The organism is Erythrobacter sp. HA7-11 (genome assembly GCF_055693605.1).
On the sequence record NZ_JBVFUF010000002.1, the window covers coordinates 166,093 to 222,416 of the forward strand.

49 protein-coding genes, 1 tRNA gene and 8 pseudogenes (2 of these 58 only partly in view) are annotated in these 56,324 nt (G+C 60.8%); 31 read left to right on the top strand and 27 right to left on the bottom strand.

Going from position 1 to position 56,324, the window contains the following annotated elements:
- The 3 genes from dxs to ACZ1GU_RS01030 form a co-directional block, all read left to right on the top strand.
- Positions 1-871, top strand: the 3' end of a protein-coding gene (gene dxs / locus ACZ1GU_RS01020; RefSeq protein ID WP_472646288.1) for a 1-deoxy-D-xylulose-5-phosphate synthase. 1,067 nt of this gene lie to the left of the window's left edge; 871 of the gene's 1,938 nt are visible here — the last part of the coding sequence; its start codon lies beyond the left edge, outside the window; it ends in the stop codon at positions 869-871.
- A 650-nt stretch (positions 872-1,521) separates the two neighbouring features.
- Positions 1,522-2,319, top strand: coding sequence for a crotonase/enoyl-CoA hydratase family protein (locus ACZ1GU_RS01025; RefSeq protein WP_472646289.1), 798 nt, complete (start codon positions 1,522-1,524; stop codon positions 2,317-2,319).
- Complete coding sequence (locus ACZ1GU_RS01030; protein WP_472646290.1) at positions 2,285-3,115, top strand: alpha/beta hydrolase; 831 nt, start codon at positions 2,285-2,287, stop codon at positions 3,113-3,115. The genes ACZ1GU_RS01025 and ACZ1GU_RS01030 overlap by 35 nt, the downstream gene beginning before the upstream one ends.
- Before the next feature lie 9 nt (positions 3,116-3,124).
- On the opposite strand, the gene ACZ1GU_RS01035 is transcribed toward ACZ1GU_RS01030, so the two are convergent.
- Positions 3,125-3,799: an NnrU family protein gene (locus tag ACZ1GU_RS01035; protein ID WP_472646291.1), complete on the bottom strand. Its 675-nt coding sequence runs from the start codon at positions 3,797-3,799 to the stop codon at positions 3,125-3,127.
- A gap of 57 nt (positions 3,800-3,856) precedes the next feature.
- Positions 3,857-4,309: a PaaI family thioesterase gene (locus tag ACZ1GU_RS01040; protein WP_472646292.1), complete on the bottom strand. Its 453-nt coding sequence runs from the start codon at positions 4,307-4,309 to the stop codon at positions 3,857-3,859.
- A 95-nt stretch (positions 4,310-4,404) separates the two neighbouring features.
- Between ACZ1GU_RS01040 and ACZ1GU_RS01045 the strand changes: the two genes are divergently transcribed.
- Positions 4,405-4,749 (top strand): winged helix-turn-helix transcriptional regulator, encoded by a 345-nt coding sequence (locus ACZ1GU_RS01045; protein ID WP_472646293.1) that lies wholly within the window; start codon positions 4,405-4,407, stop codon positions 4,747-4,749.
- Positions 4,750-4,915: 166 nt separating this feature from the next.
- Here ACZ1GU_RS01045 and ACZ1GU_RS01050 read toward each other — a convergent pair.
- From ACZ1GU_RS01050 to ACZ1GU_RS01065, 4 genes and pseudogenes are all read right to left on the bottom strand, one after another.
- Positions 4,916-5,182 (bottom strand): annotated as a pseudogene (locus ACZ1GU_RS01050) (FKBP-type peptidyl-prolyl cis-trans isomerase); the annotation flags it as partial.
- 101 nt (positions 5,183-5,283) lie between these two features.
- Positions 5,284-6,586 (bottom strand): annotated as a pseudogene (locus ACZ1GU_RS01055) (amidohydrolase family protein).
- Positions 6,583-7,993, bottom strand: a pseudogene (locus tag ACZ1GU_RS01060) (amidohydrolase). Before ACZ1GU_RS01060 ends, ACZ1GU_RS01055 begins: the two co-directional pseudogenes overlap by 4 nt.
- A gap of 20 nt (positions 7,994-8,013) precedes the next feature.
- Positions 8,014-9,588, bottom strand: a complete 1,575-nt coding sequence (locus ACZ1GU_RS01065) for a peptide MFS transporter (RefSeq protein WP_472646294.1) — start codon at positions 9,586-9,588, stop codon at positions 8,014-8,016.
- A gap of 202 nt (positions 9,589-9,790) precedes the next feature.
- Here ACZ1GU_RS01065 and ACZ1GU_RS01070 point away from each other — a divergent pair.
- Together ACZ1GU_RS01070 and ACZ1GU_RS01075 are read left to right on the top strand one after the other, a co-directional pair.
- A pseudogene (locus ACZ1GU_RS01070) lies at positions 9,791-10,130 on the top strand (GntR family transcriptional regulator).
- A gap of 201 nt (positions 10,131-10,331) precedes the next feature.
- Positions 10,332-10,610, top strand: a complete 279-nt coding sequence (locus tag ACZ1GU_RS01075) for an integration host factor subunit beta (protein WP_472646295.1) — start codon at positions 10,332-10,334, stop codon at positions 10,608-10,610.
- Between the two features lie 57 nt (positions 10,611-10,667).
- Here ACZ1GU_RS01075 and ACZ1GU_RS01080 read toward each other — a convergent pair whose 3' ends face one another.
- Entirely contained in the window at positions 10,668-12,356 is a 1,689-nt protein-coding gene (locus ACZ1GU_RS01080; protein ID WP_472646297.1) for a cation:proton antiporter domain-containing protein, read from the bottom strand.
- A gap of 140 nt (positions 12,357-12,496) precedes the next feature.
- On the opposite strand from ACZ1GU_RS01080, the gene ACZ1GU_RS01085 reads away from it, so the two are divergent.
- The 6 genes and pseudogenes from ACZ1GU_RS01085 to ACZ1GU_RS01110 all read left to right on the top strand — a co-directional run bounded on the left by ACZ1GU_RS01085 (position 12,497) and on the right by ACZ1GU_RS01110 (position 18,734).
- Positions 12,497-12,580 (top strand) — tRNA-Leu (locus ACZ1GU_RS01085).
- Between the two features lie 167 nt (positions 12,581-12,747).
- A complete protein-coding gene (locus ACZ1GU_RS01090) occupies positions 12,748-13,380 on the top strand; it encodes a PilZ domain-containing protein (protein WP_472646298.1) in 633 nt (210 codons plus the stop codon).
- Positions 13,381-13,471: 91 nt separating this feature from the next.
- Positions 13,472-15,083: pseudogene (locus ACZ1GU_RS01095) on the top strand (NAD(P)/FAD-dependent oxidoreductase).
- Position 15,084: 1 nt separating this feature from the next.
- On the top strand, positions 15,085-16,518 hold the full coding sequence (locus tag ACZ1GU_RS01100) for a sulfatase-like hydrolase/transferase (RefSeq protein ID WP_472646299.1): 1,434 nt from the start codon (positions 15,085-15,087) through the stop codon (positions 16,516-16,518).
- A complete protein-coding gene (locus ACZ1GU_RS01105; RefSeq protein ID WP_472646300.1) occupies positions 16,508-16,936 on the top strand; it encodes a GtrA family protein in 429 nt (142 codons plus the stop codon). Before ACZ1GU_RS01100 ends, ACZ1GU_RS01105 begins: the two co-directional genes overlap by 11 nt.
- 4 nt (positions 16,937-16,940) lie before the next feature.
- Positions 16,941-18,734, top strand: coding sequence for a hypothetical protein (locus ACZ1GU_RS01110; protein WP_472646301.1), 1,794 nt, complete (start codon positions 16,941-16,943; stop codon positions 18,732-18,734).
- A 14-nt stretch (positions 18,735-18,748) separates the two neighbouring features.
- Here ACZ1GU_RS01110 and msrB read toward each other — a convergent pair whose 3' ends face one another.
- The 5 genes and pseudogenes from msrB to ACZ1GU_RS01135 all read right to left on the bottom strand — a co-directional run bounded on the left by msrB (position 18,749) and on the right by ACZ1GU_RS01135 (position 23,097).
- Positions 18,749-19,249, bottom strand: a complete 501-nt coding sequence (gene msrB / locus ACZ1GU_RS01115; RefSeq protein WP_472646302.1) for a peptide-methionine (R)-S-oxide reductase MsrB — start codon at positions 19,247-19,249, stop codon at positions 18,749-18,751.
- Positions 19,250-19,341: 92 nt separating this feature from the next.
- Positions 19,342-20,680: pseudogene (locus ACZ1GU_RS01120) on the bottom strand (cytochrome P450).
- Positions 20,681-20,780: 100 nt separating this feature from the next.
- Positions 20,781-21,218, bottom strand: coding sequence for an ABC transporter permease (locus ACZ1GU_RS01125; RefSeq protein ID WP_472646303.1), 438 nt, complete (start codon positions 21,216-21,218; stop codon positions 20,781-20,783).
- Entirely contained in the window at positions 21,158-21,865 is a 708-nt protein-coding gene (locus ACZ1GU_RS01130) for a hypothetical protein (protein WP_472646304.1), read from the bottom strand. Before ACZ1GU_RS01130 ends, ACZ1GU_RS01125 begins: the two co-directional genes overlap by 61 nt.
- 220 nt (positions 21,866-22,085) lie before the next feature.
- Positions 22,086-23,097 (bottom strand): annotated as a pseudogene (locus ACZ1GU_RS01135) (ABC transporter ATP-binding protein).
- Positions 23,098-23,149: 52 nt separating this feature from the next.
- Between ACZ1GU_RS01135 and queG the strand changes: the two are divergent.
- Complete coding sequence (gene queG, locus ACZ1GU_RS01140; RefSeq protein WP_472646305.1) at positions 23,150-24,211, top strand: tRNA epoxyqueuosine(34) reductase QueG; 1,062 nt, start codon at positions 23,150-23,152, stop codon at positions 24,209-24,211.
- Here queG and ACZ1GU_RS01145 read toward each other — a convergent pair.
- The 4 genes and pseudogenes from ACZ1GU_RS01145 to ACZ1GU_RS01160 all read right to left on the bottom strand — a co-directional run bounded on the left by ACZ1GU_RS01145 (position 24,195) and on the right by ACZ1GU_RS01160 (position 31,952).
- Positions 24,195-25,427: an NAD(P)/FAD-dependent oxidoreductase gene (locus ACZ1GU_RS01145; RefSeq protein WP_472646306.1), complete on the bottom strand. Its 1,233-nt coding sequence runs from the start codon at positions 25,425-25,427 to the stop codon at positions 24,195-24,197. The two genes, queG and ACZ1GU_RS01145, sit on opposite strands and share 17 nt — an antisense overlap.
- Positions 25,428-25,474: 47 nt before the next feature.
- Positions 25,475-30,205: pseudogene (locus ACZ1GU_RS01150) on the bottom strand (NAD-glutamate dehydrogenase domain-containing protein).
- 136 nt (positions 30,206-30,341) lie between these two features.
- Positions 30,342-31,202 (bottom strand): tetratricopeptide repeat protein, encoded by an 861-nt coding sequence (locus ACZ1GU_RS01155; protein ID WP_472646307.1) that lies wholly within the window; start codon positions 31,200-31,202, stop codon positions 30,342-30,344.
- A 6-nt stretch (positions 31,203-31,208) separates the two neighbouring features.
- Positions 31,209-31,952, bottom strand: coding sequence for an alpha/beta fold hydrolase (locus ACZ1GU_RS01160; protein WP_472646308.1), 744 nt, complete (start codon positions 31,950-31,952; stop codon positions 31,209-31,211).
- A gap of 80 nt (positions 31,953-32,032) precedes the next feature.
- Between ACZ1GU_RS01160 and ACZ1GU_RS01165 the strand changes: the two genes are divergently transcribed.
- From ACZ1GU_RS01165 to ACZ1GU_RS01180, 4 genes are all read left to right on the top strand, one after another.
- Positions 32,033-32,545 carry a PhoD-like phosphatase N-terminal domain-containing protein gene (locus ACZ1GU_RS01165; RefSeq protein WP_472646309.1) on the top strand — a complete coding sequence of 171 codons (513 nt, stop codon included), beginning with the start codon at positions 32,033-32,035 and terminating at the stop codon, positions 32,543-32,545.
- Positions 32,472-33,548, top strand: coding sequence for an alkaline phosphatase D family protein (locus tag ACZ1GU_RS01170; RefSeq protein ID WP_472646310.1), 1,077 nt, complete (start codon positions 32,472-32,474; stop codon positions 33,546-33,548). Before ACZ1GU_RS01165 ends, ACZ1GU_RS01170 begins: the two co-directional genes overlap by 74 nt.
- Positions 33,538-33,702, top strand: a complete 165-nt coding sequence (locus tag ACZ1GU_RS01175; protein WP_472646311.1) for a hypothetical protein — start codon at positions 33,538-33,540, stop codon at positions 33,700-33,702. The genes ACZ1GU_RS01170 and ACZ1GU_RS01175 overlap by 11 nt, the downstream gene beginning before the upstream one ends.
- Before the next feature lie 206 nt (positions 33,703-33,908).
- Positions 33,909-34,079 carry a hypothetical protein gene (locus ACZ1GU_RS01180; protein WP_472646312.1) on the top strand — a complete coding sequence of 57 codons (171 nt, stop codon included), beginning with the start codon at positions 33,909-33,911 and terminating at the stop codon, positions 34,077-34,079.
- A 66-nt stretch (positions 34,080-34,145) separates the two neighbouring features.
- On the opposite strand, the gene ACZ1GU_RS01185 is transcribed toward ACZ1GU_RS01180, so the two are convergent.
- Genes ACZ1GU_RS01185 through ACZ1GU_RS01210 form a run of 6 tightly spaced genes read right to left on the bottom strand, consistent with a single transcriptional unit; the run spans position 34,146 to position 36,428 of the window.
- Entirely contained in the window at positions 34,146-34,271 is a 126-nt protein-coding gene (locus ACZ1GU_RS01185; RefSeq protein ID WP_472646314.1) for a hypothetical protein, read from the bottom strand.
- Between the two features lie 4 nt (positions 34,272-34,275).
- Entirely contained in the window at positions 34,276-35,043 is a 768-nt protein-coding gene (locus tag ACZ1GU_RS01190; RefSeq protein WP_472646315.1) for an alpha/beta fold hydrolase, read from the bottom strand.
- Positions 35,040-35,243: a helix-turn-helix transcriptional regulator gene (locus ACZ1GU_RS01195; RefSeq protein ID WP_472646316.1), complete on the bottom strand. Its 204-nt coding sequence runs from the start codon at positions 35,241-35,243 to the stop codon at positions 35,040-35,042. The genes ACZ1GU_RS01190 and ACZ1GU_RS01195 overlap by 4 nt, the downstream gene beginning before the upstream one ends.
- Positions 35,240-35,659, bottom strand: a complete 420-nt coding sequence (locus tag ACZ1GU_RS01200; protein ID WP_472646317.1) for a hypothetical protein — start codon at positions 35,657-35,659, stop codon at positions 35,240-35,242. The genes ACZ1GU_RS01195 and ACZ1GU_RS01200 overlap by 4 nt, the downstream gene beginning before the upstream one ends.
- Positions 35,656-36,255 (bottom strand): hypothetical protein, encoded by a 600-nt coding sequence (locus ACZ1GU_RS01205; protein WP_472646318.1) that lies wholly within the window; start codon positions 36,253-36,255, stop codon positions 35,656-35,658. Before ACZ1GU_RS01205 ends, ACZ1GU_RS01200 begins: the two co-directional genes overlap by 4 nt.
- Positions 36,255-36,428 carry a hypothetical protein gene (locus ACZ1GU_RS01210; protein WP_472646319.1) on the bottom strand — a complete coding sequence of 58 codons (174 nt, stop codon included), beginning with the start codon at positions 36,426-36,428 and terminating at the stop codon, positions 36,255-36,257. The genes ACZ1GU_RS01205 and ACZ1GU_RS01210 overlap by 1 nt, the downstream gene beginning before the upstream one ends.
- 371 nt (positions 36,429-36,799) lie before the next feature.
- On the opposite strand from ACZ1GU_RS01210, the gene thrS reads away from it, so the two are divergent.
- From thrS to ACZ1GU_RS01225, 3 genes are read left to right on the top strand one after another with little or no spacing between them, the layout of a single operon-like run.
- Entirely contained in the window at positions 36,800-38,827 is a 2,028-nt protein-coding gene (gene thrS, locus ACZ1GU_RS01215; protein ID WP_472646321.1) for a threonine--tRNA ligase, read from the top strand.
- A gap of 30 nt (positions 38,828-38,857) precedes the next feature.
- Positions 38,858-39,199 carry a hypothetical protein gene (locus tag ACZ1GU_RS01220; protein ID WP_472648670.1) on the top strand — a complete coding sequence of 114 codons (342 nt, stop codon included), beginning with the start codon at positions 38,858-38,860 and terminating at the stop codon, positions 39,197-39,199.
- Positions 39,200-39,943, top strand: coding sequence for a TSUP family transporter (locus tag ACZ1GU_RS01225; RefSeq protein WP_472646322.1), 744 nt, complete (start codon positions 39,200-39,202; stop codon positions 39,941-39,943). It abuts the gene before it with no gap.
- Here the strand turns inward: ACZ1GU_RS01225 and ACZ1GU_RS01230 are convergent.
- From ACZ1GU_RS01230 to ACZ1GU_RS01245, 4 genes are all read right to left on the bottom strand, one after another.
- Complete coding sequence (locus tag ACZ1GU_RS01230; RefSeq protein ID WP_472646323.1) at positions 39,940-40,698, bottom strand: DUF1223 domain-containing protein; 759 nt, start codon at positions 40,696-40,698, stop codon at positions 39,940-39,942. The two genes, ACZ1GU_RS01225 and ACZ1GU_RS01230, sit on opposite strands and share 4 nt — an antisense overlap.
- 71 nt (positions 40,699-40,769) lie before the next feature.
- The gene (locus tag ACZ1GU_RS01235; RefSeq protein ID WP_472646324.1) at positions 40,770-40,895 is read right to left on the bottom strand and encodes a hypothetical protein; all 126 of its coding nucleotides are present in this window, start codon (positions 40,893-40,895) and stop codon (positions 40,770-40,772) included.
- 47 nt (positions 40,896-40,942) lie between these two features.
- On the bottom strand, positions 40,943-41,917 hold the full coding sequence (locus tag ACZ1GU_RS01240; RefSeq protein ID WP_472646325.1) for an agmatine deiminase family protein: 975 nt from the start codon (positions 41,915-41,917) through the stop codon (positions 40,943-40,945).
- 35 nt (positions 41,918-41,952) lie between these two features.
- The gene (locus ACZ1GU_RS01245) at positions 41,953-43,659 is read right to left on the bottom strand and encodes a M28 family metallopeptidase (protein ID WP_472646326.1); all 1,707 of its coding nucleotides are present in this window, start codon (positions 43,657-43,659) and stop codon (positions 41,953-41,955) included.
- 114 nt (positions 43,660-43,773) lie between these two features.
- Here ACZ1GU_RS01245 and glnE point away from each other — a divergent pair, with 114 nt between their 5' ends.
- The 10 genes from glnE to ACZ1GU_RS01295 all read left to right on the top strand — a co-directional run bounded on the left by glnE (position 43,774) and on the right by ACZ1GU_RS01295 (position 55,075).
- Complete coding sequence (gene glnE, locus ACZ1GU_RS01250; protein ID WP_472646327.1) at positions 43,774-46,515, top strand: bifunctional [glutamate--ammonia ligase]-adenylyl-L-tyrosine phosphorylase/[glutamate--ammonia-ligase] adenylyltransferase; 2,742 nt, start codon at positions 43,774-43,776, stop codon at positions 46,513-46,515.
- Positions 46,512-46,985: a peroxiredoxin gene (locus ACZ1GU_RS01255; RefSeq protein WP_472646328.1), complete on the top strand. Its 474-nt coding sequence runs from the start codon at positions 46,512-46,514 to the stop codon at positions 46,983-46,985. The genes glnE and ACZ1GU_RS01255 overlap by 4 nt, the downstream gene beginning before the upstream one ends.
- 30 nt (positions 46,986-47,015) lie before the next feature.
- Complete coding sequence (locus ACZ1GU_RS01260; RefSeq protein WP_472646329.1) at positions 47,016-47,813, top strand: ferritin-like domain-containing protein; 798 nt, start codon at positions 47,016-47,018, stop codon at positions 47,811-47,813.
- 72 nt (positions 47,814-47,885) lie between these two features.
- Positions 47,886-48,479: a M23 family metallopeptidase gene (locus ACZ1GU_RS01265; RefSeq protein ID WP_472646330.1), complete on the top strand. Its 594-nt coding sequence runs from the start codon at positions 47,886-47,888 to the stop codon at positions 48,477-48,479.
- A 333-nt stretch (positions 48,480-48,812) separates the two neighbouring features.
- Positions 48,813-50,357, top strand: coding sequence for an acyl-CoA synthetase (locus ACZ1GU_RS01270; protein ID WP_472646331.1), 1,545 nt, complete (start codon positions 48,813-48,815; stop codon positions 50,355-50,357).
- Positions 50,357-50,650, top strand: coding sequence for a hypothetical protein (locus ACZ1GU_RS01275; protein WP_472646332.1), 294 nt, complete (start codon positions 50,357-50,359; stop codon positions 50,648-50,650). Before ACZ1GU_RS01270 ends, ACZ1GU_RS01275 begins: the two co-directional genes overlap by 1 nt.
- Before the next feature lies 1 nt (position 50,651).
- On the top strand, positions 50,652-51,665 hold the full coding sequence (locus ACZ1GU_RS01280) for a cytochrome P450 (RefSeq protein WP_472646333.1): 1,014 nt from the start codon (positions 50,652-50,654) through the stop codon (positions 51,663-51,665).
- 180 nt (positions 51,666-51,845) lie between these two features.
- Positions 51,846-52,520: an OB-fold-containig protein gene (locus tag ACZ1GU_RS01285; protein WP_472646334.1), complete on the top strand. Its 675-nt coding sequence runs from the start codon at positions 51,846-51,848 to the stop codon at positions 52,518-52,520.
- Between the two features lie 63 nt (positions 52,521-52,583).
- Entirely contained in the window at positions 52,584-54,341 is a 1,758-nt protein-coding gene (locus ACZ1GU_RS01290; RefSeq protein WP_472646335.1) for a flotillin family protein, read from the top strand.
- 65 nt (positions 54,342-54,406) lie between these two features.
- Positions 54,407-55,075: a DUF4259 domain-containing protein gene (locus tag ACZ1GU_RS01295; RefSeq protein WP_472646336.1), complete on the top strand. Its 669-nt coding sequence runs from the start codon at positions 54,407-54,409 to the stop codon at positions 55,073-55,075.
- Positions 55,076-55,081: 6 nt separating this feature from the next.
- On the opposite strand, the gene galU is transcribed toward ACZ1GU_RS01295, so the two are convergent.
- Complete coding sequence (gene galU / locus ACZ1GU_RS01300; protein WP_472646337.1) at positions 55,082-55,963, bottom strand: UTP--glucose-1-phosphate uridylyltransferase GalU; 882 nt, start codon at positions 55,961-55,963, stop codon at positions 55,082-55,084.
- A 100-nt stretch (positions 55,964-56,063) separates the two neighbouring features.
- Between galU and murA the strand changes: the two genes are divergently transcribed.
- A protein-coding gene (murA, locus tag ACZ1GU_RS01305; protein WP_472646338.1) for a UDP-N-acetylglucosamine 1-carboxyvinyltransferase crosses the window boundary here: on the top strand, positions 56,064-56,324 show its start. Its footprint extends 1,020 nt past the window's final position; 261 of the gene's 1,281 nt are visible here — the first part of the coding sequence; its start codon is at positions 56,064-56,066; its stop codon lies beyond the right edge, outside the window.

A 56,324-nucleotide genomic window follows, 5' to 3' on the forward strand; every position in this document is an offset into this window, starting at 1 on the left:
CGCACAGCGTCATCCCGAGCGCAGCTTCGACGTGGGAATTGCCGAGCAGCACGGCGTGACCTTTGCCGCTGGCCTCGCCGCGCAGGGTATGCGTCCGTTTGCTGCGATTTACTCGACTTTCCTGCAGCGCGCCTATGACCAGGTGGTCCATGACGTCGCGATCCAGAATCTGCCGGTGCGTTTCGCGATTGACCGCGCGGGGCTGGTCGGTGCGGATGGCTGCACGCACGCCGGTGCATTCGACATCACCTATCTCGCCACTCTGCCAAACATGGTCGTGATGGCGGCAGCGGACGAAGCTGAGCTCGCCCACATGACCTACACCGCCGCGGAATATGACGAGGGCCCGATTGCTTTCCGGTACCCGCGTGGATCAGGCGTGGGCGTGCCGATGCCCGAGACGCTGGAAAAACTCGAAATCGGCAAGGGCCGGATCGTTCGTGAGGGCAGCAAGGTCGCGATCCTCTCGCTCGGCGCGCGGCTCGAAGAGGCCAAGAAAGCAGCGGACACGCTCGAGGCCAAAGGGCTGTCGACCACCATCGCCGATATGCGCTTTGCCAAGCCGCTGGACGAAGATCTGATTGCGAAGCTGATGCGCACGCATGAAGTTGTCGTCACGATCGAGGAAGGCGCGATTGGCGGGCTGGGCGCGCACGTGCTGACCTATGCCAGCGATGAAGGTCTGACAGACGGCGACAGCGGTAGCGCGCTCAAAGTGCGCACGATGCGTCTGCCCGATGCGTTCCAGGATCAGGATTCGCCCGACAAGCAATATGAGGAAGCGGGCCTCACCGCGCCGCATATTGTCGATACGGTGCTGAAGGCGCTGAAGCACAATTCAGCGGGCGTTGCCGAGGACGCGCGGGCTTAAGGTTTTAAATTGGCATCGGCCCCAGAGATAAAATCCCTTGCTTTAATGCCCTTGCTCATAGTGCTTGGATGCACGACATATCCAGCGGCGCAAGTGGCGCCGAGTGAACTATCAGCGGGTTACCCCGTCTTCATTGGGGAGAATCAAGACAAGTGTACTTTTCATGTCCAAGACATGATCCTTGAGGGCAGGGGTCTTGCAGAATGGATGGACAATCTTCCCGATAAATCACGCCAGATCGATTTAGTTATGCAAGTTGAGCGTAAATCGTGTGTTGATCGAGCGGCGAGGATCGTGCGTGCTGCGGGTTTCCAAAGCGTTTTTCTCCGTCAACTAGGCGACGCAAATTACCCGACCGGGCTTCCTCCGCGCTAAAAGCCTAAGTCCGGGGTGACGAACTGGGAGTGGCGGAGAAACGCAGTTTCCTACGTCGCCGTGCGCTGCCAATATCGCACCGCCATGACAGCTATGCACAAACTCTCTCCGGCTTTGACAAGTGTCACCACAGCTCTTTTTGGCGACAACCCATTGAAGAACGCAAATAAATCAGCAACGACCGAAGGTGACACGGTGTCACCTCTGTCACCCTCGTTGCGCTGTCCGGGCGCTTTCGCCTAAGGCCCAACAGCGAGATCATTTGAGGAACCCTGATGCCCTTGCTCAAAATCACCCGCGATGGCCCTATAACCACGCTCACAATCGATCGGGCCGAGACGATGAACCCGCTCGGAGCGCCGGGTGACGGAGACGAATTCCGCTCCGTTTGCGATGCCATAAACCGCGATATGGAATCCCGCTGCGTCATCCTGACCGGCGCGGGGCGGGCCTTCTCCGCGGGCGGCGATATCAAGGCGATGCAGAACAAGTCCGGCACGTTCGGCGGCTCCGCGCCTGCAATTTCAGACGGCTACCGCGACAACATCCACCTGATGCTGCGCGCGCTTCACGGTCTGCGCGTGCCCGTGATCGCGGCGGTCAACGGCCCGGCCATCGGCCTTGGCTGCGATGTCGCGTGCCTCGCCGATATGCGGATCGCCAGCAGCAAAGCGAAGTTCGGCGTTACCTTCCTCAAGCTCGGCATTATCCCCGGCGATGGCGGCACGTGGATCCTGCCGCGCGTCATCGGACAGGCCCGCGCAGCCGAGCTCTTCTACACCGGTGATGTGATCGACGCAGCGACCGCGCTCGAATGGGGCCTCGTCAGCCGCGTGGCCGAACCCGAGGCGCTGATGGACGAGGCGAAGGCGCTCGCCGCCAAAGTCGCTGCCATGCCGCCGCACGCACTGCGCCACGCCAAAATGCTGCTGCGCCAAGGCCAACAGGTGAGCTATGACAGCGCGCTCGAAATGGCAGCGAACACGCAGGCGCTGATGCACACGACCGAGGATCACGCCGAGGGCATTGCGGCGCTCATTGAAAAGCGCTCACCCGAATTCAGAGGCGAGTAGAGCCATCACCGCGATCCTGATCCGTATTCTGGTGTTCGTTGCGGTCGCTTATCTGGCGATCATCGTGCTGCTGTGGGCACTGCAATCGCGCATGCTCTATCCCGCGCCTCAAGAAGCCGCGCCGCTGACACCCGGCTATGCCGAAGTGCAATTGCAGACCGAAGACGGCCTTTCCTTGCGCGCCTTCTATCGCGCGGCGGCAGAGGATCAGAAAACCGTGGTGTATTTTCACGGCAATGGGGGGTCCTTGGTCGGAGCAAGCGTGTCCAACGCGGCCTTGGTCGATCGCGGCATCGGCGCGCTGCTGGTCGAATATCGCGGCTATGGCGGCAATCCGGGCGAGCCATCGGAACAGGGGCTCTACATGGATGGCGAAGCGGCGATGGATTGGCTCGCAGCTGAAGGGATCGCGCCCGCTCAAACCGTCATCATTGGCAATTCGATCGGCGGCGGGGTCGCCAAAGAGATGGCGGTGCGGCACAAGGCAGCGGGACTGATCCTCGTCTCACCCTTCACTTCGCTGCCCGATGCAGCGGCGTCCAATCTGTGGTGGCTGCCTGCGCGCAGTCTGGTGCGCGATCAATATCGCAATGCTGAGAAGATCGTGCGACTTGATCTGCCGGTTCTGGTCCAACACGGCACGAACGATAACCTCATCCCCGATAGCCAAGGTCGGCGGTTGGCCGAATTGGCGCCGTCAGGCGAATTTCAATCCTTTGAAGGGATCGGGCATGAGCTTTCCTTCGTGCGCTCCTCGGGCGAGGCCCGCGCCAACTGGATCGCTCAATTGCCGTAGACTAGTGGCCTAGAAATAGCGCCAGAAGCCGGCGGGAATATCGCCCAGCGGCATGTGCAGCCAGCTAAGCCCTGCGAACAGCACCAGCCCGACAATCCACGGCACCGCGCCAGCCGAAAACAGCTTGCCCCACCGCGGTCGAAAGCTCGTATGCCGCTCCCATTCCTGCCACGCATCGCCCATCAAGACGCGCTTCTTGCGGTCCTGCATATGTGCACCGACCAGCGCGAGGAAACCCATGGCGAGCGCGGTGATTGTCGTTCGCCAGCTCCACCACAAGACGATGTGCGATAGCGCCCACAGCGCAAAGCCCCACATCATCGGGTGCCGCGTGACGAGGAACACGCCCTTCGGCTCAGCGCGCGCCATATCGTCGGAGCCGGGCAAGCCGAGCGCCGGATTGCCAAATACCGAGCCTGCGAAGAGGACCAGCGCCGGGATCGTCAGCACTGTCGCGATGATCCAACCAATCTCACCCGATCCGCCAAGATCAGCGGCGGGCGCAGCGGTGAACGCGAAGTAGATCCATGCGAAGGTCGCGATGCTCACCAGCGAGTAGACGACCTGAAAGCCCATATCGCCGAACGCCTTGACCATGCTGGCGCGCAGCGGGTGCGACATCAAAAAATGCGTGCCGACAAAGGCAATATTGGCAAGGACCAGTTCGATGAGCGCGTCGTCCATGAAGCAGGCTCTATCATTCCTCCGCGCTGTCGGACAAGCCGTCTGCGCTGCGCAAGATTATGGGACGCTCTCGGACGGAATGCCTGTCGGTATGATTGTCGCCTGTGCGGTCGCCACGTGAAGCGTTTTCTCGCCACCTTCAGCCCACACATCCGCTCGCACGACGACCTGACGCTTGCCCGGCTTGATAACCTGCCCCTTGGCCCGCAGCATGGTTCCCATCGCGGGCCGGAGGAAGTTGACCGTGTAGCTTCCTGTGACCACGTCCCCAGCGACCGAAGCCCCCGCCCAGGCGCAGGCATTGTCTGCCATCAGGCCGACAATCGCACCGTGGGCAAATCCGTGATGCTGGGTCATCTCGGGGCGCAGGTTGAGGGTGAGTTCGCTCTCCCCCTGCCAGACCGTGATCGGCTCCACTTCCAGCCAATTGCTGAAGCCCGATTTCTTGACTGCGACCGCCTTCATATAGGCGATTGCCGCATCGGGGCTGTCAAAACGACTCCGGCTCATGAGCATTCTCCAGATTAAGTCTGCAATACAGATGTAATGGCACTTGCCAGAGCGTTGCACAAGTCTGATAAACAGACCAAGAGAGATTGAGGCCGATGAAAACCTACCAACCATCCCGAGCGCCTTGCCCGATAGGGCGCGCATCACGCCTGCTCGGCGACCGGTGGATCTTGCTGATCCTGCGAGAGGCGTTTCTCGGCGCAGATCGGTTCGAGCAGTTCATCGACCGGCTCGATATCAATCGTGCAGCGCTGACCTCGCGCCTAGCGATCCTGCAGGAAGCCGGACTGATGCTCCGCGACCCACCAGAGGGCCGCCGCGCGCGCTACACCTTGACCGAAAGCGCGCGCGCATTGGTGCCGCTCTATGAAGAAATGGCGAAATGGGGCGCGCGACACCTATTTGAAGATGGCGAAGCGCCCGCGCAGTGGCCGGGATGATCTGGCGTGCTGGGGAGAGCGAGCGATTGCGCCGCTTCACTCTCCAATGCCGAATAGCTCCACTTTGAAGATCAACGTGGCATTGCCGGGGATGATGGGCGGACGTCCCTCCGGCCCGTAAGCCATATCGAGCCGGAATCGCGATTTCGATCGTCTCGCCCACACCCATTTGCGGGATCGCCGCCTGCCATCCGGGGATCAAGCGCCCGAGCGGGAAGGTCGATGGCTCGCCGCGCTCATAGGAGCTGTCGAACACTGTCCCGTCGATTAGCTTGCCTTCGTAATGGATGGTGATGTCGTCCGCGACCGTCGGGCGTTCCTGCGATCCGGTGTATGCGAGCCAGCGCCAGCGGATGCCGCCATCGAGATAGCGCCAGCCCTCGCTCGCCTTCAGTCCTAGCAGATAGGTCTGCTGTTGGCTGTGCCACGCCATGCTTTGCGCGTTTGGATCGGAAGCTGGCTCAGCCGCTTCATCCTGCGCTGCGAGGGGTGTCGCGAATGCCAGCGCGGCGGTGACGCAGAGAAGCGTGCCCCTCACCAATCATACGCCTTGGGCAGGTCGCTTTCGTCGAGGTCGCGGTAGCGCTCGGCAAGGCGCGACTGGTGGTTGTCGAGCGGTTGTTCCACACCGTCAATAAAGACGCGGGTCGGGACAGAGCTAACCTCCAGCGGATCGCCATCCCAGATCACCACATCACCAGCAGCGCCGGGTTTAAGCACCCCGAACTTGCCGCCGTGGCCCGCGATTTCTGCGGGGATGGAGCTGATTGTGGCGAGTGCCTGACCCCAGGAAAGCCCGCTCGCACCAGGAAGCTTGCCCAGCGCGACAAGATTGCCCGCGAACTGCGCAGCGCTGCGCGGATGGCCATCGGTCGTTCCCGACATGCGCCCGATCGCGACCTTGACCCCTGCCGCCTTCATCCGGCTAGACATTGGACTGCGTCGCGCCCAATTGCTCAAAGCTGGCGGGCAGGTCATCGAGCGCATCGGCGATCACTGGCACACCGGCTGCTGCGATATCGCTTGCCACGAGCCACCCTTCGCTCGCGCCGACCAGCACCATATCGAGGCGCGGATAGACCCGCTTGAGCCCCAGCACATTGCGGATATCGGCGGCACGCTCAGCCTTCACATAAAGCTTTTGCGTGCCACGAATGACCGGGACCAGAGCCTGCGCATCGGCCCGGGTAAGCAAGGCCTCTTCGCCTTCCCAGTCGCCTGCCGCAAAGGCGCGCGCCTCGCGCAGGGCATTGGCAAGCTCGACATAGGCGGCGGTCCGGCTGCCACCCGAAAGGCGCGCGCCGGTTTCGCCGAGGTCGACCATCTGGAATGCCTTGGCGCTCATCACTGCATTGGGATCATCGCCAAGGTCGATCACTGCGCCTTGCCCGGCGAACAGGAAGTCACCGTGCGAGGGTGTGACGAGCGCGCGGGTGATCCCGCCTGCGCGGCTCACCTTCACATGTTGGGATTGCGGGTTGATCGCAGGCGCGACATCGAGCGCGGCGTTGAAGCGCGAATCCCCTGCCGATTTGTCGTTGCTCGCGCTCACCGCGCCCACGTCATACAGGCCAAGGTCTGTCACGGCAGAGACGATCCCCGGTGTCACCCATGCGCCCCCTGCGTCGATAAGGGTGTCGGTTTCGAAGGTGCGGTCTTGCGCGTCACCCGCGTAAACGACCTTGCCATTGTCGATCACGACGGCGCCGCTTTCGATTGGCTCGCTGCCATCGCCAAGCGCGATTTTGGCGTTGTAGATGATCACATCCTGCGCAGCGGCAGGAGCGGTGAGGACGGCGGTAACAATAGCTGCGCTTGCGAGAAGAGACTTTCTCATTTCACGTCTCCTTCACCCGGTTGGCCGAGCTCGAAATCGCTCACCGGCCTGCGTTTGCGGTCCATCGCATCATAAAGCAGCGCGCCATCGACCCAGACTTTTTCCGGTACCGCGAATAGACGCTTAGCGGGTCGCCGTTCCACAAGACAACATCCGCCATTTTTCCGGCCTCAAGGCTGCCGGTCATATCGTCGATACCCATCGCCTTGGCGGCATTCAGAGTGATCCAGCTGATCACGGTCGCATCGTCGATGTCGACGCCCATGCGCTTGCCTGCGGCCTGAGCCTTGGCAGCCTCTTGATTGAGGCGCTGGATCGAGTTTTCATCATCGGAGTGGATGACGACGCAGGCGCCCTCGCGTTGCAAATAGGCGGCGTTTTGCGGAATGCCGTCATAGCTTTCCATCTTGAAGCCATACCAATCGGCCCAGATCGCGCTGCACACTTCGTTTTCGCGCAGCAGATCGCCGATCTTGTAGGCCTCGACTGCGTGGTGGAAAGTGCTGACTTTGTAGCCCATTTCCTTGGCCATATCCATCACCAGCGCCATCTCGTCCGCGCGGTAGCAATGGTTGTGAACGAGGATATCGCCGTTGAGCACGCCGACCAAAGTCTCCTTGCCAAGGTCGCGTTTGGGATCGTCCTGCTCGGCATAGGCAATCGCGTCGAGCCAGGTCTGACGATTGACCGCAAAGTTGCCCATCCGGGTCGAAGGCTTGCGCCCGCGCCCGCCATAAACGCGCTTCGGATTTTCGCCGCAGGCCATCTTGAAACCGTAAGGTGCGCCGGGGAACTTCATGCCCTGCACCGTGCGGCTCGGCACGTTCTTTAGCGTGACCGCGCGGCCGCCCATCAGGTTGGCAGAGCCGGGCAGGATTTGCAGCGATGTGATCCCGCCATTGGCCATCGCGCGGCTGAAGCCGGGGTCTTGCGGCCAGACCGAATGCTCGGTCCACACGTCGGGAGTGGTTGGTGCGGTGGCTTCATTTCCGTCGCTATGCGCTGGTACCGAAGGGGACGGGTAGTCGCCAAGGTGCGAGTGAATGTCGATCACACCGGGCGTCACATATTTGCCCGAGCCGTCGATCACTTGATAACCGTCGGTTGCAGTGTCGCTGCTGCCAATCGCGACGACTTTGCCATCGCGAAACAGCACCGTGCCATTGTCGATGCGCCTGCCCGCGCCATCAAAGACGGTCGCGCCGACCAGCGCGGTGGCTGCGCCGGGATAGGGCCGATAAGTCGAAGGGAAGGGAACGTTGCCGTCTTCGCCGAGAAAGCCCCCCGCGTCTCATCTGACGAAGAGGCGGATTTGACCGAATTGTCACCCGCCCCCGTCGCCGTGGAGCATGCGGCAAGCGCGAGCGCGCTCCCCAATCCTGTAAGAAGCGCTTTTGCTCGCGTCATATGTGCCATTCCTTCGTGTGTTACTCGGCTGGACGGGTGGCAGGGTGCACGCCTGCCTCTTGGGGTTCGAGACCTGCTTCGGCTGCGCCTTCAAGGCCTTCGTCGTCGGTCAGCGTATCAAGGTGCATGAGTTTCTTGATCAGCGGGCTGATGACCAGCACGCCGACACCGACGCCGACTGCTACCCAGCCCACTGTCGAGTAGACGTCCAGCACCACCTGCTTGCCCGCTTCCTCGCCCACGCCTTCAGCGCCGGTTGCAGCTGCAATCAGGCCCGCTGCAAAGTTGCCGGTGGCCGAGGCAAAGAACCACGTTCCCATTATCAGCGACGCCATGTGCGCTGGAGCCAATCGGTTCATGGCCGAGAGGCCCACTGGCGACAGGCAAAGCTCACCGGTCGTGTGGAGCAGGTAGATCAGGAAGATGAAGATCACCGGCGTTGGCACGTCGATGCCGACCGAATTCGCGCCCCAAACGAGAACGAGGAATCCGAGGCCGACTTGCACCACGCCCAAGCCAAACTTGAACGGCGATGAAGGCTCCATGCCTTTGCGCCCGAGCCATGTCCACGCGGTCGCGAAGACTGGGGCGAGCAGGATGATGTAGATCGCGTTGATCGACTGGAAGGTCGATGCGGGGACGCCGCCGCGATCAACATGGCGATCGGTGAACAGGTTCAGCGATGATCCCGCCTGTTCAAACAATGCCCAGAAGATGATCGAAGTCAGAATTAGGAACATCGCCGCGAATATCCGGTCGCGGTCTTCAGGCTCAAGCTTCAGCACAGCGGTTCCGATCACATAAGAGACCAGGATCGCGCCAAAACCGCCGAGCAGCCAGCCCACAAGCGACTGATACTGGATCAGAGCCCAGCATAGCGCGACGAGTGCAAAGCCAATTGCATACATCTGCCATTCGCGGCTCTTTGCGAGTGGCTTTGGTGGTTCACCGCGGCCCAGCAGCATCGGCTTACCCCATGTAAAGACCAGCAGGCCAAACAACATGCCGATGCCGGCAAGGCCAAAGCCATAGGCCCAGCCATAAGTCTCACCGATGTAACCACATAGCAGCGACCCGAGCGCCGCGCCGAGATTAATGCCCATGTAGAAGATCGTATAGGCGCCATCACGCCGCACGTCGGTGCGCGGATAGAGCTGTCCAACGATCACAGAGATGTTTGCTTTGAGGAAGCCTGAGCCGACAATAATCAGCGCCAAGGCCAGCCAGAAGACATAGATCACCGGATTGTCGGTGTTGCCTGCAGCCGCTTCTCCTTCGAAGGCCATAAAGAAGTGGCCCAGGGTCAGCAGAACGGCGCCAAAGGCGACCGCCTTGCGCTGACCGAGCACCTTGTCTGCCATGTAGCCCCCAACTACCGGGGTGATGTAGACCAAGGCGGTGTAGGCGCCGTAAATAATGCCTGCATCGCTATCTGAAAACAGCCAGTGTTTGGTCAGATAGAAAATGAGCAGTGCGCGCATGCCGTAATAGGAAAAGCGCTCCCACATTTCGGCGAAGAACAGGACGAAGAGGCCCTTCGGGTGACCCAGGATGGTTCCCGCGCTGTCCCCATGAGCAAGTTGCTGCGTCGACATATCTGTAATCAATCCCTCTTATTCAGCCACCCTCCCCAGGGGACCGGAAAGCGCGCACCCTAGCGCCTTGATCGCCAGTGTGAAGCTTTAGTTGCGGGTGAAACGGTCCTTTTTGCAAGGCATGTTGCCGCACGCGCGCACTTTCTCGGGAACTTGACGCGGTGTGGTGTATTATGTCACTACAGCACCGAAAGAGGGACCCATGAGCCAGAGTCGACCCGTCTATCTCAAACTGCGCGATCAGATCGCCGCTTCCATCATCGAAGGCAAATATCCCGAAGGCGAAATGCTGCCATCGGTCCGCGCGCTCGCTGCCGAGCAAGGCGCGAACCCGCTGACGGTCGCGAAAGCTTACCAGCAGTTCCAAAACGATGGCCTGGTCGAAGTGCAGCGCGGCGTCGGCATGTATGTTGTTCCCGGGGCGGCTAGATAAGCTCTGCTCAAGCGAGCGCGACCAGTTTTTGCGCGAAGAATGGCCTGAAATCCGTTCCAGAATGGAGCGGTTGGGGATTGATTTGGGCAAATTACTTGAGCGAAACTAGGTTCATAGTCGCTAAGTAATTGGAATAAAATTCCTAAATTCCTGACACCGCTATCACTCACTCATGTTTGCGACTTGCGGGGATGACCGCCCTCTGGCAGAATAGATGCATTAGGCGCAACTTAGCGGGTCGGGGTTGCATTGGACATTGGGGGAGGCCCCAAACTGGCGCGTGGGGACACGTGCCGCTCGGGAGAATGACATGATTAGATCCGAACTGCTGCAAGCTCTTCACAAAGACAATCCCGAATTGCGCGCTGACGAAATCGAGCAGGTCGTCGATATCTTTTTTGACGAGATTGCCCAGCGCCTGGCCGAAGGTGGCCGTGTGGAACTGCGCGGATTTGGTGCATTCTCGACGCGCGATCGCGAAGCGCGCCAAGGGCGCAATCCGCGCACCGGTGAAGCGGTTCATGTTCCGGCCAAACGCGTGCCCTATTTCAAGGCAGGCAAGGAAATGCGCCGCCGCTTGAACGACTAGGGCATGTGGGCGCGGAACAAACCCGCGCCGCTTTTTCAAACAATTTGCTCTAGAGCTTCAGGCTGCATCATGCATTAAAGCGGCAGGCGCTTGATCATGCCCGCCCCGTTTCTTGCGCTCTGCACCGATGGCAGAAAAGACCGCATCGACGACTTCGTCCTTTCCGCCATCTACGGTGACGTCGATCACTTGCGCCCCTGTGCCTTCCAGCGCATCCGTTTCGCTTGAGCTGCGCACGGCGATAATCCGCGTCACGTCGGGCAGACGCTCTTCGACAAGGGGCGTAAGTTCGCGCGTTAATTGCACGTTGCCCGTCGAAACCAGCACGACATCGCGCTTTGCCATGCCAAGCGCATCCCAGCTGCGTGGATCGCCCGCCACCGCATGGTGCACGTGATAGCCATCGGCCTGGGCAATCTCGAAGCGCTGCGTATCGGCCTCGACCGCGAGATAGCCAATGTCGTTGAGCGTGAGCGCATCTGCCGCCGCGCGGCCCGATGGTCCAAGCCCGACTATGACAACGCGGGCATCATCGCCTGCCAGCTTTTCGTCGGCTGGTCCGCGGCGCAGTTTACCCGCCAGTGTTCGCCCGACATTCGAGATGAGCGGCGTGACCGCCAGGCTGATCGCGATTGCGGTGACGAGGATGGGGAGAAAGCGGGGCTCAATCGGATCAACAAGCCCGGCGACTGTCGGCAGCGCGAATATCACCAGCGCGAACTCGCTACCCTGCCCGAGCAGAAATCCCAGTTGGATCGAGCCGGGCATGGACCAGCGATTGGCGAGGCCTGCCAACACGTTGAGGAAGCATTTGAGCGCGATCAGCGCGGCGGCAGCGGCGACCGCCAGCATCCAGTTGTCTGCAAGGATGCCGGTGTCGATCGACAGGCCGACCGATATGAAGAAGAAGCTCAGGAACAGGCCGCGAAACGCATCGATCTCGGTCTGGACCATGATGCGATAGCGCGAATCTGCGACCGCCATTCCGCCCAGAAAAGCGCCCAGCGTGAGCGATAGCCCAGCGACCCCTGTCGCCCAACCAGCGGCCAAAGCAATGAAAAGAGCCGTCGCGGTGTAGACCTCGCTCGAGCCTGCGCGCGCGATCAATCGAAAGATCGGCGCCGTGAGATAGCGCGCAAACAGCACCGCGACGCCGAACGCTGCGAGCGCTTTTGCACCCGCAAGCCCCAGAGCCGGACCAAGCGCCCCGCCGCTGCCCAGCGCGCCTGCGGCCACGAGCAGCATGATTGCGGCAATGTCCTGAAAGATCAGGATCGATTGCGAGGCGCGGCCAACCGGGCAGTCTTCCTGATTGCGCTCTCTGACGAGGCCGATCACCACTGCGGTGGACGATAATCCCATCGCAAAGCCGCCGATGACCGCAAAGGTTGGCGGCAGTCCGATCAGATAGAACAGGGCCGCAAAGCCGCCGCCTGCGATCAGCATCTGCAGGCTGCCAAATCCGAAGATATTGGCCGCTTCCTCACGGATTTTGCCGAGCGAAAAATGCAGGCCTAGATTGAACAGCAGGAACATCACCCCAGCCTCGGCCAATGTCGCAACCACCGGTCCGCTGAATACGTCGCGATACCCAAGCGCGGCAATGCCGAGGCCGAGAACCAGATAGCCAACGATCGGGTTGAGCCTGCACGCGCGTGAGACCAAAGCAGCACCAATACCCAGCCCCAGCAGCGTGACCGCCGGCTGGATTGTTGTGAGGATTTCGCTTGTGCTTTCGCCGGCCATGAATTGCGCTCGCCTTGCGGATGGAGGTGGCGATGCTGCTGCCCCATTCAGGTGCGCTTGTCCATCACTCCCATTCTACTTGGGCCTAAGCAATTACTTGCGTTGCCGAGCGGCGCTTGGATCGCTAGGGCGTCGGCCAAGCGGGTGTGGCGGAATGGTAGACGCCGGGGACTTAAAATCCCCTGATCCTATAGATCGTGTGGGTTCGAGTCCCACCACCCGCACGTTGCCTGATCCCGATATCGATACCCGTAACTGGTGCGCACCGGCTTTGCCCTGAGGTCCGCGTTATCCTGGCTTTAACCCGCTTTGATCTAAGCCCGAGCCTAACGAAGCCCGAATAGGCGGGAGTGGGGCCGGGTCGCCTGGTCGATTTGTCAGGATTTCAACGATGGACAACCCGGCGATAGCGCCAGAGATCGGGCCAGAGACGCAAGCAGCGCCAGAAGAGGCGCGTGCGGCGCCGCGTTTCACAATGCTCATCCGTGCTGCCCGCCTGGTTTCAGGCCAGGGTGAGTTCGTGTGCGTCATTCGCGACGTGTCAGAAACAGGTGTCTCGGTTCGCGTATTTCACGAATTGCCTTCGTGCGAGACCATGGAACTGCACATGCCGGGCGGGGAATCGTATGACATCCGCAGAGTCTGGGCGAACGGAAATGAAGCAGGCTTTGAATTCCTCAAACCCGTCAATGTCGAACGGCTGGTGCATGAAGCTGGCGAATATCCCAAGCGCGGGCTGAGGCTCGGCATGCATTTCCCGGTTAAGGTCGCAACCCTCACCGGCAGTTGCGAGGCTTTGGTTGAAAACCTCTCCCAGCAAGGCGCGCGCATCCAATGCGACGAGCCTTTCGCGATTGACCAGACCCTGAAGATCGCCGGCGAGGACTTGAAAGAGGTGCGCGCGAAGGTTCGCTGGCGGCGTGACAGCCATTATGGCCTGGTCTTCGATGACACCTACACGCTGGGCGATTTTGCCCGGCTAGCGGCCAAGATTCAGGCTCCGGTGCTTCTGAAGCATGACTAACCGCTCGAATCTGAGCGTTTTACCCCTCCCGTTTACGACCTGCTAACCATTTTCCTTCACTCCCGTTTCCAACACACTAGCGGGGGCTTGAATGCAACAGGGTGACAACGGCCAGAACGGAATTCTGGACGTAGACGTAGCGATTATTGGCGCCGGGCCAGCGGGCCTGACAGCGGGCTATCTGCTTACGAAGCAGGGCAAGTCGGTCGCGATTATCGAAAAAGACGAAACTTATGTCGGCGGCATCAGCCGCACGGTCGAACACGAGGGCTATCGTTTCGACATTGGCGGGCATCGCTTCTTCTCGAAGTCACAGCAGGTTGTCGATCTGTGGAACGAGATCCTCCCAGACGATTTCATCCAGCGTCCGCGCATGAGCCGCATCTATTACGAAGGCAAATTCTACAGCTACCCGCTGCGCGCCTTCGAAGCGCTCGGCAATCTCGGCATTCTGCGCTCGACCGTCTGCATGCTCAGCTACCTCAAGTACAAGCTGTTCCCGATCAAAGACGTCAAAAGCTTTGAAGACTGGACCACCAACCAGTTCGGCAAGAAACTCTATTCGATCTTCTTCAAGACCTACACCGAGAAGGTGTGGGGGATGCCCTGTGATGAGATGAGCGCGGACTGGGCCGCGCAGCGGATCAAGGGCCTGTCGCTGTGGAACGCGGTGACCGATGGCCTCAAGCGTTCGCTTGGCCTCAACAAGAAACCCAATGACGGGCAGGAAGTGAAAACCCTGCTTGAAACCTTCCGCTATCCGCGGCTTGGCCCGGGCATGATGTGGGATGCCGCGCGCGATCACATCCACGCCACCGGCAAAGGCCAGGTGCTGATGGGCCATGCGCTCGAACAGCTTGCCAGCGACGGTCAGGGTGGCTGGTCGATGACCGCCAAGAGCAAGACGGGGACGACGCAAATCCGCGCCAAGCACGCGATCAGCTCAGCTCCGATGCGCGAGCTTTCGAAGCGTTTGCACCCGCTGCCGCAGAGCTCGCTTGAGGCGAATAACCTCAAATATCGCGACTTCCTAACCGTCGCTCTGATGGTGAAATCGGAAGACCTCTTCCCGGACAACTGGATCTACATCCACGATGACCGCGTGCAGGTTGGCCGCGTGCAAAACTTCCGCAGCTGGTCGCCCGAAATGGTTCCAGACGAGGATATGGCCTGCGTTGGCCTTGAATATTTCTGCTTCGAAGGGGACGGGTTGTGGTCCTCCTCTGATGAAGACCTCGTGGCGCAAGCGACGAAAGAAATGGAAGTGCTCGGCCTGTGCGATCCCAAACAGGTCGTCAGCGGCGCGGTCGTCCGTCAGGAAAAGGCCTATCCGGTCTATGACGACGAGTACGAAGCCAATGTCGAGGCGATGCGCATCGAATTGGAAGAGAAATTCCCGACGCTGCATTTGGTCGTACCGCAACGGCATGCACCGCTACAACAACCAGGACCACGCGATGATGACCGCGATGCTGACGGTCGAGAACATCCTCGCTGGCAAACGCGTTTATGACACGTGGTGCGTCAACGAAGACGCGGAATATCACGAAGCGGGCGATGAAGGCGAAGAGGTCAAGATCGCAGCGCGTGAAGTGGACGCCGAGACCAAGCCTTTGAGCGAGGATCAGGTCGCCGCGCTGACATCGCTCCGCGGTGTGCCCGAGCGTGTGAGCCGCGACACTGACGACAAGAAGGTCGCTTAAGATGAGCGGCGTAGCGCTGTCACCCGACGCGCCGAAACCTTCGGCGAAGCGATCGCTGTTCGGATCGATCTCAACCGATGAATGGCGCGCTTTCGCCAATTGGTTCGTCGTGTGGATCGTGCTGGCGAACATCGCTTTTGCGGGCATGTGGCTAATCGGCGCACCGCCGCGCTTTGCCGAGATTGTGACCGGCGGCGTGGTCGGATTGATCGTGCGCAAGTGGCCTGCGTGGGTGCGCTATGCCGCGTTCATCGGGGTGCTGGCCTATTCGCTGCTCGGCTTCATCGCTGGCCTGTTTAATCTTGCGATCGCATCGCTGCTGCACTCATTGAAATTCTTCGTCGAGATCAATCCCGCGAACTCGATCGAATATATTATCGGCGGCGCTTTGCTCGTGGTGATTTGCGGCGTTGCCCTGTGGCAGGTGCGCCGTCCCCAAGGTTTCACCGACACCCGCCTGGTGCTGCTCGCTGTCGTCTCGACCCTGTCACTGGTCGGTATCGACCATCTGATGGGTCAGGGCATGCGCGGCCATTACAAGCGCGCCGCCGAAGTCGGCACGCCGTTCACCTCTGCCAGCGACAGCGCAGGCTTCGGCGTGATCGCCGAAGGCAAGCCGCGCAATCTGATGCTGATCATGGTTGAATCCATGGGCGAGCCGGTCGGCAATGCCGAAATGGATCGCCTGCTGTTCGCGCGCTACAACACCTCCGCGATTACCGAGCGGTTTGAACTCAGCACCGGCACATCGACCTATTTCAACTCCACCACCGCAGCCGAAATCCGCGAGCTTTGCGGGCGCTGGGGTGATTATTACGAGGTGCTGGAGAAGGCTGACACCGGCTGTCTGCCCGCGCGCCTCGCCGAAGCAGGCTACGAGACCAAAGCCTATCACAGCTTTGCCGGCGGCTTTTTCGACCGCAACAAATGGTATCCGAACATCGGGTTCGAGCAATCGAGCTTTGCTGACACACTGATCGAGCGCGGTACGCTGCAATGCGGTGGCGTCTTCGCCGGAGCCTGCGACCGCGATGTGCCTGCCCTGTTGGCGAAGGACTTGAAGGCGGCGGAGAAGCCTCAGTTCATTTACTGGCTGACGGTCAATTCGCACCTGCCCGTGCCGCCGGGAATGAACCTCGACGTGGATCAGTGCGAGACGGTTTCTACCGTACTGGCCAAGGATTATCCGATGATCTGCCGCCAGTTTGCTCTCTGGGACCAGATGGACCGCGCGATCATCAAAGAGATCAGCGCGGCTGACTTCCCCGAAACTGACATTCTGATCGTAGGCGATCATATGCCGCCCTATTACGACCGCCATCACCGCAGCCAGTTCGCACCGGACAAGGTTCCGTGGCTGATGCTGCGTTGGCGTGGTGAGGAAACTGACGAGGCGGCGAGCGCACCTTCCGACACAGCGAGCGATGACGGCTGACATGTCCATGCTGATCGCCCGCCTGCGTGACATACGCTTTCTGCGATACATTCTCGCCAGCGTGGGCGCGCTCGCGGTCGATTTCGGCAGCTTTCTTGTGCTTCTCTCGCTTGGCGTGCTGGCCGCACCGGCTTCTGCGGTCGGTTACTCGCTCGGCATTCTGGCCCATTGGCTGCTGTCGAGCCGCACGGTCTTTCAAGACACCGTCGCCGAGCGCGGCGCTGCGCGCACACGCCAAAAGGCGCTGTTCGTGATATCGGCCCTGATCGGTCTGGGTCTCACAACCGCGATTGTCGGTGCAGGCGATTGGGCCGGGTTCGACCCGCGCCTTGCCAAGCTGGTTGCCATCGGCGCATCCTTCACTGCGACATGGCTGCTGCGCAGCAAGATCGTCTTCCGCGCAGATAAAGAGGCGTGAAGCTATGCTGGCTGAGCGTCGCCAAGAGATATTTCCTGCAGACCTGCTGATCCGCGTCGGTCTGGCATGGATTGCGGTCTGCGCGCTCCTGCTGGTGGTGCATTTCAGCGCGATTGCGGCGCTGCGTTTCCCCGATCCTGATGACACGATGCGCCTGATACAGGTGCGAGACTGGATCGCGGGCCAGGGCTGGTTCGACGTTACCCAGTACCGCGCCAATGCGCCCGGCGGCGGCGTGCCGATGCACTGGTCGCGGCTGGTCGATCTTCCCATTGCAGCGGTGATCGTCGTGCTGACGCCGCTGCTCGGTTCCGCCAATGCAGAGCTGGTCGCGCTGGTTGCCGTCCCACTGATCACTTTGGGCATCACCATGCTGCTCGCCGCGCGGATCGCTTGGCGCTTGATGGGCGAGGAGGAAGCGGTGATGACCTGCCTCGTCATCGCAATGTCGGTGCCCGTGCTGTTTCAACTCAGCCCGATGCGGATTGATCACCACGGTTGGCAAATTGTCTGCGCGCTTGCGGCGATGAACGGCTTGATGGCGCGAAAGGCGTTTGCGGGCGGATTGACGGTCGGCGCCTCGCTTGCGCTGTGGCTGTCGATCTCGATTGAGGGATTGCCGCTGGCCGCTGCGATTTGCGGTGTCACCGCCCTGCGCTGGCTTAGAAACCGCAATGATCGCACGTGGCTGGTCGCGACTATGCAGGGGCTCGCGATCGCAAGCGCTGCTTTGTTCATTGGCACGCGCGGGACGAGCAATTTCTTCGCCTATTGCGATGCTATTGGCCCGGTGCATCTCGCCATGTTCGTGTGGGGCGCGGTGGCTCTTACCGTGCTGGCCAAGGCCGAACCCCTGCCCAAAATCGCCGTGCTCAGCGGCTTTGCGGTGACTGGCGCGGGCGCGCTCGGCGTGCTTTTCGCGGTATCTCCGCAATGCGCCAGTGGCGGAGGGTTTGCCGCGCTCGATCCGCTGGTCGAGCAATATTGGTATGTGAATATCAAAGAAGGCCGCCCCGTTTGGGAACAGGATTTGAAAGTCGCGCTGCAATATGCGGTTGCGCCGCTGATCGGCATCATCGCTGCGATCAATCTGGTGTCGCGTTCGCGCGATTGGCTGCGCCGGTTCTGGATCGACTACTCGCTGGTTTTAATCGCGGCCTTCGTGATTTCTCTATTGGTCGCCCGCGCCGGAGCGGTCGCTGGGGTCATCGCCGCCGTGCCGCTTGCGTGGCAGGTGCGCGCGTGGCTGCGCGCCATTCGTGTGATGCGCAAACCTGCGCCGCGCGTGCTGGCGCTTGCCGGTGTTGCTCTCGCGCTGCTCCCCGCTTTTCCGCTCATGCTGCTGGGTTGGGCGAAGCCGGTGCAAGCCTCGCTGCCGGAGCGAAGCGCGACCGTCACTATGGCGAAAGCATCGGCCTGTCAGGTCTCAGCCCATGCCGCAGCGCTACGTGGCCTTGCGCCGGGCGAGATATTTGCCCCGCTCGACATATCGCCCCGCCTCTTGCTCGAAACAAACCACACCGTCATCGCGACCAGCCACCACCGCGGTTCTGAGGCGATGGCGTTTGTGATCGCAACCTCGCTGGGCAGCACCGACGAAGCCAGGACAACGCTCACCAAGCGTGGCACACACTATGTGGCGCTGTGCCCCGGCATGATCGAGCCGAATATTTACAAAAACGCCGCTCCCGAAGGCTTCGCCGCCGACTTGATCAACGGCGAAGAGGTCGACTGGCTTGAGCCGGTGCCGCTGGACGGGGATACCGCATTCCGGATCTGGCGGATCAAGCCGGAATAAAATCCCCAACCGGCTTAAGCCGGGATGAAGTCCATCGCCGTACCGTTGATGCAGTGACGCTTACCGGTCGGACGGGGTCCATCGCCAAAGATGTGGCCCAGATGCCCGCCGCAATCGGCGCAGTGCACTTCGGTGCGGGGCAGACCGATCTTGTAATCGGTCGAGGTTCCAACCGCGCCGCTATCAATCGCTTTGTAGAAGCTCGGCCAGCCGGTTCCGCTGTCATATTTGTGCGCCGAGGAATAGACCTTGTTGCCGCAACCTGCGCACACGAAAGTGCCCTTGCGGTTCTCTTTGTCGAGCGGCGAGGAGAAAGCGCGCTCGGTGCCCGCATCGCGCAGAATGTAATATTCGTCCTTCGTCAAACGCGCGCGCCACTGGGCTTTGGTGCGTGTTATCGGAAATTTCTTTTTCGCATGCGCCGGAGCCGATCCGCAGGCGGCCAGCACGGGCATGGCGGCGCCCAGACCCAACAGTCCGAGAAACTGGCGACGGTGTGAAATGAAATCTCGCATTGTCCTTGCTCGCATCAATCTAAAAGTATTCTACCCTTAGATACGCACGCCAAGCCGAAAAGGTTACGCTTTGGCAGACATTTTTCGCGCCGCTAGAACTCGGTGATTTCGACTTCCAACTTGCGGAAACCATGCACGAAATTGGCGCGCACGCGCTCGACGTCCCCTGCGACATGCACGCGCATGCGGCGTTTGTGCATTTCTTCGAGCAGAATGCGCAATTGCAGCTCCGCCAGACGCGCACCAACACAGCGGTGAATGCCGTAGCCAAAGGCGATGTGGCGGCGGGCGTTTTCACGCGCAAGGTCGAGCTTGTGCGGTTCGGGGAAGATTGCTTCCTCATGATTGGCGGCGAGATACCACAGCACGACCTTCTCACCCTTCTTGATGGTCTGGCCGAACAATTCGGTATCCTCGGTGCAGGTGCGGCGCATATGCGCCAGCGGCGTCTGCATCCGCAGCATTTCCTGCACGGCATTGGGGATCACGTCGGGGTTTTCTTCAAACAGCTTGCGCTGATCGGGGAATTTGTCGAGCGCATGGACAAATCCGCTCATCGAGTTGCGCGTGGTGTCATTCCCGCCGACGATCAGCAGCACCAGATTGCCGATAAATTCCTCCGGGCGCATTTGGTTCATCGCTTCGGAATGAACCATCATCGAAATCAGGTCATTGCCGGGTTCTTTATCCTGCGTCCGTTCAATCCAGAGCGATTGGAAATAGGCCGCCATTTCGTGCAGCAATTCCCAACGCAGCTTGTCCAGCTCGCGCACCCCGGCGATTTCGGTGTCGCCCGACCAGTCCGACCAGAATGTGAGCAGCCGGCGATCTTCCCACGGGAAACCGAACAGGATCGCCAGCATGCCGGTGGTGAGTTCAATCGAGACCTTATCGACCCAATCAAACACTTCACCGCGCGGCAGCGTGTCGAGCAATTCGCCGGTGCGGGCGCGAATTTCGCCTTCCATATCGGTCATCGCGGATGGCGTGAATTTGGGCGCGACCGTGCGGCGCTGGCCGGTGTGCTGCGGTACGGTCCATCGCGATGAACATGGGCAGTTCGCGCCGGTCCGATCCGCTCGCCGCAATCTCTTCCTCGCTCAGCCGTTCAAGGATCGTGATCCCGCCATATTCCCAGCTTGACGAGAAAGTTTCTGGCAGAGCCTCAATGTGCTGGATCGCCTTGTGTCCGACGACCGACCAATAGGGGCCATAAGGGCTTTCCGGGATGTAATGGAGCGGGCCAGCCGCCTGCATTTCGGCGACGATGGGCTGCCATTTGTCCTCAAAGTAAATATCCGAGCGGCTGAGATCCCATTTGTGCGGATGGCTCGGGCGTTCTTCCGGGTGCTTTTCGAAATGCGCCTTCAATGCTTCGTAAGCGCTCGGTTCTGTGCGCACTTTCGGGCGCTGGGGTGCCATCGTGGCCATAAAGTTCTCTCCGCAAAAGGCGGTGCATTTGGCACCTGCCCACTGAGTCGCATCCTGAACTAACTGACAGAGGTGTCAATAGTCAGTTGCGATTGCGAACCTATTCAGCGGGTTGCGGCGCTTTCTGGCGGCGTTGCCAGAACCGGCGCCAGAATCGAGGCTTGTTCGCCTGACCGCCGCTGCCCGACTTCATCACGCGCTTGCGGAACAGGGTCGAACCGCCTTTGATCAGCAGCATGACGCACAGCGCCTGCCAAGCGAGCGCCGCCAGATGTACCCACAAAGTGTCTTGCATGGCTGCCCGCGCCAGCATCGCAAAGGGCGAGGATAGCGGGAAGATCATGGCGAACATCTCGAGCGCCGTGCCCGGCTCTGTGATCGTGTAGGCCGCGAGGAAGAACACCATCAGCTGCATCATCGTGACCGGCATCGACATCGTCTGCACCTCGCGCACCGTGCTCGCCATCGCACCAATCGTCAGGAACAGCGCGCCGAGCAACAGATAGGCCATCGAGAAATAGATGACCGAAAGCACCATAAACAGCGGCCAGCCCACGGTACCGGCGCGGGCAGATTGCCGAGATCCGTGCCGGTAACCTGGATGAAGGCCTCGCTCCCCACGCTCCACGCGCCCCAGCCCAATAGGCCCCACACGCTAATGCCGACGAACGAAACTCCCAGCATGGCGAACAATTTGCCGAAGAACACCGCATCCATCGGGATCGACGCTGCCAAGATTTCGATGATCTTGTTGGCTTTTTCCTCGACCAGATTGGACAGCACCATGCCTGCGAGCAGCATGGTCAAGAGGAACAGCAGCATTTGCGCAGCCTGCGCGGTTTTGACCCTGTGCGAGCGGTCGCTGGAGGCGCTTGCAGTGACCGGACGTTCCGACACTTCGGGGAAAGTCGGCGTCGCGCCCTGGCTGGCGGTGGCGGCGATCAGTCCGATCGGGCCGTCCCAGCGATCAATCTGGCCGTCAGTGCCGACCAGTTCGGGTGCGGCCAGCGTACCGGTGACGATGGCAGCGTAGTTCCCGCGCTTTTCTTCGAGGAAGGTGCGCGCGTCGAAATCCGCTTCTGTCTGCGCCTCGGGCACTTCGCGCATTTCGGGTATTGCGCGGCCTAATTGCGGTTTGAGCAGATCGCGCGCCTCGACCATCGCCGCGTTATCGGCGGTGCTCATCGCAAGGCCGAGCTCGATGCTGGTCGCTTGCTGCGAGTTCTGGCTGCCAATGCTTCCCGCCAGGCCGCCGACAAATACCGGGAAAAGCGGCCCGAGCAGGAAGAACAGAAACGCGCGGCTGAACAGGACAGCGATGAAATCGCGCCGGGCAACGACCCACGCAGCCTCGAAATAATTGAGGCGCGGCTTGGCGTTGACGGTACCGCTCTATCGAATGTGCTCATGACTGCGCTCCTACCGCATTGTCCGCATCCAGCTGACGCGCTGCGGCCTCGCCCGCGATATGGACAAAGGCATCGTGCAGGCCAGCGCGCTCGATAGAGAGCGAGAGGATACCGGCATCGCCTTCGATCAGCGTGCGTAGCAATGGCTCGATCCCGCTTTCGGGCAGCGGAAAGTAGAAGAAATCGCCCTCGCGACGCGCGCTTTCGGGCAGAGCAGCGGTCCAGCCGCCTTCGCGCGCCCGCGTTTCCAGACGCACCTGTGCCGGGATGCGATCACGCGCCGCCTCCACGCTGCCGGCATAAGGCACTTTGCCCCCGGCAATGATCGCCACGCCTTCGCATAGGCGCTCGGCATGGTGGATCACATGGGTTGAGAAGATCACAGTCACCCCGTCATCGGCGAGCGCGCGTATCATCCGCTCCAGCTTGCCCTGGTTGATCGCATCAAGGCCCGAAAACGGCTCGTCGAGCACGACCAGACGCGGCTCGTGCACCAGTGTGCCGAGCAGCTGGACGGTCTGCGCCATGCCCTTGGACAGCTGACGGATTTGCCGATCGGCGGCGTGGGCGAGATCGTGGCGTTCAAGCAGCGCGCGCCCGCGCCTACGCCCTTCATCTAGCGGCAGGCCGCGTAGTGCGCCCATAAAGGCAATCGCCTCAATCGCTTTCATCGCAGGATAAAGTCCGCGCTCTTCGGGCAGATAGCCGATCAAGCGGTACGATCTGGTGCGGCTGGTCATAGCCGAACACGCGGCGCACACCGTCATCGGGGTCGATAATGCCCAGCAGCATGCGCAATGTCGTGGTCTTGCCGGCACCATTGGGGCCGAGCACGCCGTAAATCGCGCCTTCGGGCACGGCGAGATCAACCCCGCCTACCGCGAGCGTTCCGTCAAAGCTTTTGACCAGCCCGCGCGCTTCGATCGCGAGCGGGCGCGGCTCGGTGCCTGCTTCGCTTAACGTGATGTCGCTGTCATTGCTCACGAGCGTTTGATCTTTTACCGCCATATCCATAGCGCGCACGGTTAATGCGCACGCCTAAACGGGAGTAACCCTAAGCTTGGTTAACGCGAGCGCAACCAATGATCTGTCGGAGCAGCTGGAAACGCACGCGCGCGAGCTGGGGTTTGTCAGCTTTGGCGTGGCCGAGGCGGCGGAAGACGCTCTGCGCGCCGAACGGCTCGAGCAATGGCTTGGCGAGGGGCATCACGGCTCGATGGAATGGATGGAGACGCGGCTGCACCACCGCCGATCTCCGCAAGGCCTGTGGCCCGATGCGCGCCGGGTGATTGCCTTGGGCATGAGCTATGCGCCTGCGAACGATCCGCTGGCTTTGGGAGCGCATGGGGATCGCGCGCGCATTTCGGTCTATGCGCAGGGCAAGGATTATCACGATGTCGTCAAAAAGCGGCTGAAAGCGCTGGCCCGGTGGCTGGTCGCCGAAGAGCCGCAGGCCGAGGTGAAGGTCTTCGTCGACACCGCTCCGGTGATGGAAAAGCCCTTGGGCGAAGCCGCAGGCCTCGGCTGGCAGGGCAAGCACACCAATCTCGTCAGCCCCGATTATGGCAGCTGGCTGTTTCTGGGCGCGATCTACACCACGCTCGACCTGCCTTTGTCTCAGCCGCATGGCGATCAATGCGGATCGTGCCGCGCGTGCCTTGATTCGTGCCCGACCGATGCTTTTCCCAGCGCCTACACATTGGATGCGCGGCGCTGCATTTCCTACCTGACGATCGAGCACAAAGGTCCGATTGCCGAGGAATTTCGAGAGGCCTTGGGCAACCGCATCTATGGCTGCGACGATTGCCTAGCGGTGTGCCCGTGGAACAAGTTTGCGAGCGAAGCGCAAGCCGCGCGCGAATTTCTGCCGCGAGCCGAGCTGGTTGCACCGCGTCTGGCTGAACTCTTGGCGCTGGATGATGCAGGCTTTCGCCAGGTCTTTTCCGGATCGCCGATCAAGCGTATCGGGCGCGACCGGTTTGTGCGCAACTGTCTCTATGCTGCGGGCAATAGCGGCGATGCTGCTTTGCGCGCGCCTGTCAAAGCGCTGCTCGTTGATCCCGATCCTGTCGTCGCTGACGCCGCGCAATGGGCGCTTGACCGGCTTAGCCCAGCTCCTTGAGCGGAACCTCTGGATCGGCGAGCAGGTCCTTGTCGATGGCGTCGACCCCGCGCTCGAGCAATTTGCGCCCCTGCACATAGTCCTTCATCGTGTTGACGCAGTCGAACGCCACAGGCCGTCCCTCGATCAGGTACACCACGGTGAACTTTCGCGTTTCAGGATCGCCGCGCAGCACCGTCTCGTCATAGCCGACGTTCAATCCAGCGGTTTGCAGCTTCAGATCATACTGGTTCGACCAGAACCACGGCAGCGCGTGATAGGGCTGCTTATCGCCCATAATAGCGCGCGCAGCGGTGTTCGCCATGTCATGCGCGTTTTGAACCGATTCCAGACGGATCACAGCGCTGCCTGCGAAGGGGTTCACATGGGCGGCGCAATCGCCGATCGCGTAAATGTCATCGAGTGTCGTGCGGCAATAGATGTCGACATCGACCCCGTTGGAACCGGCTGCGCCAGCGGCGATGAGCGGGCCGACCGCCGGAATGATTCCGATCCCTGCAACTACCATGTCGCAGTCGATCACTTCGCCATCCTCGAGCTTTACCCCAACCGCGTGGCCATCCTTACCCATAATCTCTTCGACATTGACGCCGAGCCGAACATCGACGCCCTGACGGCGATGCTCAGCGGCGTAGAAGTCGGATAATTCCTCACCCGCGACGCGCGCGAGCAAGCGATCTTGTGCTTCCAACACGGTCACTTCACAGCCGAGTTTGCGCAGCACCGCCGCCGCCTCCAGTCCGATATAGCCCCCGCCGATCACAACCGCGCGTTTCGCACCAGCTTGCAATGCGATCATCATCGCATCAGCGTCGCGTTTATCGCGCACGTAATAGACGCCTGAAGGCAGGTTCGCACCCTTGCACGGCAATCGCCGCGGGTCTGCCCCGCCGGCCCAGATCAGCTTGCGGTAAGTGACTTGCTCGCCATTCGACAAAGTGACCTGATGCGCCATCCAGTCGATTTCGGAGACGCCGCTGCCCAGCTTCAGCGTCACATCCTTGTCCGCCCAAAACTTTTCAGGGCGGATCATAATCCGCTCAAACGCCTTGTCTCCGGCGAGGTATTCCTTCGAAAGCGGCGGGCGTTCATAGGGCGGTGTCGCCTCGCGCCCGATCAGCATGATCGAATCCTCGTGCCCCTGCTGCCGCAATGCAATCGCGGCCTGCGCACCGCCGTGACCGGTGCCTACGATGACAATGTCAGCGCTATCCATGGCGCGGACGCTTGCCGCAAATACTCACGAGGTCAAGACTTGAAACGTCACGGTTCGAGCAGGTTGCGCGCGTGGCTAGCGATTTGCGCGAGCACCGCCGGCGCAACCGGAGTGTGCACCCTTGCGCGGCCAACCATTCCCTTGAACTGCCGGATTCCGGTGGCGTTCTCCTTGGCCCAATCCTCGACAGCTTGGGCGGGATCAGCCTTGCCTTTCTTGCGCCGGACGAGCCGCCCGAGGAACTCCAGTCGCATCTGCTGGAAATCGCGCGCAAGGCCGGCCACAAGCAAGCGCTCCCACACGTCCGATGGCTCCATCAGCGCCGCGGTTGATTGCGCCCAATCCAGGCCGAGCCGCACGCCGAGGTCGGTGAACGCATCGGTGAGGTCGGTCGCGGAAACCTTGGCATCACCGGCCAGCTTCGCAAGGCCTGTCACGCCGTCCATCTCGAACAGGTGCACGACGCGCTTGGCCAGCGCCTCTGGAGCGCCCGCTTCGACCAGCTCGCTGCACATCTTGTTGGCCTGCTCGCGCGATTCCCCTGCGAGAATGCTGTCGGTTGCCTTGTCCAGTTCCTGGGTCCGGCCGCGCAATTCCTTGACCAGCTCCGCCGGAGGACGTTTTGCGACGCCTGCACGCAGCAGGTCCGCCATATGGCCGCGCAGCGCATTGGCGACACGCTCGAACAGCGTGATGCGCGCCGGTTCGCTTACCTTCGCATCGTCGATCGCTGTCCAGATAGAGCGCATGTCGAACAGCTTGTCCGCCGCAACAAAGGCATTGGCGACAGCGGCAAGAGTGGCGCCTTCTTCCTCTGCTAGCTCAAATGCAGGGAGCAGGCCCAGGCGGTTGACGATGCGGTTGGCCAGCTCGGTCGCGACCAGTTCGCCGCGCAGGCGGTGGCCGCGGATCTGCTTGGCAAAGTCCTTTTGCATCCGCTCGGGGAACATCGCGATCAGCGTGTCTTCCATCGCCGGATCATCGGCTAGCGGGCTTTGCTCAATCGCGTCTTGCAGGGCGAGCTTGGCCGAGGACAGCAGCACGGCAAGCTCGGGCCGGGTCATGCCTTGCCCGTCGCCCGCACGGCGGATCAGCACTTCGCTGGGCGCCAATCCTTCGGTTTTGCGGTCGAGATCGCCAATATCTTCGAGCGTTTCGATCAGGCGGGTGTACGATGCGACCGCTTCGCATCCGCCAGCCTCGGCCACGGAAAGCGCGAGCGCTTGCAAGCGGTTGTCTTCGAGCACGATGGCGGCGACATCATCGGTCATCGTCTCGAGCAGATTGACGCGCTTTTTCTCGGTCAGCTTGCCCGTGCGTTTCGCCGCAGCGAGCGCGATCTTGATGTTCACCTCGTTATCCGAACAATCGACGCCAGCCGAATTGTCGATAAAGTCGGTGTTCACCCGGCCGCCGTTTAAGGAAAACGCGATGCGTCCGGCTTGGGTAACACCGAGGTTTGCGCCCTCGCCAATAACCTTGGCCTGCACTTCGGCAGCCGTGACGCGCAGCGCATCGTTGCCCGGATCGCCGACCGCGCTATCGCTCTCGCTTTCCGCCTTGATGTAAGTGCCGATGCCGCCGAACCAGATCAGGTCTAGCTCGGCCTTCAAAATTGCGCTGACCAGATCGTCGGGCGCGATCTCCGCCTGTTCCAATCCGAGCATTTCGCGCGCTTTCTTGGGCAATTTGATGCTCTTTTGATCGCGGGCGAACACCCCCCGCCGCCGGAGATCAGCCTCTTATCGTAATCGTCCCAACTGGAACTTGGGAGGTTGAACAGGCGGTTGCGCTCTTTCCAGCTTTTCGCCGGATCGGGATCGGGGTCGATGAAAATGTGACGATGGTCGAAGGCAGCGACCAGCTTGATCGCCTTTGAGAGCAGCATGCCATTGCCGAACACATCGCCCGACATATCGCCGCAGCCTGCGACGCGCACGCTATCCTTTTGCACGTCGATCCCCATTTCGAGGAAGTGGCGTTGGACCGATACCCACGCGCCGCGCGCGGTGATGCCCATCGCCTTGTGGTCGTAGCCGTTAGAGCCGCCGCTCGCGAACGCATCGTCGAGCCAGAAGCCCTTCTTTTCAGCAATGCCATTGGCGACGTCGGAGAAACGCGCCGTGCCTTTGTCGGCGGCGACCACGAAATAAGGGTCTTCGCCATCATGAATCACCACGCGGTCGGGATGGACGACTTTGTCCTTCACGATGTTGTCGGTGATAGAGAGCAAAGTGCGGATGAAAATCTCATAGCTCGCCTGGCCTTCGGCGGCCCATGCTTCGCGGTCCTTGGCGGGCGAAGGCAATTGTTTGGGGTAAAAGCCGCCCTTCGCGCCGGTCGGTACGATCACGGCGTTCTTGACCCTTTGAGCCTTCATCAGGCCGAGAATCTCGGTGCGGAAATCGTCGCGCCGGTCTGACCACCTGAGACCCCCGCGGGCAATCGCGCCAGCGCGCAAGTGAATGCCTTCGACCCGGCGCGAATAGACAAAGATTTCGCGCCACGGAACGGGCTTTGGCAAGTCAGGGACCTGCGCAGAATCGATCTTGAACGCAAGCGCTTCGCTCGCTGCAGGCGCAAAGGCATTGGTGCGCAGGATCGAGCAAATCACCGCGTGATAGAGCCGCAGCAAGCGGTCATCGTTGATCGCGGACACCTTGGCGATGCCGCGGGTGAAATCGCCTTGCGCGGATTTTTCAGCTTCGGCCCGGTCGCCATCGAAATCGGGATCGTGGCGCGCGCTGAACAGCGCGATCATCGCTTTGGTCACCGGCACGGCGGCGGCGAGCGCATCGACCACGGTGTAGATGGTGAAGCCCGCGCCCGTCTGGCGAACATAGCGATAGAAGGCGCGCAGCCAGTCTGCCTCGCGCGCGCCCAAGCCTGCGCTGATGACCAGCCGGTTGAATGGGTCGTTTTCTGCTTCGCCGTTGAGAACCGATGTGATTGCGTTTTCGATCACACTGGCGCGCTCGATCAGCGGGGCGGCTTTCTCGCCATCAGGCAGAGACAGTGTGAATTCGTGGATCATCCCCAGGGCGCCATCGTCGAGCGCATTGGGAATTTCCCTGATCACACGGAAGCCGAAATTTTCGAGCGCGGGGACTGCATCAGACAGCGGCAGGGCGCCGTAGTGTTGATAGACTTTTAGACGCAGGAAATTCTCGTCGTCATCTTCGATACGGTACAGCCGTGCATCGCGCGCCGTGCTGCTCGCTTCGCTGTCATGGACCGCGAGATGCCGCAAACGCCGGATGTCATTGGCCGCCTCGGCAGTGTCATAGCGCAGGCGATAGGCCGGGGAGAACGCATCGGCATAGCGCGATGCAATCGCCATCGCGCGCGCGGGATCCTCGGCCTCGGCAAGGTGGCGCTCCACCCCTTCACCCCAACCGCGCAGCATTTCTTCGAGCTCGGCTTCGAGCGCGGCCTCATCGTGCCTGCCTTTGGCTTCGCGAACATCGATCACGAATTGCAGCATGGCAAGCGCGCTACCCTCGACCTCGAGGCTCCAGTCAAGGAGCTCGGAGCCAGGAAGCTGGAGCAAGAGATCGCGGATTTGCAAGCGTGTCTGGGTGGATAGAAGGTCGCGCGGCAACCACACGAACGCAAAGACATGGCGGCCCAGCTGCGAGGTGACGAGCGAGAGGCGCGGGCGCGGGCGGTCGACCAGGCTCATCATTGCGGTCGCGAGCCGGCTGATGTCATCGCGATTGAACGCGATCAGCAGATCGTTGGGGAGCGCGGTGAAGGCATGCGCAAGCGCCTTGCCCTTATGGCCGATGGCGTCGAAACCGAGCTCTTCTGTTAGTGTTTCGAGATTTTCCCTAAGGTGCGGAACCTGCGCGGGCGGTGCACCCAACGCGGCGCTGGTCCAGACCCCGGCATGGACGGAAAGTGCGGTGACCTTTTTGCCTTCACGCAGCGGCATGATGATCAGATCGACCGGCACGCGGCGATGCACATTCGAGACATGGTTCGACTTAATCACCAGCACTTCGCGGGTGCGGCCATCGGGGCGTTTCTGGCCGAACCATTTGAACGCTTTGTCATAGCTCGCATCAGCCAGCAGCGAACGCGCGCTCTTGCGGCAAATGCCCAGCAGGCCGGATTGGCTGCCATCGCGATTGCGCGTCACATGGCCGAGCTGGGTGAACATTCCCCCGTTGAGCCATTCGAGCAGGCCGGAAAACTCTGCGTCCTCGGTGCGCATGATATCTTCGCGCATCGCGGCCTGGACTTTCGGCCAGTCAGACACGTGCCGCACGCACATCGCCTAGCGTTACTCGCAGCTTATCGAGCAGCGCGCGGCGCTGGCGCGCATCGACGCGCTTGGTTTCGATGTAGATCATCGATTCGCACGCGCTGCCCGACCCGATGTTGGTCAGGACGCCATTTTTGTCGCGGTTCACCTCTACAATCGGGTGGACCAGCCGGTCGATGCTGATGCCTTGCGAAGCAATGGCCGAGGCGATCGAATCAACCAGAAAGGGCATGTCATCATTGACGATCGCTATCCGCAGAATGCGCCGCCCTTCGGTCTCGGATTCGAGCAGAAGCGATGATTTTTCCGGTTCACGCGTTTCAGCCGCAGCGAGCAGAAACGCAGTCGCTTCTTTAAGTGCCTCCTCTTCGAACGGCGTGTCGCCCGGCAGGATTGAGTCAGCCAGACGGTTTGACAGCGCTGTATGCTGGGCGGGCGGGAAAGTGCCGCCGCTGTCTGATTTGGCAGAGGATTTTCCTGCGGACTTTTTGCTCGACTTCGCCACCTGCATCGCTCCTGCGAAATTATATTATATGCGGCTATTTTTATGCTTCGCCGTTACGCCGTTTGGATAGGTATGCGCAACCGTGTTCATCACTTGCCGCGGAGATTTTTTCCGTTAGGGAAGGTGCGCGCGTTTCGGCGCGTCAGGGGGCCTTGGCGGCAGGTCCGAGCTGCGCGAGATAGCTTTGCGCGGTTTCAGCCTGCGGCGTGCCGGGATGCGTGTCCACCACCGATTGCCAGCTGGCGCGCGCGGCGTCTTCGCGGTCGCTCAGAATGGCGATGACGCCTGCCTCCAGTCCGACTTGCGGATCGTTGGGAGACAGCGTGCTCGCCCGCTCGATCGCGGCCTGTGCGTCGGTCAATTGCTCGCCGCGCCGCAATAGGGTCGCTTTAAAGAGCCAGACTTCGCCGTTATCGGGCATCAGCACAGCGGCGCTGTCCAGCGCGCTCATCGCCTCACCCGGCCGGTTGAGAGCCACCAGGGTGCGCGCCCGGTCGATCGCGGCGAGCGCTTGCAGCGTCCCGGCCTGTGCGACCGCAGCGTCTGTCTCTGCCGATTGAAACAGAGCGAGCGCAGCGGCGAGATCATTGCTGGCAAGCGCGGCATTGCCCGCCATCGTGCCGAAGCGGGATCGCGCGCGCGGCTCATCCGCCGGAGTCTCATCGCGCGCGGCAGTGAAGGCGGTTTGCGCGTCGGTCCACAGGCTGAGTTTAGTCGCTGCAAGCCCCAAGCAATGGTTGGCGATCACTCGCTCTGCCCCGGCGGTTTCATTGCGCCGGATCTGAGCATTCGTGTGGGCGCGCGCCGGGTCTTCTTCAAGCGATGCGAGGCATTCGGACAGCCAGATGCTGATCGGGTCGGTCGGCTCAGGCGGCGCGATCTCATTGCTCACACGCGGCGGGCGGTTGACCAGTTCATCAGGCGTGTCGGGAATGCCTCCCGCATTGGGATTGGGGCCGACCTGAAGCAGCAGCAAAGGCAAAAGAGCGCTGGAAAGAAACACGTTTGGTTAGGCGTCCTGATAGAAGTGATCGACCTGCGCCATCAGCAGCGCAATGTCAGAATCGCGCGAGAGGCGGTGATCGCCGTCTTTGACAAGGCAAACCTGTATATCGTCCGAACGCAGCGCGGCTGACAGCTTGAGGCTGATCTCCCACGGCACATCTTCATCGCATTGGCCGTGGAGCAGGCGCACTGGGCAGATGATCGGTATCTCCTCGCCCGTCAGGCGCAAATTCGCCTCGCCATCAGCAAAAAAGCCCGCATGGGTGGGAGGTGGCTCTGGGCCATAGGGGTTGTCTTCGTAAAGCGTCTCTCCGCCCGCCATCAGCGCGCGCTGATCCTCGTCAAAACCCCAGCGGGTGAAATCGGGCGCGGAGGCGATGCCGATCATGCCCGTCATGCGCTCGCCCAAAGCCTCACCCACCAGCAGCATCAGCCAGCCGCCCATGCTCGAGCCGATAAGCAGCACGTCACCGCTGACAGTAGCGTCGATCAGAGCGAGCACTTCATCGCGCCAGCCGGACAAAGTGCCATCAGCGAAATCGCCCTCGCTTTGGCCGCAGCCCGAATAATCGAGCAGCAGGCAGGCGCGTCCCAATTCCTGCGCACGGGCGAACAGGGCCGTCGCCTTCCCGCCGTCCATGTCGGACATATAGCCGGGCAGGAAAACGAGGGTCGGACCGGACCCTTGCGTGTGGCGGTATGCGAGGCGCGTTCCATCCCCGCGCGAGTGAAATTGCACATCAGTCATGCCCGCGCTCATGCACGCAGCGGGGCGATGCGCGCAAGGCTTGTCATTGTCGTGAAACGCGCGCAGCGTAGCGGGCTATTATGATCAAGACTGACACCGCGCCTCAGCCCGCTAGCTCATCCTCGCCCAGCGTTTCGCGCCGGGGCCTATTCCATCTTGCCGGACTAGGCGCCGCGATGGCCGCCACCCCTGCTGCCGCGCGCACATTTGGCAAAGGCTTCTCCCATTCGGTCGCGAGCGGAGAGCCGCAAGCGACGAGCGTGCTGCTTTGGACCCGCTATGTCGGTGAGCAGGACACACAGCTTGGCTGGGAGGTGAGCGAGGATCAGGACTTCGCCACTATCATCGCCGAAGGGTCGGCCAGCGCCGCGCCTTCGCGGGATTGGTGCGCCAAAGCGACCGCAAACGGATTGTCGCCGGACCGCTGGTATTACTACCGCTTTGTCGGGCCATCGGGCGTGTATTCGGACATCGTACCGGACGCGCACCTTGCCCGAGGGGCCGTGCTCGCGCTTCTCGATGGCGGTGTTCTCCTGCTCGAATTTCGGCTTTGGCTATTTCAACGCCTATGGGCATGCCGCCGAGGCGAATGATTGCGATATCGCCGTGCATCTGGGCGACTACATCTATGAATATGGCGCTGGGACGTATCCGTCAGCGGCGCAGGCTCACCCGGAACGCGTGCTTGATCCCAAGAGTGAGATTGTCGCGCTGGCGGACTATCGCCTGCGGTATGCGACCTACCGCGCCGATCCCGACCTCCAGCGGCTCCATCAGGTCATGCCGATGATCGCCGTGTGGGACGATCACGAAAGCGCCAATGACAGTTGGACCGATGGGGCGCAAAACCATCAACCGGAGACCGAAGGCGAATGGTCGGTGCGCAAAGCTGCTGCCAAACGTGTCTATCGCGAGTGGATGCCGGTTTCGGACGAGCCCTATGCCCAATATGACGTCGGAGACCTCGCGACCTTGTTCCGGCTCGATACGCGGCTTGAGGGGCGTGAGGAACAGTTCGATCTCGGCAAAATCCTTGCTGGCAAAAGCAATCCGGCAGAGGTGACCGCTGCGCTTAACGCGTTTCGCGACGGCGATTACGCGGCTCCTGACCGGCAATTGCTCGGCGCGGTGCAAGAGGGTTGGCTGGCGGATGGGCTCAAGCGCTCGCGCGATAGCGGAACGACGTGGCAGGTGCTCGTCCAGCAGGTCTTGATGGGGAAATTGCGCACACCGCCGAGCGTCGCCAGCGCGATCACCGATGATATGCCCGGCTGGCTCAGGCAGCGGATCATGGCCGGAGTGATGGCGAGCGCCAATGGCCTGCCCGCCAATATGGATGCATGGGATGGGTATCCGGCAGCGCGCGAACGGGTGTTGCAGAGCGCGCTTGCAGTCGATGCCAACCTGGTCCTGCTAACGGGTGACACGCATAATGGCTGGGCGTTCGAGCTTGATCAGGATGGCGACAAAGCGGGCGTGGAATTCGGCGTTCCCGGCGTCAGTTCGCCGGGGCTTGAAAATTCACTTTCTGCTATCCCGCCGGTACGATTTCGCCCGCGACGCAGTGTCGGCGAACGATCAGCTGGTGTGGGCTGACACGTCCCAGCGCGGCTATATGAAGGTCGAATTGATGCCGAGCCGCGCCATCACCGAAATGCGCTTTGTGGCAGGGATAAAATTCCGCTCCACTCGGCTCGCCGGGATCAAAAGATTGTCGAGCGAAGCGGGAACGCAGCAGGTCGAGGTTTAGCCGGAGCTTCCTGCAAGGGCACGCAGCATTTCGCGCTCGACCACGTGAGCGCAAGCAGCGATGAATTTCGGAACTTCTTTGGGTTTGCCTCGTTGATTTCTCGTAACAGGAGATTGAAATGCTTGGCAAAATTATCGGAGCCGCAGTCGGCGGCAAGATCGCGAAGAAAACGAAGAATATCGGCGGAACGACCGGTGCCGTGATTGGTGCGACTCGCTCCAGTCGTTCTCAGCCGCCTCAGCCTTCCGGCGATGGTTGCGATGGGCGTTGGCGGCTATTTCGTGAAGAAATATCTCGACAAGAACAAGGGCGACGAGACGGTCGGCGCTAATGATACAGGCTCGGTCGCAAGCATTCCTCAGCCGAAAACGGCGTAATTGCACGTCCACTCCGCGAAGGGCTCCCCGCGTATTGCGAGGAGCCCTTTTTCGTGCGTCAGCAGCCTATGATCCATCCTCGACCAAATCCTGCGCTGTTCCGTCAAGCGCACTGATTAGCGCCTGCTCGAATGCTTCTGGCTGGTCGAACATGATGAAGTGGTAGCTGTCTTCGACAACGATAAGCTCCACCCCATCAAGCGCTGCATAGGCGTCCCCGTAAAGCGCTTCGACCCGCGCACGCGGTGCAAAGGGATTGGCGGCAGCAATCACTGTCGTGGGCGTATCGATTTCCGCCAGTTGCGGTACGGAGGTCGGTCGTCATCAGCGCGTGCATGGCATTGGCGAAGGTGTCTCTGTCGCTTGCAACCGTCCAGCTGGCGACAAGGCTTTGGTGCTCGGGACTCTGGACCAGACTGCGCACACCCGCTTGCTGACTTTCCAAGAACGCCTCGTCGCTTTGCCCTAGGATTTGTGCGCGAAAGCCGTCGGCTTGCGGCCTTACAAGATCGGGCATTGCCGTTGGCGCGAAGATCAGCGGGAAGAACGGCAGAGAGTCGACGATCACCAACTGCTCCACCCGCTCGGGGGCCTCGCTTGCCAGTTTGAGGCCGAGAAATCCCCCTAGCGAATGGCCCGCATACAGCGTTGTGTCGATCTGCTTGCAATCGAGATAGGCAATTATCTCTTCAGTCGTCCGGTCGATGATGGTGTCTGGCGGCCCATTGGCCTCGCGCCCGGCAAACCCTGCGACGTGCACGAGATGGACGGTGTACTTCTCGCTCAGTGCTTGTTTGACAGTGTTCCATGTCGCTGGCGCCGACCCAAGTCCCGGCGTCAGGACCAGGTCAGGGCCAGTGCCGAGCTCTTCATAGGGCGGGCAGCTTTGGCTTGTGTCACCTGCCGCTGCGGGTGTCGCGGTGACAAGTGTTAGCGCCGCAGCGACGCTGGCAAACAGTCTCATTGGTCCGCTCCTTCTCGTTCGAAAATCTCTTCGATGGTCAGGCCGAATACGTCGGCTATCTTGAATGCGAGCGGCAGCGAAGGATCGTAGCGGCCCTTCTCGATCGCGTTCACCGATTGCCGCGAGACGCCAAGCCGGTCGCCCAGATCCTGTTGGCTCCAGTCGCGCTCGGCGCGCAGCACTTTCAGGCGGTTCTTCATTCTTCCGCCGCCTCGCGCCGCATGCTGAGCGCATTCCAGACGGCGCCGACGCCAAGCCCAACGAACCAGAAGAACGCCGTGCCGAACCCGTTCGTGCCCGGCGGAACAACTTCGTAATTCTGCAGGAATTCCCAGACCGTCATCACGCACAGACAGAACCCGGTTGCAATCAACACCTGTCGAACCAGCATCATGCGCCAGAATTCGTCAGGCTCTTCGACAAGCAGGCGGAAAATTGTCCAGAACACACCCAAAATCGGAAGCGCTGGCAGGATCGCCGCTGCGTAGGCCAGGGCACCCGATGGAGGGTTCAGGCGGAACAGGAATCCGACACCGAAGATCAAGGCGACGTAGATGATCATGAAAAATGTGAGCCGCTTGATGTAACGACCCATTGCAGGCGAACGATAGCTCATCTGATCTCTCCGTAAGTGCCGTATTTCACTTTGTTCGCGATTGCGCCGAGCCCGATGCCGGCACACCAGAGCACCGGCCACCAAAAGGCTGCGACCGGCTCAACGATGTTGTAGGTTTCAAGAAAACCCCAGATCGCCGCTAGCGTGAAGGACACACCCGTCGCGATCAGCCCTTGGCGGACGTAAAGCAGCCGGAAAAACTCGTCCTGCTCTTCCACAATCAGCGCGCCGAAAATCCACACGACGCCTGCAAAGGAGAGGCCGGGCAACAACGCCAGCAGCACCGCGACTGGACCTGTCACGCCGACTTCTTCGATAAAATGCTCCGCCAAGAACAGAGTGATGAGATAGAACGCCATGGTCAGCGCCATACGCGTCAAATAGCGATGCGCGGCCTTGCCGCCCTGGCGTGCGCTGGTCAGTGTCTTGACGAAGGAAAAGATCATCAGGCTGACGGGCACAACTGCCAGGATGTAAGCGGTGGTGGTCCCGATCGCGTCCGATTTCCATAGGAACAGCAGGGCAAAGGCGCTGATCACCGAAGAGATCGCCGCGCCAAGGCAAAGGCTGACCGACCGAGGTGTCTTCTCGTTCATTACATACAGCCCCGAACGCAACGTTTGCCGGAATAGATCGAGGCATAGGCCGCGCCTGAAAGGCCCATAACGACAGCGAACGAACCGCCATCGCTCATGCCCAATCCTGAGGTGAGGAGTGTCGCAGCGATGATGATGGCCGCCCATAGGATGGATTTTTGAATTGTGGTCATTTGACAAGTTCCCTTTCAACTATGGAAAGCATACTTGTCATTGATTCGCGCGAATGTCAAGTGAACTTTCCAATATGGAACCAACCCTTTCCGCCCCCGCATGCTCTCGCTCTATGTGGGTGACATTCCCGCCGTGCGTCGCTATCTCGCGCTCATGGCCAACCGTGTGACGACCACCACAACTATCACCACCCCGGTTTTCCGGGGCCGGTTGCTGTTGGTCTGATCCAGACACACGCCGCGCCCCGAAGATCACTTTCGGGCGGCGCCGGTGTCAGCTTCCCGAAAAATCACCCCCGAGTAAGACACCGCTCTTCAAGCGCGCGCGTGGCTGTGTCATGGGCGCATTCGCAAAGACAACGGAAGCAACGATGACCGAACTGCTCAAGATCAGCCTGCCCGATGGCACCACGCGCGAAATGCCCGCAGGCTCAACGCCCGGCGATGTCGCCGCCGCGATTGGTCCAGGCCTTGCGAAAGCCGCGATGGCCGCGCGCGTGAACGGCGAGGTGCGCGACATCATGCGCCCCTTCGATGGTGATGCCGAGCTGGAGCTGATCACGAGCCGCGACGAGGAAGACGCGCTCGAGTTGGTGCGCCACGATTACGCCCACGTGCTCGCCGAGGCGGTGCAGGCGCTTTATCCCGAAACGCAGATCACCTTTGGCCCGGCGACCGATGACGGGTTCTATTATGACGTGAAGGCGCCCGATACGCGCGAGCCGTTTTCATCCGAAGACCTGCCAGCGATCGAAGAGAAAATGCGCGCAATCATCAAGGCGGACAAGCCGCTCGTGCGTGAGGCATGGTCACGCGAACAGCTGATCGAGAAATGGGAATCGGAAGGCGAGACGTTCAAGGCCGAGTGGGCCAAGGAACTGCCTGAAGACGAGGAACTGACCGTCTATTGGTCGGGCGAACCGCGCTCAGAGGGCGCATGGCTCGATATGTGCCGCGGCCCGCATTTGGCCTCGACCGGCAAACTCGACCCCGACGCTTTCAAGCTGATGCGCGTCGCCGGAGCCTATTGGCGCGGAGACCAGCGCAACGCTCAGCTCACGCGCATTTACGGCACTGGCTGGCTCAACAAGAAACAGCTCAAACAACACCTTCACCGCTTGGAAGAAGCGGCCAAGCGCGATCACCGCAAATTGGGCCGCGAGATGGACCTGTTCCACTTGCAGGAAGAAGCGCACGGCTCCGTCTTCTGGCACCCGAAGGGCTATCGCATCTGGCGTGAACTCGAAGCGTATATGCGCCGCAAGATGGATGGCAGCGGATACCGCGAGATCAAGACGCCTCAACTGATGGATGTGCGGCAATGGACCCAGTCGGGTCACTGGGGCAAATATGCCGAGAACATGTTCGCGGTGCCCGACATCGTGCCCAATGTGGAATCCGAAGACGAAGCTGCCTCACCCAAAGTCGCCGATGACGCAGACTGGATGGCGATCAAGCCGATGAATTGCCCGGCGCACGTGCTGGTCTTCAAGCAAGGCATCACGTCCTACCGCGACCTGCCGATCCGGCTGGGCGAGATGGGCTGCTGCCACCGCAACGAACCGCACGGCGCGTTGCATGGCCTGATGCGGGTGCGCCAGTTCACGCAGGACGATGCGCATATCTTCTGCACCGAAGCCCAAGTGGTCGAGGAAGTGCGCGCTTTCTGTAAGCTCGCCGCCGAGGTTTACGAAGACTTTGGCTTCAACTTTTCAATCAAGCTCGCGCTGCGTCCTGAAAAGCGGCTCGGTTCGGACGCGGATTGGGACAAGGCCGAGCAGGAATTGCGCGATGCCGTCGCCGAAGCGGGCATGATGAACGACGAGTTCGGCTGGGAAGAGCTTCCCGGCGAAGGCGCATTTTATGCACCGAAGCTCGAATGGCATTTGACCGATGCGATCGGGCGCACCTGGCAGGTCGGCACGATCCAGGGCGACCGCGTGCTGCCCGAACGGCTTGATGCAACTTACGTGGGTGAAGATGGCGGGCGGCATCGCCCGGTCATGCTGCACCGCGCGATATTTGGTTCGTATGAGCGCTTTATCGGCATTCTGATCGAGCACTATGCCGGTCGCCTGCCCGCATGGCTCTCTCCGACGCAGGCGGTGGTCGCACCGATTGTGTCCGACATCGATGGCTATGCGAATGAGACGCTCTCTAAGCTAGAGGCGGCTGGCCTGCGCGCCGAAGCGGACCTTCGCAACGAAAAGATCAATTACAAGGTGCGCGAGCATTCTCTCGCCAAGGTTCCTTACATGCTGGTCGTCGGCAAGCGCGAGCAGGAGGAAGGCACGGTTGCGCTGCGAACGCTCGGCGAGAAAGATCAACGCGTGCTGCCGGTCGAAGAGGCGGTGGCTCTGATCAAAGAGGCCGGAACCCCGCCCGATTTGCGGGGTTAGTCTGTTCATGGACATTCGCCGGTGAAGATCATGATCATCGTGTCGTTGTTGTTGAATATCGCCGTGCTTGTGCCGGTGACATACGGCATGGCGACATCGGCTTCGTGGGTGCCGGATGCCTATGGCGCTGACACTCCGGCGCGCGGAATTCTGCTTGCGGTTTATGGCGCGATCCTGATCGCTTCGGCGGCTTTGCTCTTCAAGCCCGTTCCTGCGGCTGTTGCGGCCTTGTTGCTGGTACAGATCATCTACAAACTGATGACGCCGATTACCGTGGGCACGCTCGGCAATCCGGTGGTGCAGAGCAATTTGATGATTGCTTCGGTCCACGCGGTGACGGTCTGGCTGATCCTCTCGCGGTCCAGCAACTGAATGGAGCTCCTTGAGGGGTTCAGCTGGCTGCAGATTGGCGTTGCGGTCGCTGCGACGACCGCTGCGGGCTTTGTGCGCGGGCTGGCGGGCTTTGGCTTGGCAATCCTGATTGTGCCGGTGCTGGCGCTGGCCATGACCCCGGTCGAAGCGGTGATGATCGGCAATTTCCTGATGCTGTTTATCGGATTGCTTGAGATCAGGCGGCTGGTTCGCGATGCCGAGCGCTCGGCCTGGGTGATCAGTGGATTGGTCGCCATCACGACGGCGCCAGGACTGTTGCTGCTCGCAATCACGCCGCCGGACATCGCGCGTTTGCTGATCGCGCTGGTGGGACTATCGGCGTTTTTCCTGATGCTCTTGCCGCAAAGATCGGCGGCTGTGCCCGGCCCGGTGCAGACCGGATTGACGGGGTTAACCAGCGGGCTGCTGACCGGGTTTGCCGGCATGCCGGGACCGCCGGTGGTGCCCTATTATGTCGGGCGGGCGATCCCGCGCGACGTGGCCAAGCCGTCAATGCTGCTGATCTTCACCGCTGCATCAATCGCGGCGATTGTTTCGGGCACGGTGACGGGCGTGGTCGATCTCAGCGTGTTCGCGCTGTCGCTAGGCCTGTTTCCCGCGGTGATTATCGGCAATTGGCTTGGCGGGCTGGCGTTCGGCAAAGTCAGTGATACGGCTTGGCGCGTGTTTGTCGGCCTGGTGCTGTTTGCGGCAGCGGCGGCTTCTCTGATCCGCCTGATTTAGGGGATCCAGCGCGCGGCGAGTACGTGCCCGCCGCCCGGCTCACGCAGCACCAGCGCATATTTGTCCGCGCGGCTGTGCAGCATCTGGGGCGAGCGCAGGACGGCGGTGGTCTTGCCGCCGTTCCAATCGGCAATCTTGGTCTCGCCGAGCAGGACATTGGTATAGGTGATCGTGCGGCCGCGGTTCTCGCCTCGCCCAATCGCGACTTCCTCTTCGCTCGAAACCGCGAGCAGGATCAGCTCGGCGGGCCCGCGCGCTTCTCCGGCCAGTCCGATGCCATAGTCGCCATTGGCTGCTCTCTTTATGCGGATCGCGGCGCTCTGCGCGCCCTGGGCGAGCATGATGTGGCGCTGCGCGTGCCTTTCGCGTGAGCCAACCTCGCCGAGCTTGCCATCGACCACCAATTGCGGAGTGTAGACGCCGTTATACCCGGACAGACCCTTGCGGGCATAGGCGCGCTGGAGCGTGGTGTTTGCTTCGCGGGCGAGCGAGTCTTTCCAGCCGAGATAGTCCCAATAGGTGACCGGGCGGGAGATCACGACGAGGCCGGGTTCGCGCGCCAGTTTTGCTGCGACGCGGTCGGCGGGCGGACAGGAAGAGCAGCCCTGGCTGGTGAAGAGCTCAAGCAGGACAGGCTCGCCGAGGGTACCGGTTTGCTCGGGGGCAGCGCGCGCGGGTCTGCTGTCTGCCCCGCTAATCAGGACAAAGGCGAGCGCGAGGGTCGCGCCGACCACGGCTATAAGGCTTTTGGACATAGGCGAATTTCTCTTCTCAAACGTGTGAGAAAGAGTTCGCGCAAAGGCGCCCGGCGGTTACAAATGCGGGATCAGAGCGGGAGCGGCTGACCGGCGAGGATCAGCGCCGCGCCGCAGGCCAGCACGATCACGCCGCGCACCAGATCAAGCTGATGGTCGAGGACCTTGCTGCGAGTGAGGGCGATGGCTTTGCTCATGCCTGCAATTCTCGCGGCCAAACCCTAACGACCGGTTAAGATTAACCCTATTGGCCGTGCGAGGGCATTTGCTGGCTGGCACAGTGAAATCCGCCGCCGCCAGCCAAAACCGCATCGGCAGGCAGGCCAACCGTCTTGCGATCCGGGAAGAGCGCCGCAATCGCCGCCACGCCCGCCTCATCATGCGGCGAGCCGAAGGTCGGCACCACCACGAGGTACGTCGTGATCGCGAAATTGACATAACTCGCGGGTTCAACCTGCCCATCGCGCTCGATCCGACCCGGCGAAGGGATCGAGACCACCTCGACCCCGAACGTTTCGGCGCGGGCCTTCGCATCGGCATAGATGTGCGCGTTTGGATCATCCTCGCCCGTCGCTTGCGGCACGACCAGCCGCCCCGGCGCGACAAAGCGCGCAAGGTTGTCGACATGACCATCGGTGTGATCGTTGATCAGACCCTCGCCCAGCCACAGCACCCGATCAAAACCCAGCATCCGCTCAAGCTCGGCCTCTATCTCCGCGCGGTTCATACCCGGGTTACGATTGGGGTTTAGGAGGCACTGCTCGGTCGTCGCAACTAACCCCGTGCCATCGCCATCCACCGCGCCGCCCTCGAGCACCATCGGCGATGTCTCGAGCGGCAGTCCAGCTTCACGCGCCAGCTCTGCGCCGATGCTTTCATCGCCCGGCATCTCATACTTGCCGCCCCAGCCGTTAAAGCCAAAGCGCCGCGCCGATCCATCGGAGAGCACCAGCGGTCCAGTGTCGCGCAGCCAGACATCGCCAAAGACGCGCCGCTCGAGCGACACTGCGCTCGAAACCAGCTCGCGCGCTCGCGCCTCATTGGCATCGTCTCGCACGAGCAGACGCGCGGCCTGTCCGCTCGCCGCAACAGCATTGGCAAAACCCGCGATTTGCTCCTGCGCGCGCTCCAGCACGCCTGGCCATTCCTCGGCCAAATGCGGAAAGCCGATCCACAACCAGTCCTGCGGTGCCCATTCAGGTTGCATACGGATGGTCATGGACCGGCTCTCGCTAGTCAGTCAGATCGAAAAGCTCAGCAGCCCTTTTCGGCGCTGGCGCAGCTTTCGTCGCGGGTGGCCTTGAACTCGTCACCCTCGTTCCAGTTTGGCCAGCTGCTGCTTTCCGCCATCATCCGGCCAATGCGATAGAACAATTGCAAATCGCCCATCACGCCAGACCAGTCCCACTCTTCGTTGAACTCGTCTTTCGGCCCGTGATAGCGGTTCTCGGTATAGTCCTTCGCCACCGCAGCGCCAGCAGCGGTTCCGCCTTCGACGAGGTCTTCACCGCCGTCGATATAGAGCATTGGCACGCCCTGCTTGGCAAAAGCAAAGTGGTCAGAGCGATAATAATAGCCTGCTTCCGGTTTCGGATTGGGCGTCGCGGTGCGGCCATCGGCAACCAGAGCGGCTTCCATGAACAGGTCGAGTTGCGATTTGCCCGGGCCAACGACGGTCACGTCCTTCGCCGGGCCAGCAACCTGAAACGCATCCATATTGATGCCGCCTACCGTCTGATCGAGTGGATAGACGGGGTTGGAGGCATAGTAATACGCGCCAAGCAGGCCCGATTCCTCAGCCGTCACAGCAAGGAAGACGAGGCTGCGCTTGGGTGCGCCTGCCTTGGCATGCGCTTCGGCTAGAGCGACAAGCGCCGCCGTTCCGGTCGCATTGTCGACCGCGCCGTTGCAGATGTCATCGCCATCAGGCGCTGGCTTACAGCGGCCCAGGTGATCCCAGTGCGCGGTGTGAATGACATATTCATCCGGCGCTTCGCTGCCCGGCAGAATGCCGATCACGTTCTGCGATTCGAACGTGCGGATGTCGTTTGCAAAGCTGGTCGAGGCGGTCATGCCCAGCTCAACTGCTTCAAACTCTTCCGTCTTCGCCGCTTCGGTCAGCGCGTCGAGATCCTGACCTGCTGCGGCGAGGATTTCACGAGCGACCTCCTTCTGGACCCAGCCATTCATGGTGGTGAGCGGCGGCGGGTTTTCACCACGCGCGGCGTAGGCTTGTGGTCCGGACCAGCTGCTCTCGACAACATTCCAGCCATAGCTGGCCGGTTCGGTGTCGTGCACGATGAGGACTGCGGCTGCGCCTTGGCGTGCAGCTTCCTCGTACTTGTAGGTCCAGCGACCATAGAATGTCATGGCGCGGCCATTGAACGTGCCTTCCAGCCCGTCTGTTTCATAGTCGGGATCGTTGACCAGCACGACCACAGTCTTGCCCGTCACATCGACGCCTTCGTAATCGTTCCAGTCACGCTCTGGCGCGTTGATGCCGTATCCGACGAACACCATTTCGCTGTTGGCGAGCTGCGTCTGCGCTTCCTCGCGATAGGTCACGCCGACCCATTCGCTGCCGAAATCATAGACGAGATCGGTCTCGCCATTGGTGATGGTGAGCGGGGCGAAATTCTTGCCGGTGATTTCGACCAGCGGAACCTGTTGCACCCAACTGTCGCCATTGCCCGGTTGCAGGCCTGCGGCTTCAAAGCGCTCGGTCAGCAGGGCGACGGTCAGCTCTTCGCCCTTGGTTCCGGGCATGCGGCCCTCGAACTCGTCGCTCGACAGCTCGCGGGTGATGTCTTTCATGGTCGCTTCGGACAATTCTCCGGGTTCAACCTCGGGAATGTCGAGCGCAGGTGCGCTGTCACCGCCAAGCGACGGCATGCTGTCGCACGCGGTCAGCGCCAATGCACAGGCGGCAATCGTGCCAAGCTTCAAGGCTTGTTTGATCATTTCAGGTGATTCCTCTCATCCAGAATTCTGCGCGCATCCTTTGCAGAGCGCGCCCGCGCCCGCAAGGTGTGATGCTTGCTGGCGTCATGCTTGCAGCAAGGGGCTTCGCGCGCCATGAGGCGGCGTATGGAGCGCGCAATGCACTTTGGCGGATCACCCGATTGGGACAGCGCACTGTCGCGCGCAAACGCGCATTCGCCCTTCCTCGTGCGCGGGTTGGAGCGCATGCCCGATCTCGCCGACTTGCTGGTGAGTGGCGATGGCGAAGGTGCGATTGTCTGGGCCAAAGGTGCAGGGGACGATGCGCCCGATCTGGGCGCAGCCTTGCGGCGTGAGCGTGTTGCCTTGTCGGTGGCGCTCGGCGTGGGCGATCTGGCTGGAGCTTTCACGCTGGAGCGCGTGATGCGCGAGCTTTCTGATTGCGCCGACCGGGCGCTGCACCGTGCGATCATGCAGGTGATAGATGAGCGGGTCGAAGGCGCGTCGCCCGATGGTTTCTATGCGCTGGCGCTAGGCAAGCAGGGCGCGTACGAGCTCAATTATTCCTCCGACATTGATCCGATCCTGCTGTTCGATCCGAAGACATTGCCGCGAAGAGCGCGCGATGATCCGGGCGAAGCAGCGGCGCGATATGCACGCGGTGTCGTAAAATTGCTGTCGGAGAACACCGCTGAAGGGTTTGCATTCCGGGTCGATTTGCGGCTCCGCCCGGCGAGCGAGGTCACGCCGCTGGCTATGGCGCAGGGTGCGGCGCTGTCGCACTATCAAAGCGCGGCTTTGGCATGGGAGCGCGCAGCCTATATCCGGTCGCGCGCGGCGGCGGGCGATATCGCGGCGGGCGAAAAGTTTCTCGACGAAGTGAAACCGTTTGTCTGGCGACAGGCGCTCGATTTTGGCGCGATCGAAGAGATCCGGCGGCTGACCGCGCAGATCCGCGCAAATTATGAGGGCACGAAAACACCGGGACCGGGCTTTGATGTGAAGCGCGGGCGCGGGGGCATTCGCGAGATCGAGTTTTATGCGCAGACGCATCAGCTGATCCATGGCGGGCGTGATCAGAGCCTGAGGGTGAAGGGCACGCGCGATGCGCTCGATGCCTTGGCGCTGTCGGGGCGGATTGAGGCGGATACCGCCGACATGCTCGGGGTTTCCTATAGTCGCCTACGCGTGATCGAGCACCGGCTGCAGATGGTGCATGATCGCCAGACGCACGTGCTGCCGCGCGGGGAGGCGCTGGATGGGGTTGCGCGGCTCGATGGGCTGGCTGATGGCGCGGCTCTGGTGGCGGAGCTGCAAGAGATCACTGATAGGGTCGGTGCGGCCTATGATGCGTTGATCGGGGATGCGGTGAGTTCCGCTCCGCCAGCTCCGGTCGCGCCGCAAAAGCCTGAGTTGGCCGAGCGGTTGGGCGATCTGGGCTTTGCCGATCCTGATGAGCTTGCGGGGCGGATTTCTGCCTGGCGCGATGGCCGCTACCAATGCTTGCGATCGAATGAGGCGCTGGCGGCATTCGATACTTTACAGCCGAAACTGGTCGATGCTTTGGCCGAGGCGGATGATCCGCAGCGCGCGCTGACGCGGTGGGAGAGTCTGCTGGCCGGCGCTCCGTCGGCGATCAATCTGTTCCATTTGCTTGCTGCGCGCCCACGTCTGTTGCAGCAATTGGTAGGGGCTTTGACTTTGTCTCCGATGTTGGCGGACGAGCTGGCGCGGCGGCCTGAATTGCTCGATGCGCTGATTGATGAAAGCGCCTTGGAGCTACCGGGGACGGTGGCGCAGATTGCCGAGCGGATGCGGCGCGGGGCAGCGCGCGATGATTACGAAGCGCAGCTCGATTGCATCCGGGTGCTGACCGGCGAAGCGCGTTTTGCGCTGGGTGTACAATTGATTGAGGGGCTGGCGGACCCGCTGGCGATTGGCGCGGCCCTGTCGCGTGTGGCGGAGGCCGCGTTGGAGGTGGCAGCGGAGGCTGCGGGCCGGGAATTTGCCCGTGTGCACGGCGTGATCGCTGAAAACGAGCTCTGCGTGTTAGGGCTGGGGCGGCTGGGCGGTGGGGCGCTGACGCACGCATCCGATTTGGACATTATCTATCTGTTTTCAGGCGATTTTAGTGCCGAATCCGATGGTGGGAGGCCGCTCGGCGCGACGCTCTATTTCAACCGTTTGGCAAGCCGCATAAGCGCAGCTCTATCTGTGCCTACCGCGCAAGGCGCGCTCTATGAGGTTGACACGAGATTGCGCCCGCAAGGCAATCAGGGACCGCTCGCGGTGAGCCTTTCTGCTTTTGCAAAATATCAGCGCGAAGCCGCCTGGACCTGGGAACATATGGCCTTGGCCAGAGCGCGGGTTCTGGTCGGCTCTGATGCCGCGCGTGATGAGCTCAATGCGATTGTTCTCGGCGTGCTGTGCCAAGAGCGCGATCCCGACAAGCTGCGCGAAGACGTGCTCCATATGCGTAGCGAAATGGCGCAGCATAAGCCTGCGCGCGGCCCTCTCGATATCAAGCTGCTGCGCGGCGGCCTGGTTGACTACGAATTCCTGATCCACTTCCTGCAATTGCGCGATGGACAAGCGCTCGATCCTGATTTTGCCGTCGCGCTGCCGATGCTCACCGAAGCAGACGTCATCCCGCGCGCCATGATCGACGCCTATGATCTGATGACGCGGTTCCTCGTCGCAGGCCGCTTGCTCGCACCTGACGGGAAAGAACCGCCGCCTGCCGCCGCGGCGGCCTTGGCCCGGGCTTGCAATGCGGAAAGCTATGACAATCTCTTGCAAGGTCTTACCGAGGCGCGGCAAGAGGTCGCGCGCAGCTGGGACGCGATTCTCGGATGCAAATTGGAGATTGAAGAATGAGCGATTTTGCTGGTGTTGGTGATGCGATGCCCGATATGGAAATGGGAACACCCGATGGCGGGACGGTCAAGCCGTCCGATTTCGCAGGCAAGAAGCTCGTCATCTTCTTTTACCCGAAAGACAACACGCCGGGCTGCACGACCGAGGCGAAGGACTTCACTGCGCTTAAAGGCGAATTCGCTAAAGCTGGTGTCGAGCTGCTCGGCGTGAGCAAGGATAGCGCGAAGAAGCACCAGAACTTTATCGCCAAGCACGATCTCACCACGCCGCTCGCGACCGATGCGGAAGAAGGCGGCCTGTCGGATGCGCTCGGCATCTGGACTGAAAAGCAGATGTACGGAAAGACCTATATGGGCATGGTCCGCACCACCTATTTGGTCGGCGCGGACGGAAAAATCGCGCAAGTCTGGAATAAAGTGAAGGTCAAAGGCCACGCCGAAGAAGTGCTCGCGGCAGCCAAGACGCTTTGACGTCACTTTTGAAGCGATAGCCTTCTGACCATGCCTTCAACCAGCCTCTCTGCTGCGATCCGCGAGGCATTGCTCACGGCAGAACCGGTTGCCAAATGCTTTGCCACTCGCAAATTGGTACGCGACTGGCGCAAGGGCGACCTCGCGTTTGAATTCGCCGCGAAGATGCCCGACGAGCCCGCCCGGCCCGAGCATCCCGAATTGCTGCCACCCAACCAAATGCCCAAGCGCGGCAAAGGCGGGTCGGAGGCGAAGCGCGTCGCCTTGTGGCACAGCCTCGCACATATCGAGTTCGTCGCGATCGACCTCGCACTCGATATGGCCGGACGCTTTGGCGAGGAAATGGGCGAGCAATTCGTTTCCGATTTTCTCAGTGTTGCAGCAGATGAAGCGATGCATTTCGCGCTGCTCGATCGAAAGCTGAAGACGCTCGGCAGTCATTATGGCGCGCTGCCGGCACATGGCGGTCTGTGGGAGGCAGCTGCTTCGACCAAGCATGACGTCGCAGCGCGTTTGGCAATCGTTCCGATGGTGCTGGAGGCGCGCGGTCTCGACGTCACACCGGCGACGCTGGAACGAGTGCGAGCAGCGGGCGATGAGAACGGCGCAAAAATTCTTGAACGCATACTTGACGACGAGATTCGCCATGTCGCATTTGGGACCAAGCACTTTATCGCACTGGCCAAATCCCAGGGGAAATCGCCAGAATCGCTCTGGAAATGGTTAGTAAAGTCTTACTTTCGGGGCTCACTTAAGCCTCCATTCAACGACTCAGCGCGTCTTGCAGCCGGTCTATCGCGAGACTTCTATTCCGAAGTTGCTCTTTAACATTTCGGCTGGAAGACACCCTTTTCCACAAGCCGAGGCAGAACTTTGCCTCAAAAAAGGGCCGGGTCCAATATGAACACGCTTTTGCAGCGTCGCACATTCAAAACAGTTGCCAGCGCGTTGAGCGCGACTTTTGTAGTCGCTGCTTCGCCTGCTGCTGCTAACACCTCAGCGAACACCGCTGCGGTCGATGTCACGGAGCCGCTTCGCGCTGCGCAAGAAGACAATCTGACATCGGGCGATGTACGCTTCCGTCAATTGTTTGCCAGCTGGGAATCGCTCGATGAAGCAGGGCCGAGCGCGCCCGCGCCGCAGCCTTCGATTGCTATCCCTTCGCGGATGCCTCTGGGCGGCGCGACATTGACCAGCGGTTATGGCATGCGCAACCACCCGGTTCTGCGCAAGCGTCGCAAGCACAACGGTGTAGACCTCGCTGCTCCGACCGGAACGCCGGTTTACGCGACGGCTGACGGGATCGTCGGCAAGGCGCAGTGGTTCTCGAGCTACGGTCTTTACATCCGCATCGATCACGGTGCAGATCTCGAAACACGGTACGCTCACATGTCAAAGCTGGCCGTCGCCGCCGGAGAGCGTGTGCGCAAAGGCGATATCATCGGCTACGTCGGTTCGACCGTACCGTTCGACTGGACCTCACCTGCATTATGAAGTGCGGATCGATGGGGTTGCGGTCAATCCGATTCCCTATATGGTAGAGACACAAGCGCAGGTCAGCTACGAGCAAGACGCTGCTCGCGGCGGCAACTAAGCCCAAGCTTACAGCGCTCTGAAGAGCTTGCCCGCGATCATACGCGGGCCGGACATTGGAGAGGGTGTCCGAGTATGGGCGGCGGGTTTTCCCGCCGCCTTTTTTCATGTCCGTATTGCCAGTCGAGCAGAGCGAATTTGACATTCGTCCGATTTGACTTGCGGGCGGCAATTCGCGGGTTAGGTTTTGTCTCACAACCGATGACCAGAATCGGTCACGTGGGAGAGACATGAATGAGCTTGCATCCAATCGTGCACGCACAAAACAAGCCCGATCATCCGGCGGTGATCATGTCGGGCAGCGGAAGAACCATCACCTATGGGGAGATGGATACGCAGGCGAACCGCTTTGCCAACCTGCTGCGCGAACGCGGAGTTGGCGAACATGATGCCTTTGCGGTGCTGCTTGAAAACCGGATCGAATATTTCACATTGATATGGGGGTCGCAGCGCTCTGGCGCTTTGCTGGTCCCGATTTCGACCCGGCTTACGGGACCCGAGATCGCATACATTCTGCGCGATAGCGAAGCGAAGCTGCTGATCACCTCCACCGGCTTTGCCGATGTGCTGGATGTGGTGCGCGGCGAATGTCCTGGACTTGACCTGCTCGTCATGGATAGGGGCGATGCGCAGGACTTTGCCGCTGCGCTTGAAGCGCACAGCAGTGAGCCGCTCGCTGATCAGAGCGCAGGGCTCGTCATGCTCTATTCGAGCGGCACGACCGGGCGTCCCAAGGGCATCCGTCCCGCTCCGCCCGAAAATCCCGATCCGCTTTCGCCCAACCCGCTGATGGCGCTGGCCATGATGGGCGCAGGAATGCCCGCTGATGGGTCGATGGTCTATCTCTCGCCCGCTCCGCTCTATCACGCTGCACCGATTGGCTGGTGCTCTACGGTGCATCGCCTCGGCGGCACTATCATCGCGATGGAGAAGTTCGAGCCCGAGGCCGCGCTTCAGGCGATTGAGACTTACAAAGTGACGGACAGCCAATGGGTGCCGACCCATTTCGTGCGCTTCCTCAAGCTCGATCCGGAGATCCGCGACAAGTATGATCTGTCGAGCCACCAGCGCGCGCTGCACGCGGCGGCGCCATGCCCTGTTCCGATCAAGCAGCAAATGATCGATTGGTGGGGCCCGATTGTGAACGAGTATTATGCAGGGAGCGAAGGCATCGGCATGACGCTGGTCAAGGCCGAAGACTGGCTGGCCCATCCAGGCACGGTTGGACGCGCAATCTATGGCACGCTCCACATTTGCGGGCCCGACGGAGAGGATGTGCCTGCGGGGGAGGATGGTCTTATCTATTTCGGAAACGACACCCTGCCGACATATCACAACGATCCAGACAAGACCGCTGACGCGATGCATCCCAAGGGCTGGATGACGCTGGGCGATATCGGTCATGTCGATGAAGAGGGCTTCCTGTTCCTTACTGACCGCAAGAGCCACATGATTATTTCGGGCGGTGTAAACATCTACCCGCAAGAGATCGAGAATCTGCTGGTGACCCACGATAAGGTGATGGATGCAGCAGTGATCGGTGCACCGTGTCCTGACCTGGGCGAGAAAGTGATCGCCGTCGTGCAACCGATGGCAATGGATGATGCGGGCGAGGCGCTGGAGGCGGAATTGCGCGAATTCCTCGCGCCAAACCTGTCCAAGATCAAAATGCCCAAGCTGTTCGACTTCCGTCCCGACCTGCCGCGCGAGGCCAATGGCAAACTCTACAAGCGCGAGCTGCGTGACGAATTCGAAGCGAAAGCGCGGGAGAGCGCATAATGGCTAGTCCGGCGGTCCTTTCCACCGAGGACGCCAAGGCCGTCATCGATCCACACGCTTATGCGGAGTGGGATGGATTGCTCGACACGTTCGATCGCATCCGCGCTGATCAGCCTGTCGCCAAGGTTATTCCAGAGGATGAGGCGCTGTTCGATCCGTTCTGGCTGATCACGCGCTACGATGATGTGATGCGGATTTCGAAGGATAACCGCACTTTTCTCAACAATCCGCGGTACGGTCGTTTTCAGCTTCAAGCAAGCGATCGAGTTCAGCCGCGCTGCCACCGGATCTAACATGCTGGTGGATTCGCTCGTGGTGTTCGACGCGCCGATCCACCCCAAATATCGCAAGCTGACCCAGGAATGGTTCATGCCGCGCAATCTGGCGAAGATTGAGGGCGAAATCCGCGCGATTGCCGATCGCACCGTCGATGCGCTGCTCGAAGCCGCTGACGCAGCGCCGGCCAATGTGGTCGATTTCGTCAAATTAGCCTCCGGCCCCTATCCGCTCCATGTGGTGATGCAGATCCTCGGCGTGCCGGAATCAGATGAGCCGCGTATGCAGATGCTTACCCAGCAGCTGTTTGGCGGACAGGATGCCGACCTTTCCGGCTCGGGCATGGAGAACATGACGCCCGAACAGGTGGTGCAGCTGGTCGCGGGTGCGGTGAAAACCTTCGAGGATTATTTTACGCAGCTGGCCGAACAGCGCCGCGCCAATCCGACCGATGATGTCGCGAGCGTAATCGCCAATGCAATGGTGGACGGCAAGCCGCTACCCGACCGCGATATGGCGGGCTATTACATCATCGTCGCAACTGCGGGACACGACACGACCAGCGCCTCGACCGCCGGCGCGATGATGGCGCTCGCCAACGATCCTGAGCAATGGGCGCAGGTAAAGGCTGATCGCAGCCTGCTTCCCGGCATTGTCGAGGAGGCCATCCGCTGGACCTCACCCGTGCAGCACTTCATGCGCACGGCGGCTGAGGATGTTGAGATCGGCGGACAGCAGATCAAGGCGGGTGATTGGATGATGATCAACTACGTCGCTGCCAATCACGATCCGGCGCAGTTCGACGATCCCCGACGCTTTGACGCAGCGCGATCACCCAACCGGCATTTGGCGTTCGGAGCAGGCGCGCACCAGTGCCTCGGCCTGCACTTGGCGCGGCTCGAAATGCGCATCCTGTTTGAGACGTTGCTCGATCGGATTGAGCGGGTGGAACCGGCGGGAGAAGCAAAGCGCGCGACCAGCACATTCGTTGGCGGGCTGAAGACTTTGCCGCTCAAAATCCTCGGCAGCTAATCCTATGATATGGGGTCGAAACGCAACAAAACAAGATCCGATGCGCAACAATCGAATGTTTGAAGTATTTTTGCGAAACTTTGTACGATTTTCCTGTTATTTGCATGCAACTTGTGTTAATCATCCATTCATGGGAAAAACTAAGAACAGGGGCGTTGCCATTGGTGCAGCGGCGAGCCGTTGAGCCTGCTTGAACCACACAATCTGCCGTTTGCGGTGGCAATCGGGCTGCTCGTTTTCATCGCAATTATGCAGGTTACAGGTCTCGGCGATCTGTTCGAAGCTGGCGATGCCGATATGGACTTTGCGCCTGATGGTGGCGGCTTCGACATTGATGCGGAGCTCGATCCGGCCGATGCCGTTTCAGCCAATGGCTTCATGGACGGATTGCTGAGCCTGATTGGGCTAGGCAAAGTTCCGTTTCTTATCTGGCTGGCCATGCTGCTGGTGGTGTTCGCCGGTATTGGAGTGAGTGGACAGGCACTTGCCCAGAATCTTCTCGGCGCGCCGTTCGACGCACTAGCTGCGGGCGGTCTCGCTGGAATTGCCGCGCTGCCGATCAACGGAGTGCTTGTCCGGCCTCTCGGCGCAATCCTTCCCAAAGATGAGAGCTCCGCGATCCATACCAGCAATCTGATCCGTCGCGATGCGGTGATCCAGACAGGCACTGCCCGCGCCGGATCGCCCGCGCGCGGCAAAGTCACCGACCAGTTTGGCCAAGCGCACTTCGTAATGGTGGAGCCGCATGATCCTGATCTGGCATTCAGCGAAGGCGAGACCGTGCTGATCGTGCGCCGCGATGGCGAGACATTCTACGCTATCCGCTACGAGAACCCGCTGCTCGGACCAGAATAGAAAGACGAAAACAATCTGCGCGACACCAGACGCGCGACAAGAGAATAATAAAAAGGAGAAGAAATGGACTTGCTAGAACTCGGAATTTGGATTGGCATTGTTGTCATCGCTTTTGTGGTCATCGGGATCACCATCACCTCGCTCTATCGCCGCGCGTCAAAGGAAACCGCGTTTGTGCGGACCGGTGTTGGCGGTGAAAAGGTCATCATGAATGGCGGTGCATTGGTGCTGCCGGTGTTCCATGAGACCATGCCGGTCAACATGAACACGCTGGTGCTATCGGTGGTACGTCGCGACGGCGAAGCGCTGATCACGCTCGACCGTCTGCGGATCGACGTTAAAGCGGAGTTCTATGTTCGTGTGCGCCCCGATGCGAGTGCGATTGCAATGGCGGCGCAGACCCTGGGTCAGCGCACGATGCAGCCGGAAATGCTCAAGGATCTGGTCGAAGGCAAATTTGTCGACGCGCTGCGCTCGGTCGCAGCGGGCATGAGCATGAATGAGCTGCACGAACAGCGCGCCGACTTCGTCCAGAAGGTGCAGCAGGTTTCTTCTAGCGATCTCGCGATGAACGGTCTGGAGCTTGAATCGGTCTCACTGACCGGACTGGACCAGACCAGCATCGAACACTTCAACGCCAACAACGCGTTTGACGCCGAAGGTCTGACAAAGCTCACCGAACAGATCGAAGCGCGCAAGAAACTGCGTAACGATATCGAGCAGGACACGCGGGTCCAGATGGAAACCAAGAACCTCGAAGCCGATCAGCGCAGCTTCGAAATTGGACGCGACACCGAATATGCGCGCCTCCAGCAGGAGCGCGAAGTTGAGGTCCGGCGCGCTGCGCAAACCTCGGAAATCGCCCGCGAGCAGGCGGAGCGGCAGCGCGAGGCCGATGCTGCACGGATCGAAGCGAAGAAGCAGGTCGATGCGCAGCAGATTGAAGCCGACCGGCTGGTTGAGGAGGCCCGTATCGATCAGAAGCGTGCGCTCGAAATCGCCCGTCAAGAACAGCAGATCGCGGTTCAGAACAAGTCACGCGAGGAAAGCCAGGCCAAGGCTGAGGCTGATGCGGCTCGGGCCAAGGCTGTGGCTGCCGAAGAGCAGGTGACCACCTCGCGTGAAAGCGAAATCGCCGAACGTCAGAAGAAGATTGAGCTGATCGAAGCCGCTAAGGTCGCCGAACGCGATGCGATCAGCATCAAGGTCGAAGCCGAAGCGGAAAAAGACGCGTCGATCAACCGCGCTGAGGCTGCTCGTCTTGAGGCGAAGGGTGATGCCGATGCGGAAATCCTGCGTGCGGAAGCCGACCGCGTACGTTTCGAGGTCGAAGCAGCAGGTCAACAGGCGATCAACGAGGCGGCGAACATCCTCTCGATGGATCAGATCAGCCTGCAGACAAAGCTGGCGCTGCTCAAGGTGCTGCCAGAGGTCATCCGCGAGAGCGCGAAGCCGATGGAAGCGATCGACTCGATCAAGATCGTCCAGGTCGACGGGCTCACCAATGGTGGCTCAGGCGGCGGGGCCAGCGGTGGGGCAGGTGCTGGTGGAAGCTCGGGCAACCTCGCAACCGACGCGGTGTCGGCAGCGCTCGCCTACCGCGCGCAGGCGCCGGTGCTTGACGGGCTGATGCAGGAGCTTGGCCTGAACGGGTCATCGCTCGGCACCTTGGTTAAGGCGGCAGCAGAGGATCCTAATTCCGACGCAGCGCAGAAGCTGTCCGAACTGACGACCAATGACCTCGCCATCGAGCCGGAAGGACTGGATGTTTTTGGCGAAGATCCGAAGGACGACGCTTCACCCGGAGAAGCCGCGGAGTAGCAGCGCGATCTTCATAGATTGGTATTACCCCCCGATTGGCGTTATGTTGGCCGGGGGGTAATTTTATGGGTGCATGGGGAGCAGGATCATTCGAGAACGACACCGCGCTCGACTTTGCGGGAGAGATAAGGAGTGTCGCCGACATTGAGGCCGCCCTCATTGACGAAGGCGTCTATGAGATCGATGCCGATCTCGCCTGCCAATTGATCGTAGCAGGAGAATGCGTTGCGGCGATGCGCGGCCACCCCAATCCGGACATGCCCGAGGAATTGGCCGACACGGTGGCTGGCTTTGGTAAGCCCTCAATCGAACTCTTTGACAAAGCGCGCAACAATGTTTCCGCCGTTCTGTGCGAGAGCGAGTTGCTCGAATTGTGGGCAGAAGCCGGCAAAGAAGACCGAGCTGCGTTCAATCAGGCAATGACCGATCTGATTGCCCGTCTCAACAAACCGCAAGGTAAAGCGGGCAAGTCAAAAACGCCGAAGCCGAAAAAGGCTAGCACCAATCCATCACCCTGCATGATCTGCGACAAACCGATGGGGGATGGCGAATTTCATCAGATTGATATCACTCTGATGGCTGACGACTTTGGCGATATGAGGCAAGGTGGCTGGGTTCATATGGGTTGCTTGAACGGAGTATTGCACCCGAAGCATATGATTCAGCATTGGGAATTCGATGACGAGCTGCTCGAACTGGCGAGGAAGAAAATCCGCGCTGAAGATAGCGACTGACGGGTTTCACCCAAGCAGGCGCTGCGCCATTGCGCGAACGTCTTCGCCCATATCCTTGCGCTCCAGTGCGAGCGCGAGGGTAGCCTCGACAAAGCCGAGCTTGCTCCCGCAATCATAGCGATTGCCGTCAAAGGTCACCGCGTGGAAAGGCTGGCTGCCAATCATTCGCGCCATTGCATCGGTCAGCTGGATTTCGCCGCCCGCCCCTTTGCCCTGTGTTTCCAGCGTGCGCATCACCTCGGGCTGAAGGATATAGCGTCCGGAGATGATCTTGTTCGAGGGCGCTTCATCCACCGGCGGTTTCTCAACCAAACCGCGCACTTCGGTGAGCGCGCCTGACGCTTTGCCGGGGTCGATCACGCCATAGCTCGAGACCTCTTCATGCGGCACTTCGAGCACGCTGATAAGGTTGCCGCCAACTTGCGAATAGGCATCGACCATCTGCTTCATGCAGCCGCTTCCGCCTGCTTTTCCGATCATCAATTCATCGGGCAGGAAGATCGCGAAGGGTTCATCACCGACAATCGCCCGTGCGCACCAGATCGCATGACCAAGGCCCAGCGGTACTTGCTGGCGTACTGTGATAATGTCGCCGGGCGTGGCGCGCGTCGGCTCAAGCACGCTCATATCCTTGCCGCGCTCGCTCATCGTATCCTCGAGCTCGTAGGCGACATCGAAATGCTCGACGATGGCGGTTTTGCCCCGCCCCGTGACAAAGATCATCTGCTCGATTCCGGCCTCACGCGCTTCGTCGACCGCATATTGGATCAACGGGCGATCTACGATGGGCAGCAATTCCTTCGGAATGGCCTTGGTCGCGGGAAGGAATCGGGTGCCGAGCCCGGCGACGGGAAATACGGCTTTCTTGATCGGTTTGGGACTGGTCATAGGTCATGCGATACGGAAGCCGCGAACCTTGCGTCAACTGCGAAGCTTTTCGCCGCGCTAGCCAATTGCGCGTTTCGTCAATTTGGCTAAAGGCTGGTGCATGGACAAATTGCTTATTCGGGGCGGCAATCGCCTTTCAGGAACCCTGCCAATTTCGGGTGCGAAGAACGCTGCGCTGACGCTCATTCCATGCGCGCTTCTGACGGAAGAGCCGATGACATTGCGCAATCTGCCGCGGCTTGCGGATATTGACGGATTTCAGCACCTAATGGGGCAGTTCGGGGTCTCGGTCAGCATTCAAGGCAACCGGCCAGAGGACTTTGGCCGGGTCGTCACATACGAAGCCTCGCGCGTCACTTCG

Excerpts from the sequence above, each read along its gene's own strand:
- ACZ1GU_RS01270 (WP_472646331.1), top strand. The coding sequence starts at position 48,813 with ATGAGCTTGCATCCAATCGTGCACGCACAAAACAAGCCCGATCATCCG.
- ACZ1GU_RS01295 (WP_472646336.1), top strand. The coding sequence starts at position 54,407 with ATGGGTGCATGGGGAGCAGGATCATTCGAGAACGACACCGCGCTCGAC.
- ACZ1GU_RS01170 (WP_472646310.1), top strand. The coding sequence starts at position 32,472 with ATGGCGGTGTTCTCCTGCTCGAATTTCGGCTTTGGCTATTTCAACGCC.
- ACZ1GU_RS01240 (WP_472646325.1), bottom strand. The coding sequence starts at position 41,917 with ATGACCATCCGTATGCAACCTGAATGGGCACCGCAGGACTGGTTGTGG.
- ACZ1GU_RS01235 (WP_472646324.1), bottom strand. The coding sequence starts at position 40,895 with ATGAGCAAAGCCATCGCCCTCACTCGCAGCAAGGTCCTCGACCATCAG.
- ACZ1GU_RS01080 (WP_472646297.1), bottom strand. The coding sequence starts at position 12,356 with ATGGCCGGCGAAAGCACAAGCGAAATCCTCACAACAATCCAGCCGGCG.
- ACZ1GU_RS01065 (WP_472646294.1), bottom strand. The coding sequence starts at position 9,588 with ATGTCGACGCAGCAACTTGCTCATGGGGACAGCGCGGGAACCATCCTG.
- ACZ1GU_RS01160 (WP_472646308.1), bottom strand. The coding sequence starts at position 31,952 with ATGACTGATGTGCAATTTCACTCGCGCGGGGATGGAACGCGCCTCGCA.
- galU (WP_472646337.1), bottom strand. The coding sequence starts at position 55,963 with ATGACCAGTCCCAAACCGATCAAGAAAGCCGTATTTCCCGTCGCCGGG.
- ACZ1GU_RS01205 (WP_472646318.1), bottom strand. The coding sequence starts at position 36,255 with ATGAACGAGAAGACACCTCGGTCGGTCAGCCTTTGCCTTGGCGCGGCG.
- ACZ1GU_RS01165 (WP_472646309.1), top strand. The coding sequence starts at position 32,033 with ATGATCAAGACTGACACCGCGCCTCAGCCCGCTAGCTCATCCTCGCCC.
- ACZ1GU_RS01040 (WP_472646292.1), bottom strand. The coding sequence starts at position 4,309 with ATGAGCCGGAGTCGTTTTGACAGCCCCGATGCGGCAATCGCCTATATG.
- ACZ1GU_RS01075 (WP_472646295.1), top strand. The coding sequence starts at position 10,332 with ATGATTAGATCCGAACTGCTGCAAGCTCTTCACAAAGACAATCCCGAA.
- ACZ1GU_RS01245 (WP_472646326.1), bottom strand. The coding sequence starts at position 43,659 with ATGATCAAACAAGCCTTGAAGCTTGGCACGATTGCCGCCTGTGCATTG.
- ACZ1GU_RS01260 (WP_472646329.1), top strand. The coding sequence starts at position 47,016 with ATGCCTTCAACCAGCCTCTCTGCTGCGATCCGCGAGGCATTGCTCACG.
- ACZ1GU_RS01255 (WP_472646328.1), top strand. The coding sequence starts at position 46,512 with ATGAGCGATTTTGCTGGTGTTGGTGATGCGATGCCCGATATGGAAATG.
- ACZ1GU_RS01090 (WP_472646298.1), top strand. The coding sequence starts at position 12,748 with ATGGACAACCCGGCGATAGCGCCAGAGATCGGGCCAGAGACGCAAGCA.
- ACZ1GU_RS01130 (WP_472646304.1), bottom strand. The coding sequence starts at position 21,865 with ATGAGCACCGCCGATAACGCGGCGATGGTCGAGGCGCGCGATCTGCTC.
- ACZ1GU_RS01280 (WP_472646333.1), top strand. The coding sequence starts at position 50,652 with ATGCTGGTGGATTCGCTCGTGGTGTTCGACGCGCCGATCCACCCCAAA.
- ACZ1GU_RS01220 (WP_472648670.1), top strand. The coding sequence starts at position 38,858 with ATGATCATCGTGTCGTTGTTGTTGAATATCGCCGTGCTTGTGCCGGTG.
- ACZ1GU_RS01265 (WP_472646330.1), top strand. The coding sequence starts at position 47,886 with ATGAACACGCTTTTGCAGCGTCGCACATTCAAAACAGTTGCCAGCGCG.
- ACZ1GU_RS01230 (WP_472646323.1), bottom strand. The coding sequence starts at position 40,698 with ATGTCCAAAAGCCTTATAGCCGTGGTCGGCGCGACCCTCGCGCTCGCC.
- ACZ1GU_RS01105 (WP_472646300.1), top strand. The coding sequence starts at position 16,508 with ATGACGGCTGACATGTCCATGCTGATCGCCCGCCTGCGTGACATACGC.
- ACZ1GU_RS01190 (WP_472646315.1), bottom strand. The coding sequence starts at position 35,043 with ATGAGACTGTTTGCCAGCGTCGCTGCGGCGCTAACACTTGTCACCGCG.
- ACZ1GU_RS01225 (WP_472646322.1), top strand. The coding sequence starts at position 39,200 with ATGGAGCTCCTTGAGGGGTTCAGCTGGCTGCAGATTGGCGTTGCGGTC.
- ACZ1GU_RS01100 (WP_472646299.1), top strand. The coding sequence starts at position 15,085 with ATGAGCGGCGTAGCGCTGTCACCCGACGCGCCGAAACCTTCGGCGAAG.
- glnE (WP_472646327.1), top strand. The coding sequence starts at position 43,774 with ATGAGGCGGCGTATGGAGCGCGCAATGCACTTTGGCGGATCACCCGAT.
- ACZ1GU_RS01045 (WP_472646293.1), top strand. The coding sequence starts at position 4,405 with ATGAAAACCTACCAACCATCCCGAGCGCCTTGCCCGATAGGGCGCGCA.
- ACZ1GU_RS01035 (WP_472646291.1), bottom strand. The coding sequence starts at position 3,799 with ATGGACGACGCGCTCATCGAACTGGTCCTTGCCAATATTGCCTTTGTC.
- ACZ1GU_RS01200 (WP_472646317.1), bottom strand. The coding sequence starts at position 35,659 with ATGAGCTATCGTTCGCCTGCAATGGGTCGTTACATCAAGCGGCTCACA.
- ACZ1GU_RS01290 (WP_472646335.1), top strand. The coding sequence starts at position 52,584 with ATGGACTTGCTAGAACTCGGAATTTGGATTGGCATTGTTGTCATCGCT.
- ACZ1GU_RS01145 (WP_472646306.1), bottom strand. The coding sequence starts at position 25,427 with ATGGATAGCGCTGACATTGTCATCGTAGGCACCGGTCACGGCGGTGCG.
- ACZ1GU_RS01210 (WP_472646319.1), bottom strand. The coding sequence starts at position 36,428 with ATGACCACAATTCAAAAATCCATCCTATGGGCGGCCATCATCATCGCT.
- ACZ1GU_RS01195 (WP_472646316.1), bottom strand. The coding sequence starts at position 35,243 with ATGAAGAACCGCCTGAAAGTGCTGCGCGCCGAGCGCGACTGGAGCCAA.
- msrB (WP_472646302.1), bottom strand. The coding sequence starts at position 19,249 with ATGCGAGATTTCATTTCACACCGTCGCCAGTTTCTCGGACTGTTGGGT.
- ACZ1GU_RS01025 (WP_472646289.1), top strand. The coding sequence starts at position 1,522 with ATGCCCTTGCTCAAAATCACCCGCGATGGCCCTATAACCACGCTCACA.
- ACZ1GU_RS01275 (WP_472646332.1), top strand. The coding sequence starts at position 50,357 with ATGGCTAGTCCGGCGGTCCTTTCCACCGAGGACGCCAAGGCCGTCATC.
- ACZ1GU_RS01110 (WP_472646301.1), top strand. The coding sequence starts at position 16,941 with ATGCTGGCTGAGCGTCGCCAAGAGATATTTCCTGCAGACCTGCTGATC.
- ACZ1GU_RS01125 (WP_472646303.1), bottom strand. The coding sequence starts at position 21,218 with ATGGTGCTTTCGGTCATCTATTTCTCGATGGCCTATCTGTTGCTCGGC.
- thrS (WP_472646321.1), top strand. The coding sequence starts at position 36,800 with ATGACCGAACTGCTCAAGATCAGCCTGCCCGATGGCACCACGCGCGAA.